The following is a 47,564-nucleotide window of genomic DNA, read 5'->3' as shown; positions in this document are numbered from 1 at the left end:
ACCCGGTGTATCTCGGCGTGATCCCCGCGAACCGCAGCGGTGCCCGCGACCTCAAGGTCTACGCCGACCACCTCTTCTTCACCGGGGACGGGGCCGGCGCGCACGGTCTCGTCGTCTTCGACCTCACCCGCCTGCGCGACGTGCCGAGTCCCCCGGTTGAGTTCGCGCCCGACCTCCGCTGGGACGGGATCGGGAGCGCCCACAACCTCATCATCGACACCGGCGCGGGCACCGCCTTTACCGTCTCCACGAGCGGAGACGGGCACACCTGCGGCGGCGGCCTCGTGATGATCGATATCCGCCAGCCGCTCGCGCCCGAGTTCGCCGGCTGCTACACGGACACCGAGGGGCTCATCTTCCAGGGGCGGACGCACGACGCGCAGTGCCTCGTGTACGACGGGCCCGACACGGACTACCGGGGCCGGGAACTGTGCTTCGCGTCGAACGAGACGGCGCTCCGGATCGTCGACGTCACGGACAAGTCGAACCCGCGCCCGATCTCGGCCGCCGCGTACCCCGGCGTCGCGTACATTCACCAGGGGTGGCTGAGCGACGACCGGCGCTACTTCTTCCTGGACGACGAACTCGACGAACTCGTCGGCACGACGGACCGGACGAAGACGATCGTGTGGGACGTGACCGATCTCGATGATCCCGTCGTGATCGCGGACTACTACGGACCCAACAACGCGACGGACCACAATCTCTACGTGAAGGGTGACCGGATGTACCAGGCCAACTACCAGGCCGGGTTCCGCGTCATCGACATCAGCGACCCCGAGAACCTGCGGGAGGTCGGGCACTTCGACACCACGCCGTACGGAGCCGATCCTCCCGGTTTCAACGGGGCGTGGACCGCCTTCCCCTACTTCGAGAGCGGGACCGTGCTCGTGACGAGCATGCTCGAAGGCGTCTTCCTCCTCAAACCGAGGCGAACCGAACTCGTCCCCTGACGGCGGACCCAACTGCAACGGAGATCGGATGACGGAAAACGGATGCATCGTTCACTGCGGCGGCGACGGCCCGCTGCTCGTTCGGAGTCCCCTCCGCGTACGCACGGCGGGGGCGGAAGACGGTATCGCCAAGCCGAAGGCCGCCCTGTGCCGCTGCGGGGAGTCGGCGAACAAGCCGTTCTGCGACGGGGCGCACCGCGACATCGAGTTCCGGGCCTCCGGGACGATCGACACGAGCCGCGCGACGTCGGAGCCGGGGCCGGAGTCGGAATCGGGGTCGGAGGCAGCGTCCGGGGAGGAGGTCGGGGAAGCGGTCGTCACGGCGCACGCGAACGGTCCGTTGCACTTCGACGGTGTCGTGGAGATCAGCGGAGAAGGGCACGAGGGGTCCGCCCGCTTCCTGCAGCCGTGGCTCTGCCGCTGCGGCGCGTCGAACAACAAGCCGTTCTGCGACGGGGCCCACAAGGAGATCGCGTTCGAGGCTGAGGGGCTGTAGCACCCCATGGCCGGGCCGGAGTCGCTCGCCTTCCATCCTCTCCTGTACGTCGCGTGGGCCGACGGGGAACTCGCGGCCGAAGAGCTCGCCATGCTGCGCGGGCACCTGCGCGAGGCGGGGCTTCCCGAGGGAGCCCTCGCCGCGTGGCTCGACCCCGGCGCGCCCCCCTCGGCGGAGCGGCTCCTCCACCTCCTCGATGAAGTGCGGCGGCGGGCGGCGGAGGTCTCGCCCGAGCGCAGGCGATCCCTCACCGAACTCGGCATCGCGATCGCCGAGGCCGACGGCGAGCACCCCACGCGGGAGGAACGCGCGGCCATCCTCCGCATCGAGGAGGCGCTGTGCCTGGGCGGTCCAGACGCCGTGGCGACGCTCTTCGACCCGGCGCGACCGATCGCGCCGCTTCCCGACGTCCGGCCCCGCTTCGACGCCGGCGCGATGGCGCGCTTCCTCGCCGGCCCCGCGCCGGAGACCCGGAAACGCGTGTGTGCGGTGCTGTCGGACGGCCGGTTCAAGCCAACGACCGGCCTCTCGACGGCCGACTACCGCGCGCGGGTCTCGGAGTGGTGCCGCGCGCTTGCCGACGAGGGACTCGGGGCCCTCAGCTACCCCGCGGAGTTCGGGGGTGGGGAAGACCCCGCGGCCTTCATCGCCACCTTCGAGACGCTCGCCTTCTTCGACCTCAGCCTGCTCACGAAGTTCGGCGTCCAGTTCGGGCTCTTCGGCGGCAGCATCCACCAGCTCGGGTCGCGGCGACACCACGAGAAGTACCTGAGGGACGCGGGCACGCTGGCGCTCCCGGGGTGTTTCGCGATGAGCGAGACGCTGCACGGGTCCAACGTCCAGGACATTCAGACGACGGCTGTGTACGACGACGGGACGCGGGAGATCGTGGTCCACACTCCCGTTCCGGGAGCGCGCAAGGACTACATCGGGAACGCCGCGCGGGACGGCCGCCTCGCCACCGTGTTCGCGCAACTCGAGGTCGAAGGGGAAGGGCGCGGCGTGCACGCGATCCTCGTCCCCATCCGCGGCGAGGACGGAGGGCCGCTGCCCGGCGTGACGATCGAGGACTGCGGCGAGAAGCTCGGCCTGAACGGCGTGGACAACGGACGCCTCCACTTCGATCGCGTGCGCGTGCCGCGGGGAAACCTCCTCGACCGCTTCGCCTCCATCGACGATCAGGGGGCCTATCGGAGTCCGATCGCGAGCCCGGCCCGGCGTTTCTTCACCATGCTCGGCACGCTCGTGAGCGGCCGCGTGGCCGTCGCGAGCGCGGCGCTCAGCGCGACGAAGGTCGCCCTCACGATCGCGGTCCGGTATGGGGCGCGGCGCCGGCAGTTCGGTCCGCCGGGCGAGGCCGAGCGCATTCTGCTCGACTATCCCGCCCACCAGCGGCGACTGCTCCCGCGCCTCGCCACGACGTACGCGCTCAATTTCGCCCTCCACGATCTGCAGGCGGAGTACGTGGCCGCGGTGACTGCGGAAGGGGAACCGGGGGACTCCGGCGAATCGGAGGTCGGGGATCCGGCGCGCCGGCGACGCCTCGAGGCTACCGCGGCCGGCCTCAAGGCCTGCGCCTCGTGGCACGCGACGGACACCATCCAGACCTGCCGGGAGTCGTGCGGGGGGCGCGGCTACCTCGCGCACAACCGCTTCGCGGCGCTCAAGGCGGACAGCGACGTGTTCACGACCTTCGAGGGTGACAACACCGTCCTCATGCAGCTCGTGGCGAAGGATCTCCTCACGGGCTTCCGCCAGCAGTTCGGCGATCTCGGCGCGCTCGGCATCGCGCGCTTCGCCGCCGGCCGCGCGCGGCGCGCGATCGCCGAGCGCAACTGGATCATCTCACGGAAGACGAGCGAAGCCCACCTGCGTGACCCCGGGTTCCACGACGCGGTTCTCGATGCCCGCCGCTCGGATCTCGTTCTTTCCCTGGCCCGGAGGGTCCGGCACCGGGTCGCGCGCAGGATGACCTCGTTCGATGCCCTCACGGACTGCCAGCATCACGCGCTCACGGCCGCACGGGCCCACGTCGAGTGCGAGGTCCTGCGCTCGATGACCGCGGCCGAGGGGCGGACGCCGAGTTCCGGCGTCGCCGAGTGGCTCGAGCGCCTGCGCTGCCTCTACGCGCTCGCCACGATCGAGCGCGAGGCGGCGTGGTTCCTGGAGCAGGGCTATCTGGATCCGCCCAAGAGCAAGGCCATCCGCCGCACCGTGACCGCGCTCTGCGCCGAAATCCGTCCCCAGGCTCTCCCCCTCGTCAACGCCTTCGAAGTCCCCCGATCCAGTCTCGAAGGCTCCATCGGCCTCTGACGCGACGACCGGCCCGCGCGGCGGCTCGTTCAGCTCGCGGGGGGTTCCGGACGCAGGAGCTGAGCGGCGAGGTTGAGGGCGTCGGTCGGCCAGTAGGGCTTCGGGCGAGGGCGCCGGACGCCGGGTCGGTCCGCTTCGGGGCGGCAGCGGAGGATCGGCCCGGTCCAGCGCGCGGGCACGGCCTCCAGCCCGTGGACCGCGCCCAGGAGCGCCCCGCAGATCGCGGCGTTCGTGTCGGTGTCGCCGCCCCTCATCACGCTGTCGATCACGCCCTCCTCGAGCGACGGCGCGTGCCGCAGCTGCCACAGCGCGTTGCGGAGCGCGATCAGGACCCAGCCCATGTGCGTCATGTAGTCGTCAGGCGGCCCGGCGGCGGCTGCCTCGACACACGCCCGCACGTCCGGGCAGATCCCCTCCTCGTTCGCCCACGCGGCGATCCGATCGTACAACGCGCGTGGCGTCGGGCCGCGGTCGATGGCGTGCGCGAGCGCCATCGCGAACAGCGCGTTCGCGTCGAGACAGACGCGGTGCGGGTGCGTGAGGCGGGCGTCTTCCCGCGCCCAGCGCGCGACCGCGTCGAGTGGATGGCGGCAGCCGAAGATGCCCAGCGGACCGATGCGCATTAGCGCCCCGTTGGCCTGGCTCTCGCGGCGCGGGTTTCCGAGCAGGCCGGCGCGGATCGTTAGGCCGCAGTCGAACGGGTCCGAGTCGAGCCACTCCCGGTAGGCGCCGTTCGCCGCCTCCGGGTCGTACGCGCCGCGCGCGATCAATGTGCGGGCCAGCGCCAGCGCCATCTCGGAGTCGTCCGTCGGCTGTCCCGCGAGCGTGTCGAACGTGCCCCCATCCTCGAGGTCGCGGACCCCGTCGGGATAGCGGAGGCGGATGTCCTCGGGCGACTGGAACTCGACGAGGCTGCCGAGCGAATCGCCGGCGATCAGGCCGATGAGGCAGCCGCGGGCGCGGTCGAGCTTCGCGTCCTCGCCGCGGGACGTTCCCGCGGGAACGTCGGCGGGCGGCGCGTTCATGCTTCCTCCATGCGCCGGACCATTGCCTTCACGAGGTCCGAATCGGGTTCGACGAAGATCGTTTGGACGCGGTCCGGGGTCACCGTGCCGGGAGGAGACTTCCGCGGCTTGCGCACGTACTTACGGCGGGTCCAGACGACCGGGGCCGTGCGGTTGTGGCGCGCCCCGCTGTGGACCGCCGCCACGGTCGCGGCTTCGAGCAGGTCGCGCCGCGGTGGATTCTCGTCCCTTCGCCCCCAGCGCAGAATCACGTGCGCGCCCGCGGCCTGGGAGGCGTGCAGCCAGATGTCGTCCGGCGCGGAGTGGCGGAAGGTGAGGTCGTCGTTGTCGCGGGCGCCGCGCCCGACCCGGATCTCCAGCCCGCCCGAGGACCGGAGCCGCGTGTAGGGCACCCGGAGATCCGGGCCTTCCGCCCGTCTCCCGCCCGCGCCGGTGCGGATCGGTCTCCCGCCGGCCGCGGTCCACAGGGCGTCCGACGGACCCGACTCGGCGAGCCGCTCGAGGTGAGCGTCGAACTTGGCCGCGCGCTCCCGGGCCGCCGCGATCGCCTCGGGCAGGCGCTCCCGCGCGCGCTCCCGGCGCCCGGCCTCGTCGAAGAAGGCCTCCGCGTTGGCGACCGCATCGCGCGCGGGGTTGAGCGCGATCTCGCGCGGCGCGCCGTCGAAGCCCGGCAGCGTCACGGCGGAGGCGCCCTTCGGCACCTCGTCCTTGCGGGCGAGGAGGATCTGGCCGAGGAGGCGGGGCTCGTCCGGCGGACCGGCCGCGGCCAGTTGCCGCTCGAGCGCGGCGGCCCGGCGCAGGTGCCGCTTCCGGCGCGCCCGGAGGCGCTTCCGGATCTGCGCGGCTTCGTCCCCGTCGTCGTCGTCGGCCGCCGCCGGGAGGGTCTGGAGGGCGGGGGCGGGGCCGCCGCCGGGGGCGAGCAGTTGCGCGGCCGCGGTCAGCAGTCCGGCGGCGGACCCGCTGCCGGCCTGGGCGGGGTGCGGATAGGGCTGGGGGCCCCACGGGCGGTCGAGCACGAAGGCCGGTCGGGGCGGCGCGCCCGGCGCATCGGACCCGGCCGGGCCGCGCTCAAGCGCCGCCGCGAGCGCGTGGAGCGCCCGGTATCGCGCGTACGTCTCCGCCGTATCGGACCCGGCCAGGATCCAGTCGACGTTGAGCGCGCTCGTCCACGCCCACGTCCGCAGCACGGCCCGCCGGCGGTCGGCCTCGTCTCCCGCCAGCACGGCGGCCCATTCCGCCTCCGATGGCGGAGCGGCCACCGCTCGCCGCGCGGACGAAGGCGGCACGTACGGCGCCCCGCGACGCAGCGAGCGGTCGCCCGCATCCCGCGCCAGGAGGGCCGCTTCGATGCGCCACGCCGATCGGGGGTCGCCCCCGGGCCCCTCGGTGCCGGGCCCCCCGGTACCTGACTCCGCCGGACCGGGCTCCGCGCCGGACTCCTCCTCTCGCCGGCAGTGCAGGGCGTTCCGGCCGCGGGTCGGGAGTTCGATCGCGAGCTGCTCCCACGGTCGCCCCGCCCGGTCGCCGAACGTCAGGAGCAGGGCGCGTTCATCCGCCGGCGCCCGCGCGTCCACGAGCGACAGGCGTCCGACCCGCAGCGCCTTTCCCTCCACGCCCGAGGCCGGCGCATCGGCGCCCAGTTCAAGGACGTACCCGTGCAGCGGGTGCAGCATCGCGACGAGCCGCGACCCGTCCTCGAAGGCGAGTTCCACGGCGCGCCGTCCGGATGCCATGCGGAGGCCGGCGATACGGACGCCCCGCCAGCGGTCGAGGATCTCGCGGGCGAGGGCCCGGGCGAGGAGAGAGTCGTATCGGATGGCCATTGCAGGTATATTCGGGACCCCGCGCGATCCCGACAAACTCCGCGATCGAAACGAAACCTCACGTGGACAACCTGCACCCGATCATCCACGCGGCCGGCGCCGAAGGACGCCCCCCCGACTGGGCCGTCATGAGCCCCGCGCGCATCCGCCACGCCGGGCGCGTCGGCAAGTTGATGGGCGACTGGGCGGAAGCCCTCGGACGTGACGCGGCGACGCGGATCCGCTGGCGCGCGGCGGGCCTGCTGCACGACGCGCTCAAGGAAGCAGGCGTGGAAGCGCTGCGTCCCCTCGTTGACGGGACGGAAGAGTGGCCCGACCCGCTCCTCCACGGTCCCGCCTGCGCGAACCGGCTCCGCGCGGCCGGCGTCGATGACGAGCCGCTCCTGCGAGCCATCGCCTTTCACACCACCGGACACCGGGACCTCCGCGCGCTCGGGCAGGCCCTCTACATGGCCGATTTCCTGGAGCCCGGCCGCCTCGCCTCGGGTCGGGAGCGGACCGGCCTGCGCCGCCGCATGCCGGACGACTGGCACGCCGTGCTCGTCGACGTCGCGACCGCGAAAATCGGCGTTCTCATCGACGCCCAGATCCCCGTTTCCGCCGTGACAGCCGGGTTCTGGGAAGCGATCACCGCCCCGCGCTGACCCCGATCTTCGCAAATCCCGAAACGGTTGATTAGATTGATGGGAGTGGCAGACTGCAGGACAGTGTGAGGCAGGGTGGCGGCCGAGCACGGTCGACGGGCGGATGGGAGGACGACGGGAGGCGACAAAGTGCTTTCGAGGTCCAGACGACGGTCCAGGCGGGAAACCCGGCGAGATCCAAACGGTCGCACTCGCTATCGCAGACGGCAGGGTTCCTTCAAACGAGTAGCTTCTGCATTCCGGGGACTGATCACGACGGCGATCCTCATCGGCGCCGGCGCCTTCATCGGTCTCTTCTGGGAGGAATGGAAGGTCGTGCGGCTCGCGGTCCTGGCCGGGGCCGGTCCCGCACCGGCCGCGACCACGGAAGGCGTGGCGGCGGGCACCTTCAACGGTGGTTCCGCGGCGACGGGTTCCGCGACGGGAGAGATTCCCGGCCGGGGGGACCTTACGAATCGCATCAAGGTCGAGGTGCTCAACGGGGCCGGAGAGCGAGGGCTCGCGCGTCAGTTCGCCGACCGACTCCGGCTCCTCGGCTTCGATGTCGTCGCGACCGGTAACGCCGAGCACTTCGACCACGAGGTTACGCACGTCCTGGATCGATCGGGCCGCCTCGGCGCCGCGCTCGCCGTTGCCCGCGAGCTGAGTACGGATTCGATGGCCATCGCCCTCGATCCCGAGCTCTTCCTCGACGCGAGCGTGGTGGTGGGGAGCGATTGGGCGGGCCTGCTCGTGAACCTCGGAAAAGACTGAGCGGCAACAACTTTCCGCCGACGGCGCCAGCTTCCCGCCGACGGCGCCAGCTTCCCGGCGGCAGGCGCTAGCTGTCGCGCGACAGGCGCAGCTGCCCGCACGCGGCGGCGATATCCCGTCCCCGCGGTCTTCTCACCGCATTGCCCACCCCTCGCTCGGCGAGCGCCTCCGAAAAACGCGCGATCCCCTCGGCGGAACTCGGACCCCACTCCGGACGCGACGGGATGGGGTTGAAGGGGATGAGGTTCACGAAGCAGATGAGCCCCCGCGCCAGCTTCGCCAGCGGCGCCGCCAGCGCCGGGTCGTCGTTCACCCCCCGGATGAGCGTATACTCGAAGCTGATGCGCCGGTTCTTGTAGCTCTGGTACGTGCGCAGGGCGTCGAACAGCTCCGGCAGCGGGTAGCGCTTCTCGATCGGCATCAGCTCAAGCCGCAGTTCGTGGGACGGCGCGTGCAGCGAGACGGCGAGTTCGAACGGCTCCGGCCGCCGCGCGAGTTCCAGAATCCCGGGGATGAGTCCCACCGTCGACACGGTGATCCGCCGCGCCCCGAGACCGAACCCTCCGTGCAGGGACGCGAGCGATCCGATGACCCCGTCGAGGTTCGCCAGCGGTTCTCCCATCCCCATGTACACGACGTTGGAGATCGGGCTGGACGCCGGCCGGCCCATCTCCTCGCGAGCCACGCGCAGGGAGTCGCGGTACTGCGCCACGATCTCGGCCGCCCTCAACTGGCGCCGGAACCCGAAGTCGCCGGTGGCGCAGAAGCGGCACGCGAGCGCGCAGCCGGCCTGCGACGAGAGACAGAGCGTGAGGCGGTCGCGCGTCGGGATGAGCACGGACTCGACCCGCTCGCCGTCGTCGAGCCGCCACAGGTGCTTCACCGTCCCGTCCTTCGAGCGGGCGACGTAGTCCGGGTCGATCGGGGTGAGGGAAAAGGCCGTGCCCAGCGCCTCCCGGAGGCCGGCCGGGAGGTTCGTCATCTCGTCGAACGAACGCGCGCCCCGCTCCCAGACCCACTGCTCGACCTGCCGCGCCCGGTACGCCGGCTCTCCGCGCGCGGCGAAGAACGCCGCCAGCCGCTCCCGCCCGCCGTCTCCCGACTCCGCGAGCAGTTCCGTTCGTGTGCTTTCCGTCATCTCCCGCTTCTTGCCGCCGCCGCTTGCTGGCGCCGCCGAAAATCGGCTATCTTTCGCGGCGTTCCGCACTTCTCAGACCCGATTCCGAGCCGATTCCCTTACGCCGCGAGTTCTCCTGACCAAACTATCGCTACCGACCGAACGGCGTGAGCCGGCCTCCCTCGAGACCGCCTTGCGCGACGCCGGCTGCGGGCAGGTCGAGGCCTCGTGGTCCGGACGCGAAGTCCGGGTCATCGGGTGGGTACACCGTCGTCGCGACCTCGGAGGACTCTTCTTCGTCGACCTGCGCGACCGGACCGGCCTGCTTCAGCTCTCCTTCGGACCCGAATGGTCGGATGCCGCCGGCCTCGAGCTTGCGGCGGAGCTGAACCCCGAGGATGTCGTGCAGGCGACCGGCGTCGTCACGCCGCGCCCCGAGCCCAACCCGGACATGCTCACGGGCGAGATCGAGATCCGGGTGTCGAGTCTTGGGCGGGTGTCCGTCTCCGACCCGCTCCCGATCCTCGTCTATCAGCCCCCGGACGAAGAGCTGCCCTCCGAGGAACTGCGACTCAGGCACCGGATTCTGGACCTGCGCCGTCCCGAGATGCAGCGCAACCTGAGGCTCCGGCACGTGGCGACGAACGCGGTGCGCGCCTCGCTGACCGAGCAGGGATTCGTCGAAATCGAGACCCCGCTCCTCACGCGGCAGACGCCGGAGGGGGCGCGGGACTATCTCGTCCCGAGCCGGGTCCACCAGGGCCGGTTCTTCGCCCTTCCGCAGTCGCCGCAGCTCTACAAGCAGCTTCTCATGTGCGCCGGCTTCGACCGCTACTTCCAGATCGCGAAGTGTCTCCGCGACGAGGACCTGCGCGCGGACCGCCAGCCGGAGTTCACCCAGATCGACGTGGAGATGGCGTTCGTCGAGCAGGACGACGTGTTCCGGGCCGCGGAGAAGATGTTCGCGCGCATCTGGCGGGACGGGCTCGAGCGGGACCTCCCCGTGCCCTTCCGGCGCCTGCCCCACGCCGAGGCGATGGAGCGCTACGGCACGGACAAGCCGGACCTCCGCATCCCCTGGGAGATACGGGACTTCACGGACGCGCTCACCGGCATCGGTTTCGGCATCTTCGACGGCGCCGCGCAGGCCGGCGGACGCGTCCGCGGGCTCGTCGTGCCGGGCGGCGCGGCGCTCTCGCGCTCGCGCATCGCCCACTACGACAAGCTCGCGCAGGAGGCCGGCGCGAAGGGCGCCCTGTGGCTCAAGCACACCGCGGACGGCTGGTCCGGTCCGCCCGCGAAGCTCGTCGGCGAGGAGGTCGCGGGTACGCTCGAGGCGGAGTTCGGGGTGGCGGAGGGCGATCTCGCCTTCTTCGTCGCCGGCCGCGACGCGGAGAGTTCGCCCGCCCTCGACCGGCTGCGGCGCGCGGCGGCCCGGGAACTCGGCGCCGTGGACGAGAGCGGCGAGGAGTGGCTCTGGATCACCGAGTTCCCCCTCTACCAGCGGGATCCCGACACCGGCCTCCCCGTTCCGGCCCAGCACGCCTTCACGATGCCGGCGGACCCCGACCCGGAGCGGTTGCGCGAGGATCCGTTCTCCGTGAACGCGGTCGCGTACGACATCGTCTACAACGGGATAGAATTCGGCAGCGGGAGCATCCGTTGCCACCTTCCCGAGGTTCAGCGCGTCATCCTTGAGGCGACGGGGCTCACGCCGGAGGAGGTCGAGGCGCGCTTCGGTTTCCTGCTCGAGGCGTTCCGCTACGGCGTCCCGCCGCACGGAGGGTTCGCGGTCGGCATGGACCGCGTGGTGGCCGAGATGGCCAGCTGCGCGTCGATCCGGGATGTCGTCGCGTTCCCGAAGACCGCGGCGGCCAGAGGCCTGCTCGAGCGGTCACCATCGTCCGTGACTCCGGCCGAACTCGAGGAACTGGGAATCTCCGTGACGGGAGGGACCGGAAGGAGCGGGAATTGAGCGTGGCGACGGAGCGGCGCCTCTCCATCGAGGGGGCCGACCAGCAGTTGCTGGCCGGCGTGAACGACTCGAACCTCACGACGCTGGCCCGTCAATGCGACATCCGCGTCGTCCTCCGGCGCGACGAGATGATCCTCTCCGGACCGCAGGCTGACGTGGATCGCGCCTCCCCCACGGCGCGGCGCATGATCCGCTACGCGCGGCTGCGGCGTCCCTTCGACGCGGTGGATGTCGAGCGTTTTCTCGAAGCGCCCGCTGACGGCGACGGCGGCTCCCGGAAGTCGGACGGCGCCCGGGGCTCCGGCCAGGGAGAGGTCGCGCTGGCGGGGGCCAAGCGCGCGATCCGGCCCAAGTCTCCGGGACAGGACAAGTACCTGGCCGCGATGCGCGAGCGGGACATCGTCGTCGGCATCGGCCCGGCCGGCACCGGAAAGACGTATCTCGCGGTCGCCGCGGCGGTCGAGGCGCTCAACCGGAAGCGGATCCGCCGCATCATCCTCACCCGGCCCGCGGTCGAGGCCGGCGAGGCGCTCGGCTTCCTGCCCGGCGACATCCGCGAGAAGGTCGACCCCTACCTGCGCCCCCTCTACGACGCGCTCGAGGACATGATGCCTCACGACCGCGTCCGCCGCGCGATCGAGGACCGCGTAATCGAGGTCGCCCCGCTCGCGTACATGCGCGGCCGGACGCTCTCCGACGCGTTCCTCATCCTCGACGAGGCGCAGAACGCGACGACCGCCCAGATGAAGATGTTCCTCACCCGGCTCGGGCTGAACTCCAAGACCGTGATCACGGGGGACAAGACGCAGATCGACCTCCCGCGCCCCGAGGATTCCGGACTCCTGGAGATCGAGGAAGTCTTGCGCGACGTGGTCGGGATCGACTTCGTTTACCTGGATGACGCGGATGTCGTCCGGCACCGACTCGTGAAGGAGATCATCCGCGCGTACCGGGAGTCCGAGCGTTGAGTTTCTTCGGTCGCGTCCGAGACTACCTGCGCCCCGTGAACCGGCCGCCGGCCGGCGGCCGACGGGACGCGTGGGTCCACCACGGATTCCGGGCCGGGATGGTCGCCGTCATCGCCCTCGCCGTCCCCCTGATGTTCCCGCAGAGCACGCCGAGCGGGTTCGACGGCATCGACCCCGGCAGCGTCGCCCGCCAGACGATCAACGCGGACTTCGACTTCGACGTACCCAAGGACCCGGACCGACTCCAGGAGCAGCAGGACGACGCGGAGGCCGGGGTGACACCGAGGCTGCGCTTCGAACCCGCGCGCGCGGACAGCAGCGCCGAGCGCGTGAACGCCTTCGTCGCACAGCTCGACTCGGTCGTCCCCGCGGCGGAGGCGCGGGTCGAGGAGGAGGGACTCCCGGCCGCGGCCGGCGCCGCGCTCGTCCGGGACGAAGTCCGGCGGGTCGCGGGCGGGATCGGGATCGACCTCACGGCCGAAGGGGTGATCGACTCGCTCCAGGTCGACTACCTCCTCGACGGGGAGTCGCGCGGCCAGCTCCGCGACGAACTTGAGACGGTCTTCGAGGGACTGCGCGAGGGGGTGATCCGCGAGAGCGAACTTGCGGACATCAGCGCCGCGAACGTCGTCGTACGCGAGGGATCTTCCGGCGACGACCGCGTGCGCGCCGTCGGGGATCTCCTCCGGCTCGGCGACTTCACGCGGGCGGCTCGGGAGGGGGTGGGAGACCGGCTGCCGCCCGGGGGCGCGGCGCTCTTCCAGCAACTCCTCCTCATGGGGCAGCCGACGCTGCGCATCGACCAGGACGCGACCCGGCAGGCGCGCGAGCAGGCCCGCGCCGCGATCCCCCAGGTCGAGGGCTTCGTGCTCGAGGGAGAGCGCATCATCACCGAGAACACGGTGGTGACGGAGGAGGAGTACCGCCGCCTCCTCGCCTACCAGTCCCAGATCCTGGAGCGCGGCGGGACGCGCACGACATCGGACTTCCTGCGCAACGCGGGCATGGTCCTCCTCGTCGTGAGCATGCTCGGGATTCTCGTCTTCGCGACGTTCCGCTTTCGCCGCGACATCTACGAGAACCTCCCAAGCTTCACCGTCCTGCTCGGGCTCGTCGTCATCGTGATGGCGGCGGCCGGCGCCGTGGCCGCCACGCAGGGGTCGCCCGCGCTCGTGCCGGTCGCGCTGGCCGGCCTCCTCGCGGCGGCGCTGTTCGACAGCCTGCTCGGCCTCGTCGTCGTCTCGACGATCACGGGGATCCTCATGGGCCAGCCGCATTTTTCGGGACTCGCGGCCCCCATGGTGACCGTGGCGGGCGGGGTCACGGCGGCGTTCGCGGTCCACACGATCCGCACGCGTTCGCAGAGCTGGGTCCTCGTCATGCTGATCACCGCGGCCTACGTGGGGGCCGGCCTCCTGCTCGTCCTCACGGGCCACTACGCGCTGGGCGAGATGGGGTCGACCGCGGCGCTCGGGTTCCTCAACGCCACCGTGTGCGTCGGACTCGGCGTCGGCATCGGCCTCCCGCTGCTCGAGACCTTCACCGGGCGCACGACGGAGGCGTCGCTGCTCGAACTCTCCGACATGAACCGGCCGCTCCTGAGGCGGCTGGCCCGCGAGGCGCCCGGCACGTACGCCCACTCGATCAACGTGGCGAACCTCGTCGAGGCGGCGTGCGAGGCGATCGGAGCCGACGCCGTCCAGGGCCGGGTGGGGGTCTACTACCACGACATCGGGAAGCTCGAGCGTCCGCAGTACTTCATCGAGAACCAGCCCCGGGGGCTGAACCCGCACGACCACCTCACGCCGTGGCAGAGCGCCGAGATCCTGCGCGACCACGTGCGCCACGGGCTCGTCATGGCCGAGGAGGCGCGGCTGCCCGAGGTCGTGAAGGACTTCATTCGCGAGCACCACGGGACGCAGTTCATCCGCTACTTCCTGGAGAAGGCGCGCGCCCTGGACAGCGTCGCGGAAGTGGACCCGAGCGACTTCGCCTACCCCGGCCCCAAGCCGCAGAGCAGGGAGACGGGCGTGGCGATGCTGGCGGACGCGGTGGAAGCGGCGTCGCGCGTGCTCTCGAACCCGAGTCCCGAGCGCATCCGGGCGCTGATCGACCGCCTCGTGCAGGACCGGATCGACGCCGGCGAACTCGACGACTGCCCGCTCACCTACCGCGACGTTCGCATCGTCAAGCGGGAGTTCGCGCACGTCCTCACGGGGCTCTATCACCACCGCATCGACTACCCGAAACCGACGGCGCCCGGCGAGACGCCCGGCGGCCCGGGCGAGGCGGCTGGCGGCGGGGGGACGGAGAAGAGCGTCGTGGAGGCGGCGGCGACCGCGGGGGAGGGAGGTGCGTCGGCGCCGATCGACCTCGAGCAGGCGGCGCAGGGCGACACCGGCCCCATCCCCGCCCTCGACTCGGAAGGAGTCGCCAGCGGGCGGACGGATTGACCGAAGCCGTGCCGCCCGAGATCCGCATCGACTTCCCCTCCGGCCGGAACGAAGGTTGGCGCGGCCCCTCCGAGGCCGAGTTGAAGGCGGCCGCGCGGGCGGCCCTCCGTGCGGGCGGCGGCGCGGGTCGGGCTCCCGGGTCGGGCGCGGGCCACGACGCGGGCGAGGGCGCGGAGATCTCCGTCACCTTTCTCCCGGCGGAAGCCATGCGCGCCCTGAACCGGGACTACCACGGGGTCGCCGATCTCACGGACGACCTCACGGACGTGCTCGCGTTCGGGCTCGGCGAAGACCCGCTCGTCGGCGACATCTACATCTCTCCGGACGCCGCCGAGGCTTCCGCGGGCGAGCTGGGGATCGATCCGCGCGAGGAAATCCTGCGCCTTCTCATCCACGGCGTCCTCCACCTGCTCGGGCACGACCATCCGGAAGGCGAGGCGCGCTATGCCTCGCCGATGTTCGAACTCCAGGAGCGGCTGCTCTCGTGCCTGCTGGCCGAGTTTCGTGGCCGCGCGTAGCATTCCCCGTCCTCCGCGGCCTTCCCGAAGGCCCTGATCCGCGAACCGCCCGCCTCCGCGGGCCGGCGCCCGAGCGAGCATGCACGAGCACCCGGAAGAGCAGCGCCACCTCCTGATCGAGGAGGTTCGCGTCCGCCTCGAGGCGGGCGACGTGGACGCGCTCCTCGCGTTCGTGGAACCGCTGCATCCGAGCGACATGGCGGACGTGCTCGAGCACGTGGAGGAGGCCGAGCGCATGGCCCTCCTCCAGCTCATCCCGGCCGCCCTCGCGTCGGACGCCCTCGCCGAGATGGAGGAGGAGGAGAAGCCGGGCGAGCTGCTCGCGAGCATGGAGCCGGAGCGGATCGCCGAGATCGTCGAGGAACTCGCGGACGACGACGCGGCCGACCTCATCGGCGAACTCGACCCGGAGGAGCGGGCCCGCGTCTTCGAGTCGATGCCCGACGAGGAAGAGCGGGAAATCCGCGAACTGCTCGAGTATCCGGAGGAGTCCGCGGGCGGGATCATGACCCGCGAGCTGTGCGCGGTGGACTCGGAGGCGACGGCGGCCGCGGCGATCGAGGAGCTGCGGGCGCAGGCGGAGGAGACCGAGGACCTCTACACCGTGTTCGTCGTCGGGCAGCGGGGGCGGTTGCGCGGCGTCGTCACGCTGCGGGACCTCGTGCTCGCGGCGCCGGAGACGCGGATCTCCGACCTGCTCGAGGAGCCCCCGGCCGTGGTGTCGGTGGATCTCGACCAGGAGGAGGTGGGGAGGATCCTGTCCCGCTACAACCTCGCCGCGATCGGGGTCATCGACGACGAGGGCCGGCTGGTGGGACAGATCACCTTCGACGACGTGATCGACGTCGTCGAAGCGGAGGTCACGGAGGACATCCTGCGCTTCGCCGCCGTGTCGGACGAGGAGCAGTTGCGCGGGACGACGCTCGGCGCGATCCGGAGCCGGCTGCCGTGGCTCGCGGTGAACGCGCTCACGCTGGCGGTCGCCGCGGTCGCGGTGTGGATGTACCGCGGGACGATCGAACAGCTGGCGATCCTCGCGGCCGTGATGCCGGTGATCGCGGGGCTGGGCGGGAACGCGGGCACGCAGGCGCTGGCGGTCACGATCCGCCGCATCGCGCTCGCCGACGAACTGCCGGGAGAGCGCTGGTCCGCCGTGGTCAAGGAACTCGTCGTGGGCCTGGTGAACGGGGTCGTGATCGGGCTGCTCGTGGCGCTCGTCTCGCTGCTGCTCCCGAACACCGAGGCCATCTTCGGGCTCGTCGTGATGATCGCCACGTGGGCGAACCTCGCCGTGGCCTCCGCGCTGGGCGCCTTCTTCCCGATCCTGCTGGAGCGGTTCGGCGCGGACCCCGCGGTCGCCTCTTCGGTCTTCGTCACGACGTTCACGGACCTGATCGGGTTCGTGCTGCTGCTGGGCCTCGCGACCCGGTTTCTCCTGTGAGGGCGGGAGCCGCGGGGTGAGTCCGGCGTTCGATGCGGGGGGGCTCGCCGGCCGCATCGCGGGCGGCGAGCCCCTGGCGCTGGCCCGGGGGATCTCGCACGTCGAGAACGAGAGCGACGGATTCGAGGCGCTTCTGGAGCGGCTGGACGGGCGCACCGGACGCGCGCGGCGCATCGGCATTACGGGGCCGCCCGGCGCCGGTAAGTCGACGCTGACGGCGGCACTTACGCGGCATTACCTCGACCAGTCTCTCAAGGTCGGGATCGTCGCCGTGGACCCGACGAGTCCGTTCACGGGCGGGGCTCTGCTCGGCGACCGCATCCGCATGGGCGAACTCGCCACAGAGCCCGGCGTCTTCATCCGTTCGATGGCGAGCCGCGGGTCGCTCGGCGGCCTCGCGACCGCGACGCGGGAAGCCGCCGACCTCATGGACGCCGCCGGTTACGACCGCGTGATCCTCGAGACGCTCGGCGTGGGGCAGGCCGAACTCGACATCGCCGTCTCCGCCGACACGACCGCCGTCGTCCTCGTCCCGGAGTCGGGAGATGGGGTGCAGGCGATGAAGGCCGGGCTCATGGAGGTGGCGGATCTCTTCGTCATCAACAAGTCGGACCGGCCGGGCGCCGACCGGCTGGAGAAGGAGATCGCGATCATCATGTCGATCCGCTTCGCGAACAGGGAGCCGGGCGCCGACGAAGTCTGGCGCATGCCGATCACGCAGACGGTCGCGTCCGAAGCCCGCGGGATCGAGGAGTTCGCCGCGCACCTCGACCGGCACTTCGACTGGCTCCGGTCGACCGGAAGGCTCGAGGCGAACCGCCGCGCCGCCCGCCTCCGCCGCGCGCACGACGCGCTCCTCCGCCGCTCCCAGCGCGATGCGCAGCGGATCTGGCGCGCGGCCTCTCCGGAGACGCTGGATTCCGGCGCTTCCCCCTACGCGATCGCGCGCCGGCTGTACGAAGACTTCAGGGAGAGTCTAAGGGGAAGCCTCAAGGGAACCTGACGACGAGTCCCGTTCCCGTGAAGAAGCCCGTGGCGGACTCGTTCAGCCCCACGCCGACGCGGATGTCCCACTGCAGATCGTCGCTGAAGCTCCAGGTGAACCCGCCGTTGGCGTAGTGTTCCGCCCGGGTCCCATCCGGTTCCGCGTGGAAGAAGGCGAACCACTCCGCGTAGACCCCGGCCCGCGCGCCCACGGCGAACCCGGCCACGGCCGACTGCGCCCACTCGGCGTACTCCGTTCCTCCGCCTTGGGGGCCTCCGCCGCCGGCATCGCTCAGTGCCCGGTTCATCTGCGTGCTGCCCGCCAGCGAGACGTCCTCCGTGACGTCCCAGCCGTAGGTGAAGTTCACTCCCGGCAGCGCGCGGTCGCTCGTGAACGCGTCGCTTCCCGAGGGGACCGTCACCTGCGGAAGGATCGCGATCGCCGGCCGTAGCCCCTCCTGTTCGGTCAGGGCCAACTTGACTCCCAGGTAGAGGTCTTCCATCCCCGTCTCGGTGATGTTCCGCCCGTCCGCCCCGGCGCCCACGGACACGGGGCTCAGGCCCAGCCGAAGTTCCAGACTCTCGGCGAGCACCCCGATCCGCAGGAGAGGTTCGCCCAGCGAGTGCGTCCACACGCCGCCGCGGCCGCCGTCGCTGCCTCCCGGCCGGTCGTACTCGTACGCGTAGCCGAACTCGAGCTGGACCACGCCGCGCCCCACGGTCGCCGCCGCCTCGGTAAAGTCCGGCCGGTCCGCCACGAGCGGTCCCCGCTGCCCGTGGGCGGACCCCGCGGTCATCGCGAAGAGCGACCCGATCGCGAGGGCCCCATCCATCCATCGTCTGCGCATTATCCTGCCTCTCTCAGGTGTTCGCGGCCGCGCACGTTCCCGCGGGAACGTCCGTTCCCTACTTTGGGAGCCGGTAGCGCGCGGCAGGGAGGCCGCGGCGTGAGCCGGACGATACAGGAAGGGGCATGAGCAAGCACGGCGCGCTGAGCGATCAACTCGAGTTGTGGGAGGCGGTCTTCCGCCAGGCGCCGCAGCGCGACGACACCAGCTTCCGGAGCATCTCCGGGCGCGAGATCAAGCCGCTCTACACCCCCCTCGACGCCGGCGACACCGGCCCCGCGGGATACCTGGACCGGCTCGGCACGCCCGGCGAGTTCCCGTTCACGCGCGGCCCGTATCATTCGATGTACCGCACGAAGCTGTGGACGATGCGGCTCTTCTCCGGCTTCGCCACCGCGCACGAGACGAACGAGCGCTACAAGTACCTCCTCAGGCGCGGACAGACGGGGCTTTCCGTCGCCTTCGACTTCCCCACCCTCATGGGGTACGACTCCGACGACCGCCGCTCCGAGGGAGAGGTGGGGAAGTGCGGCGTCGCCATCTCGAGCCTCGCCGACATGGAGACGCTCTTCGACGGGATCCCGCTCGACAAGGTCTCCGTGTCGATGACGATCAACGGGCCCGCGCTCATGCTGTACGCCTTCCTCCTGGTGACGGCGGAGAACCAGGGGGTGCCGCTCGACCGGGTCCGGGGCACGATCCAGAACGACATCCTCAAGGAATACCAGGCCCAGCACGCGTGGATCTTCCCGCCCGAGCCCGCGCTCAAGATCATCGCCGACATCTTCGAGTGGTCGGCGGACGCCGCGCCGCGCTTCAACACGATCTCCATCTCCGGCTATCACATCCGCGAGGCGGGGGCGACCGCCGCGCAGGAACTCGCCTACACGCTCAAGAACGGCTTCACCTACGTGGAGCGGGGCATCGAACGCGGGCTCGACGTGGACAGCTTCGCGCCGCGGCTCTCCTTCTTCTGGGACGTGCATAACGACTTCTTCGAGGAGATCGCGAAGTTCCGGGCGGGCCGCCGCATCTGGGCCCGGCACATGCGCGACGCCTACGGGGCGCGGGATCCCCGGAGCCTGAGGCTGCGGACGCATGCCCAGACGGCCGGCGTCTCGCTCACCGCCCAGCAGCCGCACAACAACATCGTGCGGGTCGCGTACCAGGCGATGGCGGCCGCGCTCGGCGGCACGCAGTCGCTGCACACGAACGCGATGGACGAGACGCTCGCGCTCCCCACCGAGGAGGCGGCGAAGATCGCCCTGCGCACGCAGCAGATCCTCGCCTACGAGACCGGCGTCCCGAACACGATCGATCCCCTCGCGGGTTCCTACTACGTCGAGTCGCTGACGGACGAACTCGAGGCGGAGGCGGAGGACATCTTCCGCGAGATCGACGACATCGGCGGGGTCGTGTACGGGATCGAGTCCGGCTACTTCCAGGCGCAGATCGCGGCTTCCGCGCGCCGGTTCCAGGATGAGGTGGAGAAGGGGACGCAGACCATCGTGGGCGTGAACCGGTTCGAGGATGCGGAGGAGCCCCCGATCGAGATTCTGAAGATCGGGGAGGAGGCCGCGGCCATTCAGGAGGCGCGGCTGGCGGATCTCCGCGCGCGCCGCGACTCCGGCGCGGTGGAGCGGGCGCTCGAGGCGCTGGGGCGGGCCGCGCGCGAGGACGAGAACCTGCTGCCGCCCCTGCTCGACGCCGTGCGGGCCTACGCGACGCTGGGCGAGATCCGGATCGTGCTGGAGAAGGTGTACGGCCGCTTCAAGGAGCCCGTGGCCTTCTGAAGCGACGAGACCCCGCCGCCGGAACTTCCGACGAGACCTTCTTCGGGCTCTCCGCCCTCCATCAGGGCCCTCCCCAGGTGCCCGGAAGGGGCGACCTCGACTTCTCCCGCGCGGTGCTCGACCAGCTCTACAGCTACCGACCGAAGCGCGAGGGCATCGCCTATCCGCTGTGGCTCCTGACGGGGATTTTAGGCGGCCACCGCTTCTATCTCGACCGTCCCGGCACCGGCCTCCTCATGCTCCTCACGCTCGGAGGCGCGGGGCTGTGGTGGCTGCTGGATGTGCTCCTGATTCCGCGCATGGTGCGGAAGTTCAACGAAGACCAGGCGCGGCGGCGCTTCCTCGGCCTGCCGCCGCGCCAGCTCGCCTTCATGCCGGCCAAGGGGGAGACGCTCCCGCCGGAGCCGCACTGGGCCGCCAAGCGGGGGACGCGCGTCCGCCTGGTCGCCGACTCCGTCGTGATGATGCTGGCGGGCGGGTCGATGGGCGCCTTCGCGCGCGGATTCGGGATCTACGAGCCGATCGTCGCGGTGCTCGCGCTCATCGCGATCACCCTGCTGGGCACCCGCTGGGCCGCCATCTCCAACCTGCCCATCCTGCGGGGGTTCGACCGCTGGGCGCACCGGCTGCGCCTGTTCTACTACACGAACGATCCCGGCGGGGCCGTGTCCCTCGCCTTCCGCCAGGTGCTGGCCGCGTTCGCCATCCTCCGCAGGCGCCGGCGCGCCGAGGCCAAGCTTTACCTGCAGTTCGGCGTCTGGTTCACGATCATCTTCACCGTCTTCGACATCATCGAGGCGAGCAGCGGCACGGGGGGCTTCACGTTTTCCCTGGTGCAGGACTTCTACATGACGCTGTTCGCCACCTACGCCTTCGCCGCCCCGATCGGGGCGATCCTCAACAAGCACGTCCTCCTCCAGCGCAGCGACCGCGTGATTTGGGTGCTCAGCGGCGTCGCCGTACTGTTCATCGCAACGAGTCTCTTCTGAAAGGTCGGTTTCCACATGCGCAGAGTCGTCACGTCGCTCCTTCCGCTCCTGATCGCCGCCCCGCTGATGGGGCAAACGACGGTCGGACTTCGAGGGGGCCTGAGCCGGGCCACGGTCTCCGCGGATGTGGAGGACGTATCGCTCCAGGACGCTCGCAAGGGTGTGATCGCAGGGGTCGACATCGCGTTCCCCCTCGCAAGCGCGATCGAGCTTCGGGTCGGGGGCGCCTATTCCCAGAAGGGTACGGATCGGCCCGCGGACCTCGCCTCGGAAGGCATCGACGTCAGCGGCTCGGTCAGGATCGAGGCGGACTGGGTGCAGCTGTCGGCGCTCGCGCGCATCGGAACGCCGCGAGACGGCGGAATGTCCTTCGGTCTGCTGCTGGGCCCGTGGGCCGCTTCCCTGCTTTCCTGCGACGCGACGGTCAGTTTCGACGCCGGCGCACTCGGATCGGTGAATCAATCGACATCGTGCGACGATGTGACGAAGTCGACCGACTTCGGCGTCGCGGCCGGCGCCGGGTTGGAAATGGCGATTTCCGACGGCTTGCGGCTGGGTGTGGATCTGATCTACTCGCTGGGACTCGCGAACATCGACGACGCGTCGATGGATACCATCAACACGCGGCACCTGGCGCTTCAGGCCGGGATCGTGATCCCGTTCGGACGCTGAAGGGACTCTCCCCCATAACCCGCCGGAGCGTCCCCCGCGCGTTCAGGGCACGAGCGCGCGGGGAGGCTCCAGCAGGTCCTCGAGGCGGAAGATCTCGCCGTCCTTGAGCACGATGCGGGCGCGGCGGAGGTCCTCGATGTTCTCGAGCGGGTTGCCCTCGACGATGAGGATGTCGGCCAGGGCTCCGGCCGCCAGGGTTCCCATCTCTCCTTCCATGGCGAGCGCCTCGGCGGCCACGGACGTCGCCGTGCGCAGGGCTTCGACCTCCGTGAGGCCGCCCCAGACGTAGTTCTCGACCTCGGCGATGAGGGCGGCGCCGTAGGGGATGATGGGGGAGTCCGTCCCCGCCACCACCTTGCCTCCGCCGCGGACGACGCGGGTCACGGTGCGGCCGGCGTCGGCGAGCAGCTCGTCGATGCCGCCGGCCCGGCCCCTCGTGAGGGCGCGTTCGGTCATGGCCTCGGCCATCCCCTCGGGGAACACGGCCTCGAAACGGGCGTCGGTCGTCCACGACGGGTCGTCGCCGACGGACTTCCACCAGCCGCCCATGAGTGCCATCGTCGGCGTGATCGTCATGCCGGAGGCGGTAAGGAGCTGGATCACGTCGTCGTACGTCCGGTACATCGCCGTCACCTTCGGCGAATAGCCGCGGCGGCTCGTGCCCGAGATGTGTTCGACGTGGTCCTGGCCGTGCGCGACGGCGGGATAGATCTCGTGACTCGCCACCGGAATCCCGATCCCGTGCGCGAACTCGATGATGCGGCGCTGGATGAGGTCCGGCATGCGGACGTAGGTCTTGATGAGGGAATAGCCCACGTGCTCGGCGCGGTCCAACTCCAGCTCGAGGTTCCCGTTGGGGCCGAGGGAGCCGGCGCCCGAGTAGTAGATCCGGTTGCCGTCCATCGTGCGGCCGGTGGCGAACTCGCGCGGTCCGATGCGGCGGCCCGAGTCGATGGACTCCCGGCGCTCGGCGACCTCGTAGGGGTCGGAGGTGGGATCGCGGATCGTCGTCACCCCGTAGGCGAGAAAGGCGCGGCCCAGCGCCTCGCCCATCCCGTAGCCCATGTGCGAGTGCATGTCGACGAGGCCGGGAAGGACGGTGTGGTCGCTCGCGTCCACGACCTCGCCCCCCGCGTCGATGACCGCGGCGATGTGCGCGTCGCTGTGCGGGACGACGGAGACGATCCGGTTGCCCTCGATGATGAGGTCCATGTCGCGGGAGATCTCGTCCGAGACGCCGTCCCACACGCGCGCCGCGCGTACGACCACCGCACCCTCGCGCGCGGGGCGTTGCCACTCCATCCGCAGCGGAATCTCCTCGGAGCGGCCGTCGTCGAGGTGGTAGCGGCGAAGGCCGCGCGTCGACTGATAGACGATGGACCGTGAGTCGCCCGTCCACGAGATCGCGTCCGCGTGGTGGTTGGAGAGACGTGTCGGCGGCGCGCTGGGCGCGCCCTCCGCGTCGACCTCGACCATCCACAGCACGCCCTCGCTGGCGTACGCCATGCGCCGCCCGTCCGGCGACCACACCGGCCCGTCGAGCGCCCGCACGCCCATGTTCTCGTGATCGGCCGCCGTGACCCGGCGCGTCTCGCCCCCGTCCAGCGGCTGCAGGAGGATCTCGTTCCGCCCCTCCCGGAAGCGCGACGAGTACTGGGAGAGGACGGACATCGCGATCGTCCGCCCATCGGGGGAGAACGACGGCCGGCTGGGGGCGAAGAGATCGTTGCGGATCGTGGTGAGTTCGCCCGTCGCGAGGTCCACGACCTGCACGGCGGCCTGCAGTCCCATGACCGAGGTGAAAACGATCCGGTCCCCGGCGGGGGAGAACACGGGGCCCACCTCGCCGCCCGGCGCGGCGGTGGCGCGCGTCTCGGTGCCGGTGGCCATGTCGCGCACCCAGATGTCGAGGGAGCCCGCCCGGTCCGAGGCATAGGCAAGCCGCGAGCCGTCGCGCGACCACGCCGGCATCAGGTCGACGAAGGGGTCGTCCGTGAGCCGCCGGGGCGTTGCGCCGTCCGCGCCGCCCGCCCCGTCCGCCGCGATGTCGAGTAGCCACAGGTCGCCGAGGGCGGTGAAGGCGATGTGGCGACCGTCCGGGGAGACCGCCGGGGCGACGATCCCCTGCACGGGCTCCGGTTCTCCCGCCTCGAACGAACGCGGCGCGCGCTCGTAGTCGCGCCGCGTAAACGCGAACGTGGCCTCGAAGGGGATGTCCGCCCCCGGCGCGCCGTCCGCCGACACGCGCCGGATGCGGCCGTCGCCGGTGTAGGCGATCTCCGCGGCGTCCGTCCCGTCCCCCATCCGATCCCCCATCCGGTCTCCCATCCACATGGGACGGAAGGGGAAGACGTCCGCCCCCGCTTCGGTGAGGCGCGTCGGCGTGGTCGCGCCTCCGCCTCCGGCCGCGCCGGCGTCGGCCACCCAGAGCCCGGTCTGGCCCTGGACGACGGCCGAGTACGCGATCCGGCTTCCGTCCGGGCTCCACGCCGGTGAGATTGCGCCCGCGTTCCGCGCCACGACTCGGGTCGAGCCGCCGCTCTCGCGGACGATGATCGCCCCGAGGCCGCGGTCCGAGGCGTAGGCCAGGGACTCGCCATCCGGCGACCACTGCGGCGTGAACTCGTGCGTGGGCGCGTCCGTCACCCGCTGGAGGCGGCCGTCGCCGGGCCCGCCCGAGACGTCGAGCGTCCAGATGTCGTAGTTGCCGGAACGATCCGACGCGAAGACGATCGTGCCGCCATCGGGGGAGTAGGCCGGCTCCCGCTCATCGTAGGGACCGAAGGTGTGCTGCACCGGACCGGTCCCGTCGGGCGCGATCGACCAGATGTGCCAGCGCCCGTCCCGAAACGACTGGAAGGCGATCCGGCTCCCGTCCGGCGCCCACTGCGGCTGGCGCGCGTCGTAGTACATGTCCGTGATCGCGCGCGCCTCGCCGCCCCCGGCGTCCATCACCCACAGCGTCCCCTGCAGGTCGAGCACCATCCGGCTCCCGTCCGGCGAGACCGCCGCCGCCATGTTCGTCCCCTCGGAGACCGTGACCCGCACCTCCCGATCCTGGGCATGCGCCACCGTGGGCAGGAGAAGCAGCGCTACCGGCGGCAGAAACAGCGCTCCGGGCAGGAGAAGCCGCGCCGCCAGGGGGGTGAGCGCGCGGAACGAAAGACGGCTGCGGGGCACCGATACCTGGGACATGGAGTCAGCTCCGTTCTCGTGGCGATGGGCTGGAAGATGATACGGTGCGCGCGTCACCCCCCGGCAAGACCCCGTCAGGTGCGGCGGTAGTGGCGCAGCCGCGCGGCGTAGGCGAAGCCGAAGAAGTACCTGCGCAGGCCCTCCGCCGATCCGGGCGGCACTTCGGGGTCGAAGAAGAGACGGCAGAACTCTTCGCGGGCCCGCAGCACTTCCTGGCAGCGGTGGCCGTGCCAGCGGGGGTCCGCTGCGGTGAGGTCAAAGAGTTCCAGCGCCCGCGCGAGGGCGCCGTCGAACCGGCTCGCCTTCCCGCTCTCATGGGCACGGATTGCGCGCTCCACCTCGCTTCCGATGTTCCCGAGCTGCTCGACCAGATCGAGCTTGGCCCATCCGCCCGCAGCGGCCTGTCTGTGAAGGGGGCGTGCCATTTGTCCGCGCGTTTAGTTGGCGAGAACGAGCGACTCGACCAGCGCGCGGATGCGCTCACGCGTCTGCTCGTCGTCCACACCGCGCGAGCGGTTCCCCTGTCCGGGCCGAATGTTTATCAGGGAGTCGAAGTCGATCCACTCCGGGCCTTCGTCTTCCAGATACAGGTTGATGCCCCAGAGGTCCTGCTGGCGGGAGTGGTGCTGGAGGAGCAGCGCCTCATCATCCGCGTGTAAATCGCCTCCGACAGCCATGATCTCCCGAGAGACGTCGACCACGGCCTTGATCCAGTCGCCGAACTGGGCCTCGGCAATCTGAAGGAGGTCCGCACGGTGGATGGGCTCCGAGATGATGCGCCCCGCCGTCAAGCCTCGTCTCCTGGAGTGGGTGTGAGCGATGGGAAAGGCAACGTAACCGCCCTGCCGTCGACCGCACAGCCGCTCTTGACGGGTCGGGGGGGGGCCGCGCGCCCCCGGGGGCCGGGACCCTAGCGGCCGAGCGCCGTCCCGCCGCGGCGGGGGTCGGACCAGCCCGTCCAGGATCCGTCCGGCATCGCCATGATCAGTTGCAGGTCGCCCGACATGCCGCCGGTGAAGTAGGCGTCCGGCGGGCCCGGGTCGCGCTCGAGGACCGTGTGTCCCAGCGCCTCCAGCGCGCTCGCCGCCGCGCCCCCCAGTCCCCCGTATTCGTGGAAGACGAGGTCCGGGAGGTGCTGGTGGTGCACCCGCGGGGCGTGGACCGCCTGCACAACGTTCATCCCGTGGTCGACGACGTTGAAGATGGACTGCAGCACCGTGGTGATGATCGTGGCGCCGCCGGGAGTGCCCGTGATGAGGAAGAGGTCGCCGTCCGCGTCCTCGACGATCGTGGGGCTCATGGCCGACAGCATGCGCTTGCCGGGGCCGATCGCGTTGCGCTCGCCCTGCACGAGGCCGAACTGGTTCGGGGTGCCCGGCTTGGACGCGAAGTCGTCCATCGTGTTGTTGAGGAAGAACCCCGCCCCGTCCACGACGACCTTGCCGCCGTACCACGAGTTGATGCTGGTCGTGACCGCGACCGCGTTCCCCTCCGCGTCGACGACGGCGTAGTGGGTCGTGTGGCTCTCGTCGAGGAAGGCGTCGATCCCGGGATTGACCTCGGCGGAGGGGGTCGCCCGCTCCGTGGAGATCGTCGCCGCGCGGCTGTCCGCGTAGGCCTCCGACAGGAACTCGCCGGCGGGAAGCTCGACGAAGTCCGGGTCCGCGAGGTACTCGTTGCGGTCGGCGTAGGCGCGCCGGAAGGACTCGGCCATGACGTGGATCGTCTCGGGGCTGTTCCACCCCATGGCGCCCAGGTCCCAGCGCTCGAGGATGTTGGCGATGGCCGCCATCGTGAGACCGCCCGAGGAGGGCGGCGGCATCGAATGTACCGTGTAGCCGCGGTAGTCGAAGGCGACCGGCTCGCGCCACACCGTCTCGTAGCGGTCGAGGTCCTCCAGCGTGATGATGCCGCCGCCGCGCTCCATCTCCGCCACGATCAGGGCGGCGGTCTCCCCGCGATAGAAGTCGTCGGGCCCCTGGTCGCGGAGGCGCGTGAGGACGGCGGCGAGATCCGGCTGCGCGAAGGTGGCGCCGATGCCGGGGACGGCGTCGCCGGGGAGGAAGATACGCGCGCTGTGCGGGAAGGCGCGGATCCCCTCCTGGGCCGCGTCGAGCGTGGACACCAGCCGCGTCGTGACCTCGAACCCGTGCGCGAGGTCGATGGACGGCTGCACCACGTCGGTCCACTCGAGCGCGCCGAAGCGCCGGTGCGCCTCCCACAGCCCGGACACCGTCCCGGGCACGCCCGCCGCCAGGTGTCCCAGGACGGAGAGGTCGGTCACGTTGCCGGCCTCGTCGAGGTACATGTCGCGGGTGGCGGCCAGCGGCGCCTTCTCGCGGTGGTCCTGCGCGAAGACGGTGCCGTCGGCGAGGCGGATCATCATGAACCCGCCCCCGCCCAAGTTGCCGGCCTCCGGGTTCACGACGGCGAGCGCCAGTCCCGTGGCGACCGCCGCGTCGACCGCGTTCCCCCCGGCCGCGAGGATCTCGATGCCGACGCGCGAGGCGAATTCATCCGTCGAAGCGACCATGCCTTCGGTGGCGGCCACCGGCGCGTCTTCGGCCGCGAACGGCCACCCGTCGGGGAAGGCGCCCCCCGCTTCGATGAACGCGCTCGCCGCACCGCTCGCGGCACCGGCTTCGGCGCCATCCCCGGCGTCGCCCGCCTGACACCCGCCGACGAGCAACAGGACCGCAAGGAACGCACCCAGCGAGAGCGGCGCCCGGCCGCGGCGGAACGTCGGCCACCGTGGCCGCGAGGTATCGATTCGGTCTGCGTCGCGCATCTGAAATGACTCCCGGGATTGGAGTTCGGAGTTGGACATCGGGCGCCGGCCCTCGGCTCGGGCATCCGGCCGCCATTGTGCCCCTCGCCCCGACCGACCGGCAAGCATCCCGGCGCGCTCCACCGTAGACTGCCGACCATGATCCGCCGAGTTCATGGTAGTCGAATCGCGCCGGACGCCGAGATCGGCGACCGCGTGCAGGTGGTGGGCAACAGCGGGTCGGGGAAGAGCACGCTCGGGGCGCGGCTGGCGGAGGCGATGGGTGCGCCGTTCGTGGAACTGGACGCGCTCAACTGGCTGCCGGGCTGGGTCGGGCTGAACCAGACGGACCCCGACAGGTTCGAGCGCCGAATCCGAGACGCGACCCGGGGGGAACGCTGGGTCGTCGCGGGTTCCTACGAGAAGTTCTCCCGGCGGGTGCTGTGGCCGCGCCTCGATACCGTCGTTTGGCTCGACCTGCCGCTGCCGCTCCTCGTGGGGCGCTTCCTCCGCCGCTCGTGGCGACGCTCGCGATCCGGGGAACTGGTTTGGGGTACGAACCGGGAGTGGTTCTGGCGCCACCTCCTGGTCTGGCGGCACGACTCGCTCCTCGCCTGGATCATCACGCAGCACAGGCGCAAGCGGCGAAACATGCTCGCGTGCATGTCGGACCCGCGCTGGGCGCAAATCCGGTTCGTGCGCCTCGCGTCACCCCGCGAAGTCGAGGCCTTCGCCGCAGCCGTATTTTCCGTTTGGTCTGACCAAATGTAAAATACGATTATGGTTTGGCGTCCCATCCGGTTGGTCCCTGCTCCACTGTAGCGGTTAGCCGCCGATGCGAATCGACCGTTCGGTGGTCCCCGCGCGTCTCCGGTATGGGGAGACGTTCAACGCGGCCTCTTGGTACATCGACCGGCATGTGGCCGAGGGGCGGGGCGAGAAGGTCGCCGTCGCGCAGGCCGGGGTGTCGGTCACGTACGCGGAACTGGCGGGGCGGGTGGCGCAGGCGGGGAACGCGCTCCTCGGGCTCGGGCTCGCGCCGGGCGACCGGGTGCTCATGGTCGTGAAGGACGGTCCCGAGTTCTTCTTTTTCTTCTGGGGGGCGATCAAGGCGGGGATCGTGCCCGTGCCCGTGAGCTACCTCATGCGGGCGCGGGATCTCGCGTTCATCATCGCCGACTCGGAGTGCCGGGCCGTCGTCTACTCGCCGGAGTTCGCGGCCGAGGTCGTGCCGGGGCTGGCGGCGGCGCGCACGGGCGCCCGCGGGCTCGCGCTCGAAGCGGAGGGCGGGGTGCTCGACGACGTCGCTGCGGCCCCTCCGGAGCTGGAGGCGGCGACCACGAGGCCCGACGACGTGGCGTTCTGGCTCTACTCCTCGGGCACCACGGGCCGTCCCAAGGGGGTGCCGCACCGCCACCGCGACATGCCGGCGACCTGCGAGCACTACGCCGTGGGGATCCTGGGGCTGGGAGAGGACGACCGTTGCTACTCCGCGGCGAAGCTCTTCTTCGCCTACGGGCTCGGGAACGCGATGACCTTTCCGCTGTGGGTGGGAGGTACCGCCATCCTCGACGAGCGGCGGCCGACGCCCGCGACGACGTTCGAGACGATCGAAACGCTTCGCCCGACGGCGTATTTCGGCGTGCCGACGCTGTACGCGGCCCAGCTGCAGACGCTGGACCAGGCCGGCGCGGGGGGCGGCGGCCCAGCTCGCGGCGGCGCGGCGGGGCAGGGCGGTCCCCATCTGAGTTCGCTCCGGCTCTGCGTCTCGGCCGGCGAGGCGCTGCCCCCCGACCTCTTCCGCCGCTGGAAGGCGGCGACGGGGCTCGAGATCCTGGACGGGATCGGCTCCACCGAGGCGCTCCACATCTTCATCTCCAACGCCCCGGGCGACGTGAAGCCCGGAAGCACGGGCCGCGTCGTCCCCGGCTACGAGGCGCGGATCGTGGACGAAGACGGCGCCGAGGCGGGGCCCGGCGAGGCGGGGCAACTCGAGATCCGCGGCGACTCGACGACCCCCGGTTACTGGAACCGTCCCGAACTCGAGGGACGAACGATCGTCGACGGCTGGCTCCGTACGGGAGACCAGTACGTGCGCGACGCCGACGGCTGGTTCCACTACCAGGGCCGCGCCGACGACATGATCAAGGTGGGCGGGATCTGGTGCTCTCCGTTCGACATCGAGGCCCGCCTCGTGGAACATCCCTCGGTGCTGGAGGCGGCGGTCGTGGGCCGCGAGGACGACCACGGCCTGGTGAAGCCGGAGGCGCACGTCGTGCTGTCGGAGCCGCTCCGGGAGACGGCGGGCGCGCCATCGGCCGCCGACGCGCTGCGGGCCGAACTCGTCGCGCATTGCCAGGAGGCCCTCCCGCGCTACATGTACCCCCGGTGGATCCGCTTCGCGGCGGAGTTGCCGAAGACCGCCACGGGGAAGATCCAGCGCTTCCGCCTGCGCCCATAGCGCCTCCTGCGGTGACCCGGCGCACGGAGCAGTCGTCAACCAGGGTGGACCCGCTCGACCGGATCACGTCCGCAGAGAAGGAGTCTTCGTGTCCGTTCTGACAACGTCGCTCGCCGTCACCCTTCTCACTTCGCTGGCGGCCGCGCCGCTCGCCGCGCAGACGACCATCGGCCTCAGGGGAGGCATCAGCACCGCAACCCTGTCCCGGGATGCGCCGCCGGTGGAACGGGGGGAAGTAAACAGATCCCGATTCGGGGCCGTATCGGGGATCGACGTCGGGATCCCCCTGAGCGGTACCGTGGATCTCCGGGTCGGCATGGGGCTGGCCCAGAAGGGCGGCGGCGCGGACACACCGACGTCGGTCACCGCGAGCAGAGCGTTCGTCGTGGCGACCGCCGAGTTGGACTACGTGCAGTTTTCCGCACTCTTCCGCGCGAGTGCCGACGCCGAGCGCGGGCTTCTCAACGTCGGCGTCCTCGCCGGGCCCTACGTGGCCCTGAACCATTCGTGCAAAATCGCGGTGACGACACGCTACTCTCCGCCCGGATCGGGGCAGCAGCAGCCCTCCAGTCAGTCTCCGGCTTGGAGAAGGGAAGCGTCCTGCCTCAAGGAAGGGGGCACCGACTTCACGTCCACCGATCTCGGATTGGCCTTCGGGGCGGGGGCCGAAGTAAGACTGGGCGAGTCACTCGGCCTAGCACTGGACGTGATCTATGCGATGGGCCTCTCCCGTATCGACGACGACGGAACCAGAAACCGTCACTTGGCCCTGCAGAGCGGGATCGTGTTCGTTGTCGGGTGAACGTCGTTTCGCGCTCCCGGCGGTTCTCGCCATCGCCCTGCTCTCGAGCGGGTGCTCGATGCTCTTCATGACGAGACCGCCCCGGGCCCCCGGACCGGTGGCACAGGGCGACTGCACCCGCAGCATCGCCGCGCCGATCATCGACGGCGTCGTCGGCTTGGGCCACCTCGGCCAGGCCGCGGGAATCTGGGGAGAATCGCGCGCCTCGTTCGACACGGACGAGGCCTACGACCGGAACCGCATCGGCTCCGCCATCATTGCGGGCGCGTTCGCCGTCTCCGCGGTCCACGGCCTCAAGTGGAGCAGCGAGTGCCGCCGCCGCACCGTGCTCAGCGAGCAGGCGATCCGCGACCACCTCCGCGCCGTCTCAGGGCCGGGTCAGGGCCACAGCCAGCCGAAGGCGCCGCCGGTCAGGAGGCCGTAGACGACGCCGTCGAACATGCTGCGGGCCGTCGCGGGCCAGCCCTGGAACATCCAGATCGCGTTCTGGGCGTGGGCGAGCGCGTATCCCATGACGGCGGCGGTCGAGGCGACCTTGAAGACCGACATGTACTCAGCGCCCGGTCCGAGCCCGAGGCCGGTGACGTACGCCGCGAGCAGACTCACGACGAGGCAGTAGACGAACCACTGCACGAGCTGGCTGCTCCGCATGAGCGGATGGCCGGGGGGCAGCACCGTCATGAACGCGACCGGGCCCCGCTTCACCTTCTCCTGGAACGCCTCGCTCATGAGGACCTCGCGGGACGCGGCGTGCGGGACGGAATAGGTCCCGCCGGGAATCTCGAAGCCGCGCAGGGCGTCCATGACGCCGTCCTCATCCGGGAGCGCGCGGTAGTCGTGCCGGTGGTAGTTGAGGACCATGTGGATGACGCAGCTCGCGACAAACACGAGCACGCCGGAGACCAGGATGGGCAGCCACAGACTGAACACGGAAACCATCGATTCGCTCCCTTGCCGGGGGTGAGCGGGACCTTCCCCTGTCGGATCTCATGATCGGCGATCCAACCGGACGGTGACAAGAAGAGGAACGCCGGTCGGCGGCGCCTTCGGGGGACGGCGCCGGCCTCTGGGGCGCCTCGGCGAAATCTCGCGGAAGCTTGACGGACGTTCCCGCGGGAACGTCTCGTGGCAACTTCAGCCTGGCGCCTGACGGCCGACGCCGAGCGCGTGTACAAGGACGAGCGTGTGTACAAGACCTGCATCTTCTGCAAGAAGCCCCTCGACTCCAACGAGGTGGTAGAGGAGTTCCCGGTCGGACGGAGGCTCGCCTTCGACTCGGCGAAGGGGCGGCTCTGGGTGGTGTGCAGGAAGTGCCACCGGTGGAACCTGACCCCGCTCGAGGAGCGCTGGGAGGCAATCGAGACCTGCGAGCGCATCTTCCGCGACACGCGCACCCGCGCCTCGACCGGCAACATCGGCATTGCACGCCACCGGGAAGGCCTGGACCTGGTGCGGATCGGGAAGCCGCCGCGGCGTGAGTTCGCCGCCTGGCGGTACGGCGACCAGTTCGGCACGCGCATGCGCCGTGCCGGTCTCGGCACCGCCGCCGGCCTGGGGGGCGGGTGGTTGCTGGCTGGTCTGCAGCTCTCCTTGCCGGTCGCGGCCGCGTGGGGGGTCGCCGCTTGGTGGCCGATCGTCGCATGGGCCTACCTCCGCCCGATGGCCAGGGTCCGGGTCGGCGGAAAGCCCGGCGAGGACGGCGTCGTCACTCCCAAGAACGTCGCGAAGTTCAGACTCCTCGACCTTGCGTCCATTCGCATATTGCCGGACGATGCCGACCTGGGCTTCGGCGTCGAGATCAAGCGCTCGGGGCGGAAGGCCTGGTTCGCAGGCGAAGACGCCCGCCGGGTGGCAGCCGCCATCGTCCCCCACCTGAACGGATGGGGCGGTTCCCGCTCCGCCGTCCAAAGGGCCGTGGCAGAAATCGAATCCAGCGGCCACCCCAGCCGGTTCCTCGCCGACGTGGCCAACCGGGCTCGTGTTGGCAGGCTCAGCCGGAGGGGACGGATCCGCAGCATGTCCAAGCCCACCCGCCTCGCGCTCGAAATGTCCCTTCACGAAGAGCAGGAGCGCCGCGCGCTCGAGGGTGAACTCTGGTTACTGGAACAGGCGTGGAAGGAGGCGGAAGAGATCGCGGCCATCGCCGACCGTCTCCTCCTCCCCGCGCGCACCGACGAGTTCTTCGACCGCCACGGAACCCGTGACTGATGCGGCAATGAGCCCCATCGTCCTCGGCGGGGTACACGACCTGCGACCCGTGCGACCCCGACGCTGACGATTCCGGCTAGTCGCGTCGATGCTACCTTTGAAGGATCGGGTGTTGTGGAGCCGGCCCCTGGGCTTGGAAGCGAGGTGCCCTGATGCCGAATTGGAAGGAATGTGACGCCGTGGAGCGTGATCCGCGGAAGGTCAGCGGAGCTTGGGTATTTTCGGGCACACGGGTTCCGTTGAGCGCCCTGTTCGAGAACCTGCGGGCGGGTGCCTCGATCGAGCAGTTTCTCGACTGGTTTCAGGGGGTGGAGCGCTGGCAGGTCGAGTCCGTCCTCGACCACGAAGTGGAAGCGCTGGCGGGCGTCGGTGGTCAGTGAAGATCGACGAGATCCGCTCGGCCGTGCACACGATGCAACAAGGCCAGTTCAGAGAAGTCGAAGTGTGATCGTGTGGTCCGAATCAGGCAGATAGCCTACCGCCGTTCCAGGATGCAGTAGCGGTATAGTTTCAGCGTTTCGCGCCAGTCTTCGGGGTATTCGGCGACCATCTCGCCCAGGCCGTATTCTTCCGCCAGTTCCGCGAACGTGCCGGACTCGGCCACCTCGAACGGTGCCTGCTTCTCGAACACCGTCAGGTCGGGGAAGCCGGTGGGGAACGAGGCTTGCATCGCCCGTTCCACGCCCTCGAGCCGCCTGCGGTCCTCGTCGGAGTCGAAGTCGCGGCGCTGCAGGTCCACCGAGAAGTAGTCGAAGGCGATGCGGAACGACGGCATCGCGTCGGCGAGCCGGTTCAGGAACGGCAGGATGCTCTCGGGGGGCAGGTACATCGTGTTGCCCTCCCAGACCATCAGCGTGGGCGCCGCGGGGTCGAAGCCGAGATCGGCCAGGCCGCCGGGAACATCGGCCTCCAGGTAGTTGACGTAGAGCGACGGCGGCTGTTCGATGCCGTTGTCCGCCAGGACGTGGCGCTTGAATTCGAGGACCGCCTTCTGATCCACCTCGAAGAAGGCGACGCCCATGTCATGGTAGTGGTGCGCGCGCATGTCGAAGCCGCCCCCGAGCAGCACGACCTGCCGGGCCCCGTCCACGATCCCCTGCTCCACGAACCGGTTGAAGTAGCGGGTGCGGAAGCGGACCATGGTGGTCGAGGGCGGGAACGCCGCGTCCACTTGCCGGGCGGCCGTGCGCGCCCGGTCGTTCGAGAACCACGGGGCGTAGGGGTCGTTGAAGAGCGGCCGCGGCTTCTCGGGCTCAAGCGCCCGGATGGAGGCGATGACGAAGGCGGTCGCACCGATTTCGTTAATGTCGATCATGGGTCGGAGACCTGGGATGTGTGGGAGTGATGAAGGATGCGGTCGAAGGGACTTCAAGCCGTCTTCATACATAATACGAAGGCGGGAAGACGCCTCAACAGCGCGCCGGTTGATGATCGGAGGTGAACCGGGGAGAATGGGGAGGGGAAGGGCCGCCCCATCGGGTCCGTGGGTGGCTGCCAGCGTACGCCATTCGCATGGAGGGAGACGCCATGTCCGCAGGACGTTATTCCGCGCAAGCCGCCATCCAAGCCCTGGCTCTGGGTCTCGCCCTGGCGGCCGCGCCTCTCACGGCGCAGACGACCATCGGGTTGAGGGGAGGCCTCGGTTCCGCAACCCTGTCCCGGGAGGGGGCGCCGACGCGAGGCGGGGCCGCGTTCGACGAGCCCAGAGGCGGGATCGTGGTGGGGGTCGACGCGGGGGTTCCGCTGAGCGGCGGCTTGGGCGTGCGCATCGGCTTGGGACTGGTCCAGAAGGGCGGCGCCGCGGAGGTCCCGCCGTCAATCACGGCGAGCCGGTCGCTCACCGAGGCGATCGCCGAGATGGACTACCTGCAGTTCTCCGCGCTCCTCCGCGCGGGCAGTGACGCCGAAGGGGGGGCTCTCAGCTTCGGCTTCCTCGCCGGGCCCTACGTCGGCTTCAACCTCTCGTGCCAGGTGGCGGTGATGTCCGTCGATCCCGGGCCCCTCCGCCCCGAGGTCCCGCCGGGGATACCCAACCGCGTCGGCGCGCGAGGGGCCGGGGGCGCCGGGCGCACGGCGAGCGCGCAGGACACGGAAGTGGCGTGCGGGGAGGGCGGAGTGAGCGCGGTCAAGTCAACCGACTTCGGACTCGCCATCGGTGGCGGGTTCCAGGTGAGAATGACCGATTCGCTCGGCTTGGCGTTCGAGGTCATCTACGCCCGGGGCCTGGCCGAAATCGACGACGAAGGGAAGAAGACCGGCCACGTGGCCTTCCAGGGCGGCCTCGTGTTCGCGATCGGGTGATGCGACCCGCGCGGGGGATCGCGATCGCTACCGTGCTCGCAGCCGCCTGCGGCGAGCCGAGCGATTCCGCTTCGCCCTACGTGCGGCTCGATCCGTATGCCTCCGTCGTGTCCCCTCCGAGCCAGCGCGACGAGGTCGTCCTGCTGGAGGGTGGCACGGCGTGCGTCGTCGAGACGTATTGGTACCGCGTCGTCTGTACCCATCCCGCTGGCGACTCGTTCACGTTCGGCACAGAAGGTGAAGGGCCGGGCGAGTTCACGGATCTGGACGATATTCTGCGCGGACCGGCGGGAACGGTCGGCGTAGTGGACGGACGGCTGAACCGTGTGTCCCTGTTCTCGCCGTCCGGCCAGTTCATGGCCTCCACGCCCGGGCTTCCGACCTTCCTGAGCTACAGCGATCCCTCCGCCGTAGGGGGGACGATGACCGCCCGCTATATGAGGCTCGATCCGGGTACCGGCTCTTCCTCCGCACAAGCGGAAATCGACGTCGCCACGGGCGATGTGATATGGGAACGGACGCTCCCGGACGAGGCGGATGTCGTGGATTGCTCGACCTCGTGGCCCGGCCGGGGTCGCCCTCGGCTCGGGGCAGGGTACTCCGATGGAAGCGGCGGTCTTCTCTTCGTCACGTGCTTCGGCGAGTTCCTCGTCTGGTATGCCGACCGGGACGCGGACGATCCCACGACCATCGTGCGGTCGACGTACGTCGAGCGGTATCCGTCCGACGAGGATGTGGCGGCGCTAATGGGGTGGCTGAATTCACAGCCGGCGGGCGGGTTCCGTCCGTTCTCCAGCGAGGAGGAAATCCGGGAGCGACCCAAAGTCTGGTACGGCGCCCGGGTGGTGGATGATGCACGTCGATTCTGGGCCGTGTCGCACTGGAATTCGGTGGACGATGTGATCCCCGCCCTCAGCTACATCGACATGTTCCGACTCACCGAGCAGGGCCCCCAGTATGCCCTGACTTTGCAGGTAGCGGACAAGGTCGTGGCGATGGATGTCCTGGGGAACACGCTCGCGGTCCTGGTGCAGCGCGACGTCGGCGGCGTGATCCCGGAGCGCCGCGTGAACTGGTACGACGTGACTCAGGTAACCGCCCAGCGCTGATAGCCCTGAACAGGCGGCAGGTCCGACTACCGGTTGGGTCCGGGCCGGGGGATCAAGCGAACAGGAGTTCCAGGGCCTCCAGGCATCCGGCCCAGCCGCCGCGGGGGCCTTCCGTGTCCTCCGCCGTCGGGAAGCCCTCGTGAGTGAGGACGATTCGCGTCGCCTCCCCCTCGGGTAGAAACTCGACCGTCACCAGGGTTTCCCCGACCCAGTCCTCCGCCTCTTCCAGGTCCCACGTGTAGACGAGCCGCCGAGGGAAATCGACCTCCCGGTACGTGCCGAACACTTGGTAGATCTTCCCTCCCTCCACCTCCATGCGAAGCGTGAACGCCCCGCCTTCGACAAGATCGCGCTCGTAGCCGAGGATCCTGCCGCCGCGCGGGCCGTGCCAGCGCACCACCAGCTTCGGGTCGGTCCAGGCCCGGAACACCGTCTCGGGGGCGGCCGCGATCACTCTCGAGAGGCGGACCGTCCGTGCAGGATCGATCGTCATGCGGATTCTCCTGACTCGAAATAGGAGGCCAGCGCGTCGAGCTCGGCCTCCCAGAACTCCCGGTATGTCGCGACCCAGTCCGCGGCTTCCCGCATCGGTCGGGCGTCGAGCGCACAGCGGCTCGTGCGTCCGTCGCGCGTCCGGTCGACAAGCCCCGCCCGCTCCAGCACCCGCAGGTGTTTCGAGATCGCCGGCCGCGACACGTCGAACGGCGCCGCCAGTTCGCCGACCGTCGCTTCTCCCTCGGAGAGGCGCGCCAGGATCGCCCGCCGGGTCGGATCGGACAGCGCCCGGAAGGTCGCGTCCAGCTGTCGAGAAAAGGTAACCATATGGTTACGAATAAAACGCTCACCACGTTCCGTCAAGCCCGAGGGGTGGATCGCGCCTCTGCAGGGGTCTATGGTGGAAGTCAGCAGTGCGTCCCCCACGGACGCTGCGGCTGACGAGCCTCTATCACGTGAGCGGGTAGAGGCTGGTCATGAAACGAACCCTCTGTGCGCTTCGGCGAGGGGCGCCGGATCAAGGAGATCGATGTTCAGATACGCAGCCGTGGTGCTCTTGCTCGTGGGGTGCGGCGAGTCGTCCGCGCCGCCCGAGCCGCCTCCGCCCGAGCCGCTCCCCCCGCGGGACAACATCACCGGCACCTACGAGGGCCAGTTGGGGGCCTGGGGGTTCAGAATCCGGCTGACCGACGACGACGGGGCGCTGTCCGGCTCCTACGCCATCCGCACGAGTACCACCGGAGAGTTCGAGAACTCCGGGACGCTCGCGGGATCGGCGACGCAGCGGCCCAACCAGGCCCTGACACAGGATGTCTCGCTCACATTGGCGGGGACCCTCGTCGGAACCTTCACCGGCGCCGCAACGGGGCGGTCGAGGCTGGCCGGAACGATCGAGTACCAACCGGGGGACGGGAGCGGCGGGCTGCAGAGGCTCGAGATCACGCTCACCCGGTCCGGCTTCTAGCTAGCCCAGCTTTCCGGCGATCGTGAGGACCGTGCCGGCCAGGTCCTCGATATTGTCGACGATGCGGGTGACCTTCTCGTTCCGCGAGCCTGCTCCGTTCACGATCTCCATCAGCTCCGCCAGCCGCTGCTTGTCGTCGTGGGTCGGGAACAGCTCCTCGATCTCGCGGTCGGTCATCGTGGTGAGTGACGAGATATCGCCGGCCAGTTGACGGTCGGTCTCCTCGGCCGCCTCCGCGGCGATCTTGCTCCAGTCCAGGCCCATGGGGCGTTCTCCCGTGCCGTGGGTCAGCGGGTCAGCTGCCCGCAATCGTGGTCTTGATCTCTTCGAGCTTTTCCAGGTACTCGGTGGCCTCGCCGGCGCCCGATACCAGGCGCGACACGGCGGTGTCGACGCCATCGATCACGCCGGACACCCGGTCCTCCGTCACACCCGTCGCCTCGAGAAAGCGATCGCGGTTCTCGGCGACCTCGGCCGCGGACCAGAGAAAGCTGGTGAGGGTGTTGTTGATCGCCGCCGCCTCGTCATAGGCCCGCTTGATGCTCCGGCCGACCTGACGCTCCAGCGCGTCGAGCGGCGCCACGAGTTCGAGACGCTTCTCGTTGATCTGCACCTGAAGGGCGGGGCCGGCATCGACCAGAAACTGGACGCGGTCCGCCTCGCTCCCGTCCTCGACGATGCGACGCCACTCGGCGGCCACCTGCGGGTTGCCGAAGATGTTCCGGGCGAACCGCGGCACCCATTTCTCGGCGAGAAAGCGGTCGATATCCCGACGCTTGAGGTCGAAGTACCGCTCCAGGAGCGTGATGTTGGCGTTCTCCAGCGCCTTGATCCGTTGACCGAGGGTCTGCGACAGCTCCGGCGCCTCGCTCGGAATGCTCGCGCACCCGCACACGACCAACGTCAAGAGGCCCAGCAGGGCAGAACGGGTCCTCATCGCTACACGCCTCCTTGGTTGCCTGAACCGGCCGGAACACGGAATCGCGTCCGTCGACCCCGCGGCACGCGGCGCGCCGGGGACTCCTGTACAACGCATCCCGACCGCCGATTGCGACGGGTGCCGGCCGATGGCACATGAAAGCTCGGGTCCGATAGATTTCGTCCTCGTCGATCCATCGTGAGGCACCGCGGCCCGCCCCCCCAGCCAACCCCCGGTACATGAGCAGATCATCCAGCGACCGCTCCGAGTGCAGCGCGTAGCCGTAGCGCACCAACCATGGCCGACTGGAAGGAGGTCCACGGTGGGACGCCTACGCGTACGGCCTCTAGCGGTTGGCGCGCATTCCGTCGAGGAGGGTGGAGGTGGTTTGGCGGATCAGGGCGTCGACGTCCACGGCGGTGAGGATCTGGCCCTCGATCAGGAGTGACGCGAGGCCGTGTACGGCGCCCCATGCGACGTAGGCCTGGAGGTGCGGGTCCTCTCGCCTGATCGTGCCGCTCTCCTGGTATGACTGGACGATGCGGACGAGCTCGTCGAACAGGGCGTTCGCGGTCTCGCGGAGTTCGGGGTGGTCCTCGCGGGTGATCGCTTCCTTTCCGTACATCAGGCGGTAGTGCCCCGGGTTTTCGAGCGCGAACCGCACGTACACCCGGCCGACCTCCGGAAGGTGCTCGATCCCCGCGTCCGGGGCTCCCGCGCCCACCGCCTCCAGGCGGTCTCGGAGACGGTCGAAACCGGCGGCGGCGACCGCGACCAGGAGCGCGGACTTGTCCTCGAAGTGGCGATAGGCGGCGGACCGCGATACGCCGAGGCGCCGGCCGATCTCGCGCATCGTCACGCTTGAGGTCCCTCCCTCGTCGATCATCGCGGCGGCTTCGGCGAGCAGTGCCGCCCGCAGGTCTCCGTGATGATACGCGGTGCTTTCCCGGGTCATGCGGCCAAGGTATCCGTCTCGGGTTGATCAGCAATGTTGACATCGTCAACGTGGCCCACTAAGTTGACGGCGTCAACAAGCTCGGATCGACCACTCGAAGGAGGGAAGGGAAGATGGCCGGCAACGAGGAGATTACCGGATTCCTGAAGGCGGGCCTGGAGCGAAGCCTGCCCCGTGAGCAACTCAAGGGGGTGCTTCTCGAGGCGGGCTGGCCGCGGGACCAGGTCCGACGCGCCCTGGACGGTTTCGCCGATGTCGCGTTTCCGATTCCCGTCCCGCGTCCCGCCCCGTACCTGTCCGCTCGCGAGGCCTTCGTCTACCTCGTTCTCTTCGGCACGCTGTACGGGAGCGCGATCAGCTTCGGGAGCCTCCTGTTCGCGTTCATCCACCAGGCGTTTCCCGATCCTTCCCTGGCCCCCGCGGCCGCACTCGAGATGGCGCGGGAAGAGATCCGGTGGTCGATCTCCTTCCTCGTCGCGACGTTTCCCGTCTTCGCCTTCGTCTTCTGGACGAACGATCGCGCGGTCCGGAAGGACCCGGGCCGGCGGCTGTCGCGCGTTCGGCAATCGCTGACGTACCTGTCCCTCTTCGTGGGCGCGGCCACGCTCATCGGCGTCGTCACGAGCATCGTCTACAACCTTCTTGGCGGCGAACTCACGGTCCGGTTCGCCCTGAAGGTCCTCACGGTCGGCACGATCACCGGCTCGCTGTTCGGGTACTTCCTCCGCGACGTGCGCAGGGAGGAGGCGGCGGCATGAAGCGCTCGACGCGATCCATCGTGCTGGGCGTCTCGGGAGCCGCCGTGGCCGCGGCGGTGGCGCTCGGAATCGGTTTTCTGGGATCTCCCGCCGAGGAGCGCGAGCGCCGGATCGACGACCGGCGACTCGCCGACCTGCACGAAATCACGGCGGCTGCCGATCTCTACTGGACGCGACACGGGCGGCTTCCGGCCTCGCTGGACGACCTGGCGGCCGAGCCCGGCCTGAACATCAGCACCCGCGACCCCACCCGCTCGGAGCTGTACGAGTACCGGGCGCTCGACGACGGCCGCTACGAGGTGTGCGCCACCTTCGCGACGGATTCCGGGGGGGCAACGGGAAGCTCTTCGATCGTTCAGAGGAGCTGTCAGGGCTGCCACGGCCCGGGCTCGCCCATTGCGGCCCGCCTCGACGATCCGGTGGCCGCGCACGTCGCGTTTCGGGACGTGTGGGCGCACGGCGCGGGGCGGCACTGCTTCCAGAGGCGCGTTCGGTGAGGCGCCGGCCGGGCTGCCGGCCCCCGCCCCTTCGCATAGCTTCGTGCATGCCGAGCGGGACGCGGCTCTTCGAGATCGTCGAACTGGATACGTTCAACCTCTGCGGATGGGGATGACCTAATGGTGCTCACGCCTTCGACCATGGTGGAGCTGGGAACGCCGGCGCCGGACTTTCGCCTGCCCGATCCGTCCGGTCGGGAATGGGCGCTGTCCGATGTGGTCGGGGAGGGCGGGCTGCTCGTCGCCTTCATCTGCAACCACTGCCCGTACGTGATACACCTGCGCCACGGGCTGGCCGAGTTCGCGCGCGACTACCAGGCTCGCGGGCTGGGCGTGGTCGGGATCAATGCCAACGACGTGGCCACCCATCCGGCGGACTCGCCGGAGCGCATGGCGGAGGAGGTCGAGCAGGTGGGGTACACCTTCCCGTACCTCTTCAACGAGTCGCAGGAGGTGGCGAAGGCGTACGGCGCGGCCTGCACGCCCGACTTCTTTCTGTACGATGGCGACGGCAGGCTGGTGTACAGGGGCCAGTTCGATGGCTCCCGCCCGAACAGCGGGGTCCGGGTGACCGGCGAGGATCTGCGCGCGGCGGCGGACGCCCTGCTGGAGGGGCGAGCGCCGCTGGCCGCGCAGACCGCGAGCATCGGGTGCAACATCAAGTGGAAGCCGGGGAACGAGCCGGCATAGTTCCTCACCGCCGGTTCTCGGGCACTCCGAACGGGTAGAGGCCGCTGAGGTCCACATGCTCGTAGGGCAGCGCGTCGAGGAAGACGGTGCCCACGAAAGGCCCGGGCGCCTCCACAACCAGAACGGTGGGCGCGTAGCCGGTTTCGTCGAAGCCGCGGCGGAAGTGGATCCGTGACTTGACGACGAAGACATCGTAGTCGGCCGGGTCGATGGTCCCGAAGCGGAATTCGTCCGGGTAGAGGACCTGTTCGTAGGCGGGGGTGAGGAAGACGACATTGCCGTCGCCGAAGGAGATGGCGGCGATGCGGTCGTAGCCGAAGCCTTCCCCGAAGTACTCCAGCGTGCCGGTGACGCGATGGGGGGAGCCGCCGGAGGGGGTGAAGCCGCCGATCTCCTGATCGAACGGGTCGCCGGGCCGGGCGTCGGCCGCCGCGAGGGCGTCGAGGGTGGCGGGGGAGGTGATCGTGCCGTAGAGCACCCTGCCGATGCCGGCCGCCTCGAAGGCGCTCAGGATGTGTGTGGCATCGCCGGGGCGGTCGCTGTAGTCGCCGACCGCGACGGGGGTCTCGCCGCGTGAGATGGCGCCCGCGACGGTCCGGGCGGCCTCGGTGGGGCCGGGGAAGCTGCCGAGCGCGAAGTCCTCGCGGACGCGCCACATGAAGTCGTCCATGTCGTCGGCGATCCGGTCCGCGAGCGCCTGGTCCCCGTTGGTCATGACCTGGATGGTGGCGCCCACGTCGGGCACGTCCGACCAGGGATAGCCGAAGAAGACGCTCACGTAGGCGTCGTGCTCGCGCGCCTCCCAGCGCCGCGCGCGCTCCATGATGTCCATCGCGGGAGACTGGCCGGTCCACTGCAGCACGGTGGCGGTGATGACGCCGGGTTTGCGGGTGGCGGTCGTGGGCTCGTATTCGCCCCGCGCGGCGAGCCGCAGGGCGCGGGCCGCGCGTTCTCCCTGGATGTACGAGTCGTAGTGGGGGAAGCGCTTGGTTACGAAGGAGAAGTCGGCGTGCTCGAGGAACTCGCCGTCCTCGTTGCCGTGGAGGTCGAAGGTCGCGGCGATCGGGACGTCCGGGCCGACGAGCTCCCGGAACCGGCGGGCGATCTCGGCTTCGGGGCGGGGGACGTCCCGCACGGCCATCGCCCCGTGCAGCGCGAGAAAGACCCCGTCGACCGGCAGCTGCGCCTCCAGTTCGGCCAGCATGGCGTCGAGGAAATGCTCGAAGGTCTCCCGCGTGTTCCAGCTGCGCGACGAGCCCCCGAAGACGCCGAGCGGCGAGGTGAGCGGCACGAGGTCGATGTCCCCGAGCTCGCCGGCCCGTTGGACGAAGCCGCCGATGTAGTCGCCGGCGCCGAGCAGCGCGTCCCCGGAAACCGGCTCGCTGAAGCGAAGCCAGTCATCGACTTCGGTGTCGCCGCCGGGGCAGAAGGTGCAGGTCTCGTGCTGGTAGCTGGCGACGGCGAAACGGAGCGGGGCCACGTCGCCCCCCGAGGGAGAACCGCAGCCGAGGAGGGTTGCGGCAAGTGCCGCGGTGGCCGACAGCGCCCCTCCACGCGGCGATCCGGGGGTCCGTTTCGATCCTTCACGTTCCGTTGTCATTCTCCCGTCCCTCGTCTGTAGCCACCCTCGTTGTCGCCACCGGTGAAGCCGTGGCGGAGTATGGGGAAGAAGCGGTCCAGCGGCCACTCGATCCACCCTCTCTAGCTGCTGCTTCCAGATGTTTCTTCGGGTCGCACACGTCGCTGCGCCGGCCCGCCGATGAGGTTGACGTGGCGGGGGATCGCGTTCGATCCTGCGAGTACTCCGGGGGGATCCATGACCGAACGTTCGAAGCGCATCCCGTCGCTGGTCCTGCCGGTTGCCGGCCTCGGGCTTACCACATTCTTCACAATGGCCATGGCGACCGCCGGAGCCGCGGCGCTCTGGATCATTCTCTTCGGCCTCCTGATGGGCGCCCTCGCCAGCCAGATCTCTCAGCTGGAAGTGAAGAGCTACCTGGACGCTCAAAGCGAGGAGTCGGACCGCCTCCCGGGGCGTTTCCGACTCGTGTTCGTGATGGGCGTTCTCTTCGGGATCGCGGGAATGACCGTGATCGTCGTGTCGGACGCGGTCGGTGGGCTCGCATTGCTGCTTTTCGTGCTCGCCCTCCTGATGGCCGGACGCATCAGCAGGAGCCTTCGCCAGGCCCTGACGAGCGGGCTGAGCACGGATTCGGAGTCCGCGGAGGAAGGTGAAGACCCTCAGTCCCGGCCCGACTTCATGTCGCCATTGGCGGCGATCGGCGATACGACGCGTAAGCAGCTGGTCAACCTGGCATGGCTCGTGCTCGGGTTCGCGGTGGGGGCGGGCCTTGCACTGCTGTCCGCGGTCGCGGTCGACGCCCAGTTGGGTGGATAAGCGAATCGCCTTGCAACCCGATCCCACGTCGCGGTTGCAAGGCGATTTTCGCTATCGGGCGGGGCGGCAGAGTGGCAGGGGGTGGAGGTCGCCTGTCCCATCGCATCCCCTTCGGCCGTCTTGCGCTTGAGTTTACGCCCTGGCCGCGGAAATCGCCGAGAACACCGTAACGCTCGAGCGTCGCCTCGCCAGCGACTCGGAGACCCCGAGGCTGGGGCGGTGATGGAGGTCCGCTGACGATGGCGAAAAACCTGACCGAGGCTAGATTGAATCGTTCGCTGACGGCCCTGGAGGTGGAAGATGAAATACCGGGTAGCGCTTCAAGAGTCCGAAGAGGGATTCTCCGTCTGGGTTCCTGGCCTACCGGGTTGTGCGTCCCAGGGGACGACCGAGGAGGAAGCCTTGGCGAACATCGCGGAGGCAGTCCGCGAGTACCTGGACGTGGCGGTCGAGAACGCCGCTGGCATGGTGATCCGCGAGATCGAGGTCGCCGTATAGGCCGTGCCGAGGATTCCCGGTGTCAACCACCTCCGAGCGGTGCGGGAGTCAAGAAACGAGGTGCCCACATGTCGAGCTGGAAAGAATGTGACGCGGTTGAGCGTGATCCGCGGAAGGTCAGCGGCGCCTGGGTCTTCGCGGGGACCCGAGTCCCGGTCAGTGCCCTGTTCGAGAACCTGCGGGCGGGGGCTTCGATTGAGCAGTTTCTTGACTGGTTCCAGGGCGTGGAGCGCTGGCATGTCGAGTCCGTCCTCGACCACGAAGTGAAAGCGCTGGCGGGCGCCGGTGGTCAGTGAAGATCCTGTTCGACCAGGGCACTCCAGTGCCGCTGAGGCGGCACCTTGAGGGCCACCGCGTGGATACCGCCTACGAGCGCGGGTGGTCCGGACTTCGAAACAGCGCCCTGCTGGACAGAGCCGAAGAGCACGGCTACGACCTCCTGATCACGACCGACCAGAGCCTCCGGCACCAACAGGATCTCTCGGCCCGCGCGGTGGCGGTGCTCGTCCTGCAGTCTACGGCTTGGCCGCGCATTCGAGAGCGGATTGACGAAATCCGCTCGGCAGTCAGCGAGATGCAGCGAGGCCAGTTCAGGGAAATCTCTGTGTAGACGCGTCCCTCGGGGGGATGCGTCGCCAGCCCGAAAGGCTTGCAGGTGATGTCGGAAGAAAGTTCCAAGGGAGCGCAGGCAGGGGATGGAGGTCGTCTGACCCAACGCATCCCCTTCGGTCGTCTTGCGCTTGAGTTCGTGGTGATCGTGGTCGGCGTTCTCGTTGCCCTCGGTTTCGATCAATGGATGACGAACGTCGACCACCGCCGACTCGTCAACGAGACGCTTTACGCCCTGGCCGCGGAAATCGCCGAGAACACCGTGGCGCTCGAGCGTCGCATGGCCTATCACGACCGGATCCTGCCGGGGCTTGTCGAGAATCAGCGGGCTGCCGAAGGGGGCGAGCGCCAGAGGATCTCGATCAGCGGAGCACTGCCGGAAGGGCTCGGCCTCACGCCGCTGAGGAGTACGGCGTGGGAGTTGGCCAGCGTGACCGAAGCCGTGCGGCACTTCGATTTGCCGATTCTCTCCACGCTCTCCCTCACGTACGCCATTCAGGAATCGCTCCACGAGTACGACCGGATCGTTTCGGCCGGGATCATCCAACCTCAGTTCTTCGCGGCCACGGACCAGCCCGGCGCGGTCATCTACCTCGGCGTCATGTTAAGCGACGTTCGGGCACGGGAAGACGAGCTTGGGCGGTTCTACGCCGAGACGCTGCGGCATGTGCGCCAGCGACTAGGAGACCCCGAGGCTGGCGCGGTGATGGAGGTCCGCTGACGTAAGATGTTGAGGGAGCGAGCAGCCGCGCTTCGTCACCGGTTCTCCGCTAGGCAAGGGCTCGGCGCAGTCACGCGAGTTGCCCGAGGCTTCCGGTTCGCGGTAGCGCGATCCATCCCTCCTCCTTGGCCAGCTCGCGGTCGCTGGGCGGAATCGGCTCGCAGCAGCCCTTGGAGGCCGCTCTGGCCACGAGGGCCGCGACGAGCGCATCGAGCATGTCGTCGGAGGCCTTGCACCGGGCCCAATACTCTTCGGAGAGATTGAGCCAGTCCGCGGTTCGCTCGGCGAGATCGCTTACGAGCCGGGCCCGAACCGCCGCCCCCTTGGTGCGCTTGTAGCCGCGCGAGGGGAAGCCCCATACGTGGAGGGCGGCTGCGGGGTAGACTTCAACGAAGCGGCCGCCGCCGCTCCGGTCGATGGTTTCACCAGCGGCGGCCACCTCCGCGAGCAGGCGGACGGCTCGCATGGCGGGCACCGCGATGAGATCCGACGAGACGCTCAGCGGCCATCGACCCAGCCGCTCCCTCACGAACTCATCAGTTCGTCGAAACCGAAGCTGGGGAACGTCGGCGGAAGGCCAGACCGTCTCTGCCGAGTAGGCGGCGATGGCCCGGGTGAAGGGCGCGGGCCAGCCGAAGGGGGCGTCGATGCCGATCTTGTCCGCACGCCCGAACAGCTCATGCAGGTTGGCGTCCGTCGCGCCCAGCGATAGCGCCTCGATGCGCGCCGACCCGCGATCCCAACGGATCAGGCAGGTGGCCGTTCGCTTCGGTTGCGAGGCGAGATCGATCCCCAGCGTGACCATTGATTCAGACGCGGATAGGGGATCCACTGCAGTTCGCCGCCGGCTGCCGATCTTACCGCGACGCGGACGGCCGAGGGAACAGGTCCAGCGGGTTGCGCAGAATGGCGTCGGCCTGATCCTCCACGTCGGCCAGGCGGTCGCGCACCGACTCCGCCACATCGCGGATGCCGTCGAGTTCCGTGTCGATCGCGACGTGAATCGCTTCCAGCTCCGACCGGACGGTCTGGACGGCTCCGCGTACGCTGCTCGTCACCCACCACGCCGACCCGATGATCGTGACGATCAGGGCCAGGGGAACGATGAGGTTGCTCTTGTTCAACGCGCTCGTGCTCGATGCCATGTCTGCCCTCCTATTCTCTCGGGTCGATAGGCTTTTGGCTCTGAAATCGGCCCGACCAAGCGGTCAGGAAGCGCCGGACGTCGATCGGCCCGTCGTGCAGGCTGAGAGGATTCCTCACGTCAAACCACCGGGCCGCCCAACAACTACTCGTCATCGTCTGAGATGAACTGGCTGATGAGTTCAATGACAGCCAAGACGAGGGCGGGCGTGGCGGTGTTCATACCAAGAGCGGCTGCGGTCGCAACAACGACTGCCATGATGGCCATGGCTTTGTTCCTGTTCATCCCCTCCTTCAAGATACGAGGAG

The 47,564-nt window shown here is 69.8% G+C and carries 49 protein-coding genes; 31 read left to right on the top strand and 18 right to left on the bottom strand.

What is annotated here, in order from left to right:
- From OXN85_04965 to OXN85_04955, 3 genes are all read left to right on the top strand, one after another.
- A partial coding sequence (locus OXN85_04965) for a choice-of-anchor B family protein (GenBank protein MCY3599309.1) occupies window positions 1-953 on the top strand: 953 nt, incomplete at its 5' end.
- A gap of 28 nt (window positions 954-981) precedes the next feature.
- A complete protein-coding gene (locus OXN85_04960) occupies window positions 982-1,449 on the top strand; it encodes a CDGSH iron-sulfur domain-containing protein (GenBank protein MCY3599308.1) in 468 nt (155 codons plus the stop codon).
- Window positions 1,450-1,455: 6 nt separating this feature from the next.
- Window positions 1,456-3,762 (top strand): acyl-CoA dehydrogenase family protein, encoded by a 2,307-nt coding sequence (locus OXN85_04955; protein MCY3599307.1) that lies wholly within the window; start codon window positions 1,456-1,458, stop codon window positions 3,760-3,762.
- A 29-nt stretch (window positions 3,763-3,791) separates the two neighbouring features.
- On the opposite strand, the gene OXN85_04950 is transcribed toward OXN85_04955, so the two are convergent.
- Window positions 3,792-4,787, bottom strand: a complete 996-nt coding sequence (locus OXN85_04950; protein MCY3599306.1) for an ADP-ribosylglycohydrolase family protein — start codon at window positions 4,785-4,787, stop codon at window positions 3,792-3,794.
- Entirely contained in the window at window positions 4,784-6,610 is a 1,827-nt protein-coding gene (locus OXN85_04945) for an NFACT RNA binding domain-containing protein (GenBank protein MCY3599305.1), read from the bottom strand. The genes OXN85_04950 and OXN85_04945 overlap by 4 nt, the downstream gene beginning before the upstream one ends.
- Before the next feature lie 62 nt (window positions 6,611-6,672).
- On the opposite strand from OXN85_04945, the gene OXN85_04940 reads away from it, so the two are divergent.
- Both OXN85_04940 and OXN85_04935 read left to right on the top strand, forming a co-directional pair.
- On the top strand, window positions 6,673-7,254 hold the full coding sequence (locus tag OXN85_04940; protein MCY3599304.1) for an HD domain-containing protein: 582 nt from the start codon (window positions 6,673-6,675) through the stop codon (window positions 7,252-7,254).
- Between the two features lie 315 nt (window positions 7,255-7,569).
- Entirely contained in the window at window positions 7,570-8,007 is a 438-nt protein-coding gene (locus OXN85_04935; protein ID MCY3599303.1) for a LytR C-terminal domain-containing protein, read from the top strand.
- Between the two features lie 67 nt (window positions 8,008-8,074).
- Here OXN85_04935 and rlmN read toward each other — a convergent pair whose 3' ends face one another.
- Window positions 8,075-9,145 carry a 23S rRNA (adenine(2503)-C(2))-methyltransferase RlmN gene (gene rlmN, locus OXN85_04930; protein MCY3599302.1) on the bottom strand — a complete coding sequence of 357 codons (1,071 nt, stop codon included), beginning with the start codon at window positions 9,143-9,145 and terminating at the stop codon, window positions 8,075-8,077.
- Window positions 9,146-9,317: 172 nt separating this feature from the next.
- Between rlmN and aspS the strand changes: the two genes are divergently transcribed.
- The 6 genes from aspS (at window position 9,318) to meaB (ending at window position 17,482) form a co-directional block, all read left to right on the top strand.
- Window positions 9,318-11,099 (top strand): aspartate--tRNA ligase, encoded by a 1,782-nt coding sequence (aspS, locus tag OXN85_04925; protein ID MCY3599301.1) that lies wholly within the window; start codon window positions 9,318-9,320, stop codon window positions 11,097-11,099.
- 2 nt (window positions 11,100-11,101) lie between these two features.
- Window positions 11,102-12,067, top strand: a complete 966-nt coding sequence (locus OXN85_04920) for a PhoH family protein (protein ID MCY3599300.1) — start codon at window positions 11,102-11,104, stop codon at window positions 12,065-12,067.
- A complete protein-coding gene (locus OXN85_04915) occupies window positions 12,064-14,520 on the top strand; it encodes an HDIG domain-containing protein (protein MCY3599299.1) in 2,457 nt (818 codons plus the stop codon). The genes OXN85_04920 and OXN85_04915 overlap by 4 nt, the downstream gene beginning before the upstream one ends.
- Window positions 14,517-15,038, top strand: a complete 522-nt coding sequence (ybeY, locus tag OXN85_04910) for an rRNA maturation RNase YbeY (protein ID MCY3599298.1) — start codon at window positions 14,517-14,519, stop codon at window positions 15,036-15,038. The genes OXN85_04915 and ybeY overlap by 4 nt, the downstream gene beginning before the upstream one ends.
- Before the next feature lie 79 nt (window positions 15,039-15,117).
- Window positions 15,118-16,479: a magnesium transporter gene (gene mgtE / locus OXN85_04905; protein ID MCY3599297.1), complete on the top strand. Its 1,362-nt coding sequence runs from the start codon at window positions 15,118-15,120 to the stop codon at window positions 16,477-16,479.
- A gap of 16 nt (window positions 16,480-16,495) precedes the next feature.
- Entirely contained in the window at window positions 16,496-17,482 is a 987-nt protein-coding gene (gene meaB / locus OXN85_04900; GenBank protein ID MCY3599296.1) for a methylmalonyl Co-A mutase-associated GTPase MeaB, read from the top strand.
- On the opposite strand, the gene OXN85_04895 is transcribed toward meaB, so the two are convergent.
- Entirely contained in the window at window positions 17,469-18,311 is an 843-nt protein-coding gene (locus tag OXN85_04895; GenBank protein MCY3599295.1) for a transporter, read from the bottom strand. The two genes, meaB and OXN85_04895, sit on opposite strands and share 14 nt — an antisense overlap.
- Before the next feature lie 125 nt (window positions 18,312-18,436).
- Here OXN85_04895 and OXN85_04890 point away from each other — a divergent pair, with 125 nt between their 5' ends.
- The 3 genes from OXN85_04890 to OXN85_04880 all read left to right on the top strand — a co-directional run bounded on the left by OXN85_04890 (window position 18,437) and on the right by OXN85_04880 (window position 21,765).
- Window positions 18,437-20,104 (top strand): methylmalonyl-CoA mutase family protein, encoded by a 1,668-nt coding sequence (locus OXN85_04890; GenBank protein MCY3599294.1) that lies wholly within the window; start codon window positions 18,437-18,439, stop codon window positions 20,102-20,104.
- 77 nt (window positions 20,105-20,181) lie between these two features.
- On the top strand, window positions 20,182-21,093 hold the full coding sequence (locus OXN85_04885; protein ID MCY3599293.1) for an NINE protein: 912 nt from the start codon (window positions 20,182-20,184) through the stop codon (window positions 21,091-21,093).
- 15 nt (window positions 21,094-21,108) lie between these two features.
- Entirely contained in the window at window positions 21,109-21,765 is a 657-nt protein-coding gene (locus OXN85_04880; protein ID MCY3599292.1) for a porin family protein, read from the top strand.
- A gap of 42 nt (window positions 21,766-21,807) precedes the next feature.
- Here the strand turns inward: OXN85_04880 and OXN85_04875 are convergent, their stop codons facing one another.
- From OXN85_04875 to ggt, 4 genes are all read right to left on the bottom strand, one after another.
- On the bottom strand, window positions 21,808-24,960 hold the full coding sequence (locus OXN85_04875) for an amidohydrolase family protein (protein MCY3599291.1): 3,153 nt from the start codon (window positions 24,958-24,960) through the stop codon (window positions 21,808-21,810).
- A gap of 74 nt (window positions 24,961-25,034) precedes the next feature.
- The gene (locus tag OXN85_04870; GenBank protein ID MCY3599290.1) at window positions 25,035-25,385 is read right to left on the bottom strand and encodes a hypothetical protein; all 351 of its coding nucleotides are present in this window, start codon (window positions 25,383-25,385) and stop codon (window positions 25,035-25,037) included.
- Window positions 25,386-25,397: 12 nt separating this feature from the next.
- On the bottom strand, window positions 25,398-25,751 hold the full coding sequence (locus tag OXN85_04865) for a DUF5674 family protein (protein ID MCY3599289.1): 354 nt from the start codon (window positions 25,749-25,751) through the stop codon (window positions 25,398-25,400).
- Between the two features lie 119 nt (window positions 25,752-25,870).
- Window positions 25,871-27,748, bottom strand: a complete 1,878-nt coding sequence (ggt, locus tag OXN85_04860; protein ID MCY3599288.1) for a gamma-glutamyltransferase — start codon at window positions 27,746-27,748, stop codon at window positions 25,871-25,873.
- A gap of 138 nt (window positions 27,749-27,886) precedes the next feature.
- Here ggt and OXN85_04855 point away from each other — a divergent pair, with 138 nt between their 5' ends.
- From OXN85_04855 to OXN85_04840, 4 genes are all read left to right on the top strand, one after another.
- Window positions 27,887-28,498, top strand: coding sequence for an adenylate kinase (locus tag OXN85_04855; GenBank protein ID MCY3599287.1), 612 nt, complete (start codon window positions 27,887-27,889; stop codon window positions 28,496-28,498).
- Window positions 28,499-28,562: 64 nt separating this feature from the next.
- The gene (locus tag OXN85_04850) at window positions 28,563-30,188 is read left to right on the top strand and encodes a benzoate-CoA ligase family protein (protein MCY3599286.1); all 1,626 of its coding nucleotides are present in this window, start codon (window positions 28,563-28,565) and stop codon (window positions 30,186-30,188) included.
- Window positions 30,189-30,276: 88 nt separating this feature from the next.
- On the top strand, window positions 30,277-30,990 hold the full coding sequence (locus OXN85_04845) for an outer membrane beta-barrel protein (GenBank protein MCY3599285.1): 714 nt from the start codon (window positions 30,277-30,279) through the stop codon (window positions 30,988-30,990).
- On the top strand, window positions 30,980-31,414 hold the full coding sequence (locus OXN85_04840; protein ID MCY3599284.1) for a hypothetical protein: 435 nt from the start codon (window positions 30,980-30,982) through the stop codon (window positions 31,412-31,414). Before OXN85_04845 ends, OXN85_04840 begins: the two co-directional genes overlap by 11 nt.
- On the opposite strand, the gene OXN85_04835 is transcribed toward OXN85_04840, so the two are convergent.
- The gene (locus OXN85_04835) at window positions 31,369-31,929 is read right to left on the bottom strand and encodes a hypothetical protein (protein ID MCY3599283.1); all 561 of its coding nucleotides are present in this window, start codon (window positions 31,927-31,929) and stop codon (window positions 31,369-31,371) included. The two genes, OXN85_04840 and OXN85_04835, sit on opposite strands and share 46 nt — an antisense overlap.
- Window positions 31,930-32,115: 186 nt before the next feature.
- Here OXN85_04835 and OXN85_04830 point away from each other — a divergent pair, with 186 nt between their 5' ends.
- Window positions 32,116-33,198 (top strand): hypothetical protein, encoded by a 1,083-nt coding sequence (locus OXN85_04830; protein ID MCY3599282.1) that lies wholly within the window; start codon window positions 32,116-32,118, stop codon window positions 33,196-33,198.
- A gap of 152 nt (window positions 33,199-33,350) precedes the next feature.
- Window positions 33,351-33,578: a DUF433 domain-containing protein gene (locus OXN85_04825; protein ID MCY3599281.1), complete on the top strand. Its 228-nt coding sequence runs from the start codon at window positions 33,351-33,353 to the stop codon at window positions 33,576-33,578.
- Between the two features lie 95 nt (window positions 33,579-33,673).
- Here OXN85_04825 and OXN85_04820 read toward each other — a convergent pair whose 3' ends face one another.
- The gene (locus OXN85_04820) at window positions 33,674-34,513 is read right to left on the bottom strand and encodes an SAM-dependent methyltransferase (protein MCY3599280.1); all 840 of its coding nucleotides are present in this window, start codon (window positions 34,511-34,513) and stop codon (window positions 33,674-33,676) included.
- A 212-nt stretch (window positions 34,514-34,725) separates the two neighbouring features.
- Between OXN85_04820 and OXN85_04815 the strand changes: the two genes are divergently transcribed.
- Together OXN85_04815 and OXN85_04810 are read left to right on the top strand one after the other, a co-directional pair.
- The gene (locus OXN85_04815; protein MCY3599279.1) at window positions 34,726-35,499 is read left to right on the top strand and encodes an outer membrane beta-barrel protein; all 774 of its coding nucleotides are present in this window, start codon (window positions 34,726-34,728) and stop codon (window positions 35,497-35,499) included.
- Window positions 35,499-36,608, top strand: coding sequence for a hypothetical protein (locus OXN85_04810; protein ID MCY3599278.1), 1,110 nt, complete (start codon window positions 35,499-35,501; stop codon window positions 36,606-36,608). The genes OXN85_04815 and OXN85_04810 overlap by 1 nt, the downstream gene beginning before the upstream one ends.
- Before the next feature lie 52 nt (window positions 36,609-36,660).
- On the opposite strand, the gene OXN85_04805 is transcribed toward OXN85_04810, so the two are convergent.
- The gene (locus tag OXN85_04805) at window positions 36,661-37,101 is read right to left on the bottom strand and encodes an SRPBCC domain-containing protein (GenBank protein ID MCY3599277.1); all 441 of its coding nucleotides are present in this window, start codon (window positions 37,099-37,101) and stop codon (window positions 36,661-36,663) included.
- Entirely contained in the window at window positions 37,098-37,430 is a 333-nt protein-coding gene (locus tag OXN85_04800) for a metalloregulator ArsR/SmtB family transcription factor (protein ID MCY3599276.1), read from the bottom strand. The genes OXN85_04805 and OXN85_04800 overlap by 4 nt, the downstream gene beginning before the upstream one ends.
- A 202-nt stretch (window positions 37,431-37,632) precedes the next feature.
- Here OXN85_04800 and OXN85_04795 point away from each other — a divergent pair, with 202 nt between their 5' ends.
- A complete protein-coding gene (locus OXN85_04795; protein ID MCY3599275.1) occupies window positions 37,633-38,067 on the top strand; it encodes a hypothetical protein in 435 nt (144 codons plus the stop codon).
- On the opposite strand, the gene OXN85_04790 is transcribed toward OXN85_04795, so the two are convergent.
- From OXN85_04790 to OXN85_04780, 3 genes are all read right to left on the bottom strand, one after another.
- Entirely contained in the window at window positions 38,068-38,331 is a 264-nt protein-coding gene (locus OXN85_04790; protein ID MCY3599274.1) for a hypothetical protein, read from the bottom strand.
- A 31-nt stretch (window positions 38,332-38,362) separates the two neighbouring features.
- The gene (locus OXN85_04785; GenBank protein ID MCY3599273.1) at window positions 38,363-39,004 is read right to left on the bottom strand and encodes a hypothetical protein; all 642 of its coding nucleotides are present in this window, start codon (window positions 39,002-39,004) and stop codon (window positions 38,363-38,365) included.
- A gap of 328 nt (window positions 39,005-39,332) precedes the next feature.
- Window positions 39,333-39,941 (bottom strand): TetR/AcrR family transcriptional regulator, encoded by a 609-nt coding sequence (locus OXN85_04780; protein MCY3599272.1) that lies wholly within the window; start codon window positions 39,939-39,941, stop codon window positions 39,333-39,335.
- Window positions 39,942-40,054: 113 nt separating this feature from the next.
- On the opposite strand from OXN85_04780, the gene OXN85_04775 reads away from it, so the two are divergent.
- The 3 genes from OXN85_04775 to OXN85_04765 all read left to right on the top strand — a co-directional run bounded on the left by OXN85_04775 (window position 40,055) and on the right by OXN85_04765 (window position 41,886).
- A complete protein-coding gene (locus OXN85_04775; protein ID MCY3599271.1) occupies window positions 40,055-40,699 on the top strand; it encodes a DUF5671 domain-containing protein in 645 nt (214 codons plus the stop codon).
- Complete coding sequence (locus OXN85_04770; protein ID MCY3599270.1) at window positions 40,696-41,196, top strand: hypothetical protein; 501 nt, start codon at window positions 40,696-40,698, stop codon at window positions 41,194-41,196. The genes OXN85_04775 and OXN85_04770 overlap by 4 nt, the downstream gene beginning before the upstream one ends.
- Window positions 41,197-41,316: 120 nt before the next feature.
- Window positions 41,317-41,886, top strand: coding sequence for a thioredoxin family protein (locus OXN85_04765; GenBank protein MCY3599269.1), 570 nt, complete (start codon window positions 41,317-41,319; stop codon window positions 41,884-41,886).
- Window positions 41,887-41,890: 4 nt separating this feature from the next.
- On the opposite strand, the gene OXN85_04760 is transcribed toward OXN85_04765, so the two are convergent.
- Window positions 41,891-43,486: a M81 family metallopeptidase gene (locus OXN85_04760; protein MCY3599268.1), complete on the bottom strand. Its 1,596-nt coding sequence runs from the start codon at window positions 43,484-43,486 to the stop codon at window positions 41,891-41,893.
- A 216-nt stretch (window positions 43,487-43,702) separates the two neighbouring features.
- Between OXN85_04760 and OXN85_04755 the strand changes: the two genes are divergently transcribed.
- The 5 genes from OXN85_04755 to OXN85_04735 all read left to right on the top strand — a co-directional run bounded on the left by OXN85_04755 (window position 43,703) and on the right by OXN85_04735 (window position 46,112).
- Window positions 43,703-44,284, top strand: a complete 582-nt coding sequence (locus OXN85_04755) for a hypothetical protein (protein MCY3599267.1) — start codon at window positions 43,703-43,705, stop codon at window positions 44,282-44,284.
- A 300-nt stretch (window positions 44,285-44,584) separates the two neighbouring features.
- On the top strand, window positions 44,585-44,782 hold the full coding sequence (locus tag OXN85_04750; protein ID MCY3599266.1) for a type II toxin-antitoxin system HicB family antitoxin: 198 nt from the start codon (window positions 44,585-44,587) through the stop codon (window positions 44,780-44,782).
- Between the two features lie 68 nt (window positions 44,783-44,850).
- On the top strand, window positions 44,851-45,078 hold the full coding sequence (locus OXN85_04745; GenBank protein MCY3599265.1) for a DUF433 domain-containing protein: 228 nt from the start codon (window positions 44,851-44,853) through the stop codon (window positions 45,076-45,078).
- Window positions 45,075-45,392, top strand: coding sequence for a hypothetical protein (locus tag OXN85_04740; protein ID MCY3599264.1), 318 nt, complete (start codon window positions 45,075-45,077; stop codon window positions 45,390-45,392). Before OXN85_04745 ends, OXN85_04740 begins: the two co-directional genes overlap by 4 nt.
- Before the next feature lie 186 nt (window positions 45,393-45,578).
- The gene (locus tag OXN85_04735; protein ID MCY3599263.1) at window positions 45,579-46,112 is read left to right on the top strand and encodes a hypothetical protein; all 534 of its coding nucleotides are present in this window, start codon (window positions 45,579-45,581) and stop codon (window positions 46,110-46,112) included.
- Between the two features lie 70 nt (window positions 46,113-46,182).
- On the opposite strand, the gene OXN85_04730 is transcribed toward OXN85_04735, so the two are convergent.
- Together OXN85_04730 and OXN85_04725 are read right to left on the bottom strand one after the other, a co-directional pair.
- A complete protein-coding gene (locus OXN85_04730; protein MCY3599262.1) occupies window positions 46,183-46,917 on the bottom strand; it encodes a DUF429 domain-containing protein in 735 nt (244 codons plus the stop codon).
- Window positions 46,918-46,969: 52 nt separating this feature from the next.
- Window positions 46,970-47,257, bottom strand: a complete 288-nt coding sequence (locus OXN85_04725) for a hypothetical protein (protein MCY3599261.1) — start codon at window positions 47,255-47,257, stop codon at window positions 46,970-46,972.
- Window positions 47,258-47,564 lie beyond the last annotated feature (307 nt).

This window comes from Candidatus Palauibacter australiensis, assembly GCA_026705295.1.
Lineage (GTDB): Bacteria > Gemmatimonadota > Gemmatimonadetes > Palauibacterales > Palauibacteraceae > Palauibacter > Palauibacter australiensis.
This window is presented reverse-complemented; position numbering and strand designations above follow the sequence as displayed.

Bases quoted from the DNA above. Each gene is read 5' to 3' on its own strand.
- OXN85_04785 (MCY3599273.1), bottom strand. From the start codon at position 39,004: ATGAGGACCCGTTCTGCCCTGCTGGGCCTCTTGACGTTGGTCGTGTGC.
- OXN85_04735 (MCY3599263.1), top strand. From the start codon at position 45,579: ATGACGAACGTCGACCACCGCCGACTCGTCAACGAGACGCTTTACGCC.
- OXN85_04960 (MCY3599308.1), top strand. From the start codon at position 982: ATGACGGAAAACGGATGCATCGTTCACTGCGGCGGCGACGGCCCGCTG.
- OXN85_04765 (MCY3599269.1), top strand. From the start codon at position 41,317: ATGGTGCTCACGCCTTCGACCATGGTGGAGCTGGGAACGCCGGCGCCG.
- OXN85_04795 (MCY3599275.1), top strand. From the start codon at position 37,633: ATGTTCAGATACGCAGCCGTGGTGCTCTTGCTCGTGGGGTGCGGCGAG.
- OXN85_04955 (MCY3599307.1), top strand. From the start codon at position 1,456: ATGGCCGGGCCGGAGTCGCTCGCCTTCCATCCTCTCCTGTACGTCGCG.
- rlmN (MCY3599302.1), bottom strand. From the start codon at position 9,145: ATGACGGAAAGCACACGAACGGAACTGCTCGCGGAGTCGGGAGACGGC.
- OXN85_04755 (MCY3599267.1), top strand. From the start codon at position 43,703: ATGACCGAACGTTCGAAGCGCATCCCGTCGCTGGTCCTGCCGGTTGCC.
- OXN85_04895 (MCY3599295.1), bottom strand. From the start codon at position 18,311: ATGCGCAGACGATGGATGGATGGGGCCCTCGCGATCGGGTCGCTCTTC.
- OXN85_04855 (MCY3599287.1), top strand. From the start codon at position 27,887: ATGATCCGCCGAGTTCATGGTAGTCGAATCGCGCCGGACGCCGAGATC.
- OXN85_04800 (MCY3599276.1), bottom strand. From the start codon at position 37,430: ATGGTTACCTTTTCTCGACAGCTGGACGCGACCTTCCGGGCGCTGTCC.
- OXN85_04825 (MCY3599281.1), top strand. From the start codon at position 33,351: ATGCCGAATTGGAAGGAATGTGACGCCGTGGAGCGTGATCCGCGGAAG.
- OXN85_04805 (MCY3599277.1), bottom strand. From the start codon at position 37,101: ATGACGATCGATCCTGCACGGACGGTCCGCCTCTCGAGAGTGATCGCG.
- OXN85_04730 (MCY3599262.1), bottom strand. From the start codon at position 46,917: ATGGTCACGCTGGGGATCGATCTCGCCTCGCAACCGAAGCGAACGGCC.
- OXN85_04945 (MCY3599305.1), bottom strand. From the start codon at position 6,610: ATGGCCATCCGATACGACTCTCTCCTCGCCCGGGCCCTCGCCCGCGAG.
- OXN85_04725 (MCY3599261.1), bottom strand. From the start codon at position 47,257: ATGGCATCGAGCACGAGCGCGTTGAACAAGAGCAACCTCATCGTTCCC.
- OXN85_04815 (MCY3599279.1), top strand. From the start codon at position 34,726: ATGTCCGCAGGACGTTATTCCGCGCAAGCCGCCATCCAAGCCCTGGCT.
- ggt (MCY3599288.1), bottom strand. From the start codon at position 27,748: ATGCGCGACGCAGACCGAATCGATACCTCGCGGCCACGGTGGCCGACG.
- OXN85_04820 (MCY3599280.1), bottom strand. From the start codon at position 34,513: ATGATCGACATTAACGAAATCGGTGCGACCGCCTTCGTCATCGCCTCC.
- OXN85_04890 (MCY3599294.1), top strand. From the start codon at position 18,437: ATGAGCAAGCACGGCGCGCTGAGCGATCAACTCGAGTTGTGGGAGGCG.
- OXN85_04950 (MCY3599306.1), bottom strand. From the start codon at position 4,787: ATGAACGCGCCGCCCGCCGACGTTCCCGCGGGAACGTCCCGCGGCGAG.
- OXN85_04790 (MCY3599274.1), bottom strand. From the start codon at position 38,331: ATGGGCCTGGACTGGAGCAAGATCGCCGCGGAGGCGGCCGAGGAGACC.
- OXN85_04780 (MCY3599272.1), bottom strand. From the start codon at position 39,941: ATGACCCGGGAAAGCACCGCGTATCATCACGGAGACCTGCGGGCGGCA.
- OXN85_04775 (MCY3599271.1), top strand. From the start codon at position 40,055: ATGGCCGGCAACGAGGAGATTACCGGATTCCTGAAGGCGGGCCTGGAG.
- OXN85_04810 (MCY3599278.1), top strand. From the start codon at position 35,499: ATGCGACCCGCGCGGGGGATCGCGATCGCTACCGTGCTCGCAGCCGCC.
- OXN85_04870 (MCY3599290.1), bottom strand. From the start codon at position 25,385: ATGGCACGCCCCCTTCACAGACAGGCCGCTGCGGGCGGATGGGCCAAG.
- OXN85_04880 (MCY3599292.1), top strand. From the start codon at position 21,109: ATGCGCAGAGTCGTCACGTCGCTCCTTCCGCTCCTGATCGCCGCCCCG.
- OXN85_04750 (MCY3599266.1), top strand. From the start codon at position 44,585: ATGAAATACCGGGTAGCGCTTCAAGAGTCCGAAGAGGGATTCTCCGTC.
- mgtE (MCY3599297.1), top strand. From the start codon at position 15,118: ATGCACGAGCACCCGGAAGAGCAGCGCCACCTCCTGATCGAGGAGGTT.
- OXN85_04770 (MCY3599270.1), top strand. From the start codon at position 40,696: ATGAAGCGCTCGACGCGATCCATCGTGCTGGGCGTCTCGGGAGCCGCC.
- OXN85_04835 (MCY3599283.1), bottom strand. From the start codon at position 31,929: ATGGTTTCCGTGTTCAGTCTGTGGCTGCCCATCCTGGTCTCCGGCGTG.
- OXN85_04760 (MCY3599268.1), bottom strand. From the start codon at position 43,486: ATGACAACGGAACGTGAAGGATCGAAACGGACCCCCGGATCGCCGCGT.
- OXN85_04850 (MCY3599286.1), top strand. From the start codon at position 28,563: ATGCGAATCGACCGTTCGGTGGTCCCCGCGCGTCTCCGGTATGGGGAG.
- OXN85_04875 (MCY3599291.1), bottom strand. From the start codon at position 24,960: ATGTCCCAGGTATCGGTGCCCCGCAGCCGTCTTTCGTTCCGCGCGCTC.
- OXN85_04745 (MCY3599265.1), top strand. From the start codon at position 44,851: ATGTCGAGCTGGAAAGAATGTGACGCGGTTGAGCGTGATCCGCGGAAG.